General features: G+C 59.8%; 49 protein-coding genes, 1 tRNA gene and 1 riboswitch (1 of these 51 running past the window's edge). Of the genes, 26 read left to right on the forward strand and 24 right to left on the reverse strand.

What is annotated here, in order from left to right; all coding sequences use genetic code 11:
* The coding region (locus BMZ24_RS00005) for a transposase (RefSeq protein ID WP_161948988.1) at nucleotides 1-215 on the reverse strand (215 nt) is incomplete at its 3' end.
* A 220-nt stretch (nucleotides 216-435) separates the two neighbouring features.
* Between BMZ24_RS00005 and BMZ24_RS00010 the strand changes: the two genes are divergently transcribed.
* The 14 genes from BMZ24_RS00010 to BMZ24_RS00070 all read left to right on the forward strand — a co-directional run bounded on the left by BMZ24_RS00010 (nucleotide 436) and on the right by BMZ24_RS00070 (nucleotide 16,190).
* Nucleotides 436-2,562, forward strand: a complete 2,127-nt coding sequence (locus tag BMZ24_RS00010; RefSeq protein ID WP_092188011.1) for a PAS domain S-box protein — start codon at nucleotides 436-438, stop codon at nucleotides 2,560-2,562.
* Nucleotides 2,559-3,926 (forward strand): sigma-54-dependent transcriptional regulator, encoded by a 1,368-nt coding sequence (locus BMZ24_RS00015; RefSeq protein ID WP_092188013.1) that lies wholly within the window; start codon nucleotides 2,559-2,561, stop codon nucleotides 3,924-3,926. Before BMZ24_RS00010 ends, BMZ24_RS00015 begins: the two co-directional genes overlap by 4 nt.
* 284 nt (nucleotides 3,927-4,210) lie before the next feature.
* Nucleotides 4,211-5,080, forward strand: coding sequence for an FAD binding domain-containing protein (locus BMZ24_RS00020; RefSeq protein ID WP_092188015.1), 870 nt, complete (start codon nucleotides 4,211-4,213; stop codon nucleotides 5,078-5,080).
* 12 nt (nucleotides 5,081-5,092) lie between these two features.
* On the forward strand, nucleotides 5,093-5,590 hold the full coding sequence (locus BMZ24_RS00025; protein ID WP_092188017.1) for a (2Fe-2S)-binding protein: 498 nt from the start codon (nucleotides 5,093-5,095) through the stop codon (nucleotides 5,588-5,590).
* Nucleotides 5,587-7,926 carry a xanthine dehydrogenase family protein molybdopterin-binding subunit gene (locus tag BMZ24_RS00030; protein WP_092188019.1) on the forward strand — a complete coding sequence of 780 codons (2,340 nt, stop codon included), beginning with the start codon at nucleotides 5,587-5,589 and terminating at the stop codon, nucleotides 7,924-7,926. Before BMZ24_RS00025 ends, BMZ24_RS00030 begins: the two co-directional genes overlap by 4 nt.
* A gap of 55 nt (nucleotides 7,927-7,981) precedes the next feature.
* Nucleotides 7,982-8,878, forward strand: a complete 897-nt coding sequence (locus tag BMZ24_RS00035) for a SphA family protein (RefSeq protein WP_092188021.1) — start codon at nucleotides 7,982-7,984, stop codon at nucleotides 8,876-8,878.
* A gap of 10 nt (nucleotides 8,879-8,888) precedes the next feature.
* Nucleotides 8,889-9,722 carry a sulfide/dihydroorotate dehydrogenase-like FAD/NAD-binding protein gene (locus BMZ24_RS00040; RefSeq protein WP_092188023.1) on the forward strand — a complete coding sequence of 278 codons (834 nt, stop codon included), beginning with the start codon at nucleotides 8,889-8,891 and terminating at the stop codon, nucleotides 9,720-9,722.
* Nucleotides 9,723-11,120 (forward strand): NADPH-dependent glutamate synthase, encoded by a 1,398-nt coding sequence (gene gltA / locus BMZ24_RS00045; RefSeq protein ID WP_092188025.1) that lies wholly within the window; start codon nucleotides 9,723-9,725, stop codon nucleotides 11,118-11,120.
* 55 nt (nucleotides 11,121-11,175) lie between these two features.
* Complete coding sequence (yqeB, locus tag BMZ24_RS00050) at nucleotides 11,176-11,976, forward strand: selenium-dependent molybdenum cofactor biosynthesis protein YqeB (protein WP_092188027.1); 801 nt, start codon at nucleotides 11,176-11,178, stop codon at nucleotides 11,974-11,976.
* A gap of 2 nt (nucleotides 11,977-11,978) precedes the next feature.
* On the forward strand, nucleotides 11,979-12,743 hold the full coding sequence (yqeC, locus tag BMZ24_RS00055) for a selenium cofactor biosynthesis protein YqeC (RefSeq protein ID WP_244150276.1): 765 nt from the start codon (nucleotides 11,979-11,981) through the stop codon (nucleotides 12,741-12,743).
* Complete coding sequence (locus BMZ24_RS00060) at nucleotides 12,740-13,354, forward strand: nucleotidyltransferase family protein (protein WP_092188029.1); 615 nt, start codon at nucleotides 12,740-12,742, stop codon at nucleotides 13,352-13,354. Before yqeC ends, BMZ24_RS00060 begins: the two co-directional genes overlap by 4 nt.
* A gap of 14 nt (nucleotides 13,355-13,368) precedes the next feature.
* Nucleotides 13,369-14,388 carry a molybdopterin-binding protein gene (locus BMZ24_RS00065; RefSeq protein ID WP_092188031.1) on the forward strand — a complete coding sequence of 340 codons (1,020 nt, stop codon included), beginning with the start codon at nucleotides 13,369-13,371 and terminating at the stop codon, nucleotides 14,386-14,388.
* A gap of 552 nt (nucleotides 14,389-14,940) precedes the next feature.
* The gene (locus BMZ24_RS19350; RefSeq protein WP_161948990.1) at nucleotides 14,941-15,480 is read left to right on the forward strand and encodes a PilZ domain-containing protein; all 540 of its coding nucleotides are present in this window, start codon (nucleotides 14,941-14,943) and stop codon (nucleotides 15,478-15,480) included.
* A 47-nt stretch (nucleotides 15,481-15,527) separates the two neighbouring features.
* Entirely contained in the window at nucleotides 15,528-16,190 is a 663-nt protein-coding gene (locus BMZ24_RS00070; RefSeq protein WP_092188033.1) for a GntR family transcriptional regulator, read from the forward strand.
* A 98-nt stretch (nucleotides 16,191-16,288) separates the two neighbouring features.
* Here BMZ24_RS00070 and BMZ24_RS00075 read toward each other — a convergent pair whose 3' ends face one another.
* The 12 genes from BMZ24_RS00075 to BMZ24_RS00130 form a co-directional block, all read right to left on the reverse strand.
* Nucleotides 16,289-18,370, reverse strand: a complete 2,082-nt coding sequence (locus BMZ24_RS00075) for a type IV pilus secretin PilQ (protein ID WP_092188035.1) — start codon at nucleotides 18,368-18,370, stop codon at nucleotides 16,289-16,291.
* Between the two features lie 6 nt (nucleotides 18,371-18,376).
* Entirely contained in the window at nucleotides 18,377-18,868 is a 492-nt protein-coding gene (locus BMZ24_RS00080; RefSeq protein ID WP_092188037.1) for a pilus assembly protein PilP, read from the reverse strand.
* Nucleotides 18,869-18,878: 10 nt separating this feature from the next.
* Entirely contained in the window at nucleotides 18,879-19,511 is a 633-nt protein-coding gene (locus tag BMZ24_RS00085; protein WP_161948991.1) for a type IV pilus inner membrane component PilO, read from the reverse strand.
* On the reverse strand, nucleotides 19,504-20,088 hold the full coding sequence (locus BMZ24_RS00090; RefSeq protein WP_092188041.1) for a PilN domain-containing protein: 585 nt from the start codon (nucleotides 20,086-20,088) through the stop codon (nucleotides 19,504-19,506). The genes BMZ24_RS00085 and BMZ24_RS00090 overlap by 8 nt, the downstream gene beginning before the upstream one ends.
* Nucleotides 20,089-20,103: 15 nt before the next feature.
* The gene (gene pilM, locus BMZ24_RS00095; RefSeq protein ID WP_092188043.1) at nucleotides 20,104-21,156 is read right to left on the reverse strand and encodes a type IV pilus assembly protein PilM; all 1,053 of its coding nucleotides are present in this window, start codon (nucleotides 21,154-21,156) and stop codon (nucleotides 20,104-20,106) included.
* A gap of 816 nt (nucleotides 21,157-21,972) precedes the next feature.
* A complete protein-coding gene (gene icd, locus BMZ24_RS00100) occupies nucleotides 21,973-23,130 on the reverse strand; it encodes an NADP-dependent isocitrate dehydrogenase (protein ID WP_092188045.1) in 1,158 nt (385 codons plus the stop codon).
* Between the two features lie 97 nt (nucleotides 23,131-23,227).
* On the reverse strand, nucleotides 23,228-23,704 hold the full coding sequence (locus tag BMZ24_RS00105; protein ID WP_092188047.1) for a chemotaxis protein CheX: 477 nt from the start codon (nucleotides 23,702-23,704) through the stop codon (nucleotides 23,228-23,230).
* Nucleotides 23,705-23,780: 76 nt separating this feature from the next.
* The gene (locus tag BMZ24_RS00110; protein WP_092188049.1) at nucleotides 23,781-24,821 is read right to left on the reverse strand and encodes a protein-tyrosine phosphatase family protein; all 1,041 of its coding nucleotides are present in this window, start codon (nucleotides 24,819-24,821) and stop codon (nucleotides 23,781-23,783) included.
* Nucleotides 24,818-27,271 carry a PEP/pyruvate-binding domain-containing protein gene (locus BMZ24_RS00115; RefSeq protein WP_092188051.1) on the reverse strand — a complete coding sequence of 818 codons (2,454 nt, stop codon included), beginning with the start codon at nucleotides 27,269-27,271 and terminating at the stop codon, nucleotides 24,818-24,820. The genes BMZ24_RS00110 and BMZ24_RS00115 overlap by 4 nt, the downstream gene beginning before the upstream one ends.
* A complete protein-coding gene (locus BMZ24_RS00120; protein WP_092188053.1) occupies nucleotides 27,268-27,657 on the reverse strand; it encodes a response regulator in 390 nt (129 codons plus the stop codon). The genes BMZ24_RS00115 and BMZ24_RS00120 overlap by 4 nt, the downstream gene beginning before the upstream one ends.
* Nucleotides 27,658-27,822: 165 nt before the next feature.
* Nucleotides 27,823-29,856 (reverse strand): ATP-binding protein, encoded by a 2,034-nt coding sequence (locus BMZ24_RS00125; RefSeq protein WP_092188055.1) that lies wholly within the window; start codon nucleotides 29,854-29,856, stop codon nucleotides 27,823-27,825.
* Nucleotides 29,853-30,776, reverse strand: coding sequence for a phosphate/phosphite/phosphonate ABC transporter substrate-binding protein (locus BMZ24_RS00130; protein ID WP_092188057.1), 924 nt, complete (start codon nucleotides 30,774-30,776; stop codon nucleotides 29,853-29,855). Before BMZ24_RS00130 ends, BMZ24_RS00125 begins: the two co-directional genes overlap by 4 nt.
* A 295-nt stretch (nucleotides 30,777-31,071) precedes the next feature.
* On the opposite strand from BMZ24_RS00130, the gene BMZ24_RS00135 reads away from it, so the two are divergent.
* The gene (locus tag BMZ24_RS00135) at nucleotides 31,072-31,938 is read left to right on the forward strand and encodes an HDOD domain-containing protein (RefSeq protein WP_092188059.1); all 867 of its coding nucleotides are present in this window, start codon (nucleotides 31,072-31,074) and stop codon (nucleotides 31,936-31,938) included.
* Between the two features lie 89 nt (nucleotides 31,939-32,027).
* Here the strand turns inward: BMZ24_RS00135 and BMZ24_RS00140 are convergent, their stop codons facing one another.
* On the reverse strand, nucleotides 32,028-33,254 hold the full coding sequence (locus tag BMZ24_RS00140) for an OmpP1/FadL family transporter (RefSeq protein ID WP_092188061.1): 1,227 nt from the start codon (nucleotides 33,252-33,254) through the stop codon (nucleotides 32,028-32,030).
* A 148-nt stretch (nucleotides 33,255-33,402) separates the two neighbouring features.
* Between BMZ24_RS00140 and BMZ24_RS00145 the strand changes: the two genes are divergently transcribed.
* From BMZ24_RS00145 to BMZ24_RS00160, 4 genes are all read left to right on the forward strand, one after another.
* Complete coding sequence (locus BMZ24_RS00145) at nucleotides 33,403-35,034, forward strand: PAS domain-containing protein (protein ID WP_092188063.1); 1,632 nt, start codon at nucleotides 33,403-33,405, stop codon at nucleotides 35,032-35,034.
* 100 nt (nucleotides 35,035-35,134) lie between these two features.
* Nucleotides 35,135-36,460, forward strand: a complete 1,326-nt coding sequence (locus BMZ24_RS00150) for a tetratricopeptide repeat protein (RefSeq protein ID WP_092188065.1) — start codon at nucleotides 35,135-35,137, stop codon at nucleotides 36,458-36,460.
* A 187-nt stretch (nucleotides 36,461-36,647) separates the two neighbouring features.
* Nucleotides 36,648-37,499, forward strand: coding sequence for a flagellar motor stator protein MotA (gene motA, locus BMZ24_RS00155; protein WP_092188067.1), 852 nt, complete (start codon nucleotides 36,648-36,650; stop codon nucleotides 37,497-37,499).
* A gap of 2 nt (nucleotides 37,500-37,501) precedes the next feature.
* On the forward strand, nucleotides 37,502-38,404 hold the full coding sequence (locus BMZ24_RS00160) for a flagellar motor protein MotB (protein WP_092188069.1): 903 nt from the start codon (nucleotides 37,502-37,504) through the stop codon (nucleotides 38,402-38,404).
* 114 nt (nucleotides 38,405-38,518) lie between these two features.
* Here the strand turns inward: BMZ24_RS00160 and BMZ24_RS00165 are convergent, their stop codons facing one another.
* On the reverse strand, nucleotides 38,519-39,853 hold the full coding sequence (locus BMZ24_RS00165; RefSeq protein WP_092188071.1) for a DEAD/DEAH box helicase: 1,335 nt from the start codon (nucleotides 39,851-39,853) through the stop codon (nucleotides 38,519-38,521).
* A 260-nt stretch (nucleotides 39,854-40,113) separates the two neighbouring features.
* Nucleotides 40,114-40,189, reverse strand: a tRNA-Lys gene (locus tag BMZ24_RS00170).
* A gap of 304 nt (nucleotides 40,190-40,493) precedes the next feature.
* Between BMZ24_RS00170 and BMZ24_RS00175 the strand changes: the two genes are divergently transcribed.
* Entirely contained in the window at nucleotides 40,494-41,153 is a 660-nt protein-coding gene (locus BMZ24_RS00175) for a TIGR04211 family SH3 domain-containing protein (protein ID WP_161948992.1), read from the forward strand.
* A 152-nt stretch (nucleotides 41,154-41,305) separates the two neighbouring features.
* On the opposite strand, the gene BMZ24_RS00180 is transcribed toward BMZ24_RS00175, so the two are convergent.
* Both BMZ24_RS00180 and BMZ24_RS00185 read right to left on the reverse strand, forming a co-directional pair.
* Nucleotides 41,306-41,950, reverse strand: a complete 645-nt coding sequence (locus BMZ24_RS00180) for a redox-sensing transcriptional repressor Rex (protein WP_092188075.1) — start codon at nucleotides 41,948-41,950, stop codon at nucleotides 41,306-41,308.
* A 154-nt stretch (nucleotides 41,951-42,104) separates the two neighbouring features.
* Entirely contained in the window at nucleotides 42,105-43,088 is a 984-nt protein-coding gene (locus BMZ24_RS00185) for a radical SAM protein (RefSeq protein ID WP_208599788.1), read from the reverse strand.
* Nucleotides 43,089-43,363: 275 nt separating this feature from the next.
* Here BMZ24_RS00185 and BMZ24_RS00190 point away from each other — a divergent pair, with 275 nt between their 5' ends.
* Nucleotides 43,364-44,053, forward strand: coding sequence for a hypothetical protein (locus BMZ24_RS00190; RefSeq protein WP_092188077.1), 690 nt, complete (start codon nucleotides 43,364-43,366; stop codon nucleotides 44,051-44,053).
* A gap of 111 nt (nucleotides 44,054-44,164) precedes the next feature.
* Here BMZ24_RS00190 and BMZ24_RS00195 read toward each other — a convergent pair whose 3' ends face one another.
* The 5 genes from BMZ24_RS00195 to BMZ24_RS00215 all read right to left on the reverse strand — a co-directional run bounded on the left by BMZ24_RS00195 (nucleotide 44,165) and on the right by BMZ24_RS00215 (nucleotide 50,149).
* On the reverse strand, nucleotides 44,165-46,936 hold the full coding sequence (locus BMZ24_RS00195; protein WP_092188079.1) for a cation-translocating P-type ATPase: 2,772 nt from the start codon (nucleotides 46,934-46,936) through the stop codon (nucleotides 44,165-44,167).
* Nucleotides 46,937-47,162: 226 nt separating this feature from the next.
* Complete coding sequence (gene thiC / locus BMZ24_RS00200; protein WP_092189488.1) at nucleotides 47,163-48,452, reverse strand: phosphomethylpyrimidine synthase ThiC; 1,290 nt, start codon at nucleotides 48,450-48,452, stop codon at nucleotides 47,163-47,165.
* A 63-nt stretch (nucleotides 48,453-48,515) separates the two neighbouring features.
* Nucleotides 48,516-48,609, reverse strand: a riboswitch (TPP riboswitch).
* Between the two features lie 45 nt (nucleotides 48,610-48,654).
* Nucleotides 48,655-49,215: a tetratricopeptide repeat protein gene (locus BMZ24_RS00205; RefSeq protein ID WP_092188081.1), complete on the reverse strand. Its 561-nt coding sequence runs from the start codon at nucleotides 49,213-49,215 to the stop codon at nucleotides 48,655-48,657.
* Nucleotides 49,216-49,218: 3 nt separating this feature from the next.
* Nucleotides 49,219-49,701 (reverse strand): cysteine peptidase family C39 domain-containing protein, encoded by a 483-nt coding sequence (locus BMZ24_RS00210; RefSeq protein ID WP_092188083.1) that lies wholly within the window; start codon nucleotides 49,699-49,701, stop codon nucleotides 49,219-49,221.
* A 49-nt stretch (nucleotides 49,702-49,750) separates the two neighbouring features.
* Nucleotides 49,751-50,149 carry a PA2779 family protein gene (locus BMZ24_RS00215; protein ID WP_092188085.1) on the reverse strand — a complete coding sequence of 133 codons (399 nt, stop codon included), beginning with the start codon at nucleotides 50,147-50,149 and terminating at the stop codon, nucleotides 49,751-49,753.
* 519 nt (nucleotides 50,150-50,668) lie between these two features.
* On the opposite strand from BMZ24_RS00215, the gene BMZ24_RS00220 reads away from it, so the two are divergent.
* Nucleotides 50,669-51,127: a chemotaxis protein CheX gene (locus BMZ24_RS00220; protein ID WP_092188087.1), complete on the forward strand. Its 459-nt coding sequence runs from the start codon at nucleotides 50,669-50,671 to the stop codon at nucleotides 51,125-51,127.
* Between the two features lie 264 nt (nucleotides 51,128-51,391).
* A complete protein-coding gene (locus BMZ24_RS00225; RefSeq protein WP_092188089.1) occupies nucleotides 51,392-52,867 on the forward strand; it encodes a protein adenylyltransferase SelO in 1,476 nt (491 codons plus the stop codon).
* Between the two features lie 52 nt (nucleotides 52,868-52,919).
* Here BMZ24_RS00225 and BMZ24_RS00230 read toward each other — a convergent pair whose 3' ends face one another.
* Nucleotides 52,920-55,529 carry a PAS domain-containing sensor histidine kinase gene (locus BMZ24_RS00230; RefSeq protein WP_143077798.1) on the reverse strand — a complete coding sequence of 870 codons (2,610 nt, stop codon included), beginning with the start codon at nucleotides 55,527-55,529 and terminating at the stop codon, nucleotides 52,920-52,922.
* Between the two features lie 278 nt (nucleotides 55,530-55,807).
* Here BMZ24_RS00230 and infA point away from each other — a divergent pair, with 278 nt between their 5' ends.
* From infA to BMZ24_RS00245, 3 genes are all read left to right on the forward strand, one after another.
* Nucleotides 55,808-56,026: a translation initiation factor IF-1 gene (gene infA / locus BMZ24_RS00235; RefSeq protein WP_015772936.1), complete on the forward strand. Its 219-nt coding sequence runs from the start codon at nucleotides 55,808-55,810 to the stop codon at nucleotides 56,024-56,026.
* A 117-nt stretch (nucleotides 56,027-56,143) separates the two neighbouring features.
* Nucleotides 56,144-57,016, forward strand: coding sequence for a PHP domain-containing protein (locus BMZ24_RS00240; RefSeq protein WP_092188093.1), 873 nt, complete (start codon nucleotides 56,144-56,146; stop codon nucleotides 57,014-57,016).
* Nucleotides 57,017-57,019: 3 nt separating this feature from the next.
* Nucleotides 57,020-57,671, forward strand: the 5' portion of a protein-coding gene (locus tag BMZ24_RS00245; protein ID WP_092188095.1) for a peptidase U32 family protein. Its footprint extends 602 nt past the window's final position; the window shows 652 of its 1,254 coding nt (coding positions 1-652); it begins with the start codon at nucleotides 57,020-57,022; the stop codon falls past the right edge of the window.

Genomic DNA, 57,671 nt, shown 5'->3' on the forward strand with positions numbered 1-57,671 from the left:
CGAAGACGCTTCAGCTCGGCCTCTGGCGATTCCGGCGCATGATTGCCCACGAAGGCCGCGTCCTGATGGTCTCGATGTTTCTGCACCCAGCCCTTTAAGACGCCATACGTGATGCCTAGACTACGCTCGACCTCACGAACGCCCATGCCATCTTCGATGACAAGGCGGACGGCCTCTCGCTTGAAGTCAGGATCATACTTGCGTTGTTTGCTCATAAACACACCTCTCGTTCCCATTAGGGTAGTTGGTGTGTCCGCTAAAGTGAAGATAGCTCACACATTGCTTTGACCACCCTCCCATCCAAACGACACCCGAATCGCCTTTATTCTTCTCCACTCCTCCGGTATGACCACCCTGTAAAACACACAACGAACCGCCGCCCGCAATTGGCTCGGCAACGGCATTCAGAACCTGACGTTCCCTGGCGAGGGTATCATGGACAATCTGTTGATTGGCGATCCGCAACCTGCGGATCAGCCTGAAGATCTGATACGACTGCTGGCCGCGAAGGACCTGGAAATCGCGGCCATGCAGAAGAAGCTGGAGAAGTACGAGGCCATCTTCCAGGGCCTGTCGGACGGCGTTTTGCTCATCGACGAGACGCTGTCCGAGTGCAACCAGGAGGCCTGCCAGATCTGGAAATGCGATAAGGAGGACATCATCGGGTTCTTCCCGAGCGATTTCGCCCCCCTCTTCCAGCCCGACGGCGAAAACTCCTACGAAATAGCGCAGAAGAAGGTCAGCGAAGCCCTGCGCGGCAATGTCCAGAAGTTCGAATGGAAGGACATCCGCCGCGACGGCATCATGATCGACACGCAGGTCATCCTGAACCGCATCGAAGTGGACGGAAAGGATTACGTGCTGGCCACCTTCAAGGACATCACGGATCTCAAGATCAAGGAGAACGAAAAGCAGGCCCTGCTGCACATGATGGAGAAGATCATCGAGGACAGGACCCGAACGCTGCAGGAGTACAACGAATCCCTGAACGAGGAGATAGCCCGCCGCAAGCGCACCGAGCGCAACCTCGAACACGCCTATATGGAGCTCGAACACATCTTCGACACCTCGGGCGACGGCATCCTCGTGCTCGACTCGGACCGCAACATCGTCCGCGCCAACCTCGCCTTCGCGGAACTGGTGGAACAGCCCGTCGAGGGGATTCTGGGCAAGAAGTGCTTCGACATCTTCCCCTGCCGCCACAAGTGCACGGACCACTGCATCATCCAGGAGATCGTCGTCGGCTCCTCCAAGACCGACTTCGAGAAGGAGTTCGTGTCCATCTCGGGCGAGCGAAAGTCCTGTCTGGTCAAGGCCGCGGCCCTGCGGAGCGAGGGCGGGGAGGTGCTCGGCATCGTCAAGAACTACAAGGACCTGACCAGCTACAAGCGATGGGTCGACAGGCTGCAGGAGTCCGAGGAGTTCCACCGCATCACCCTGGAGAGCATCTGGGACGCGATCTTTCTTACTACCGACGATGGCAGGATCGTCTTCGTCAGCTGCAACGTCACGGGTATCTTCGGATACGACTCTGACGAGATCCTCGGGTTCGACACCATCTTCGACCTCGTCGGCAACCGGTTCTACTCCAACCACGAACTGGCGGAGGTCAGGGAAATCAGGAACCTGGAGGTCGAGGTCACCGACAAAGGCGGACAGCAACGCACCCTCATCGCCAACGTCAAGCGCGCCGCCCTGCGCTCCGGCACCACCCTCATCGCCTTCCGCGACATCACCGAGCGCAAGAACGCCGAAAAACGCGCCAAGATCGAATACGAACAGCTCGTACAGGCAGGCAAGATGGTGTCGCTGGGCATCCTGGTCTCAGGCGTGGCCCACGAGATCAACAACCCCAACAACTCCATCATCCTCAATGTGCCGCTGCTCTCCCGCATGTGGTACGACGCGCGGGTCATCCTCGACCAGTACATGGACGAGCACGGCGACTTCATGCTCGGCAGCCTCCGCTACTCCTACGCCCGCGAGCGCGTGCCGCAGCTCTTCTCCGGGATCATGACCTCGTCCAGGCGCATCAAGCACATCGTGCAGGACCTCAAGAACTACGCCCGCCAGGGCTCCACCGTCATGAACGAGGTCATCGACATCAACGGCGTGCTGCGGGCCGCCGTGCTGCTCCTCGACAACCAATTGCAGAAGGCCACGAACCGCCTGGAGATCGGTTACGGCTTCGGCATGCCGCACTTCAGGGGCAACTTCCAGAAGATCGAACAGGTCATCATCAACATCCTCCAGAACGCCTGCGAAGCCGTGGACGACAAGGCCAAGGCCATCCGCGTGCGGACCGGCTTCGACCCCGCGCCGGGCCTGACCTGGCTCGAGGTGGAGGACCAGGGCCTGGGCATCAGCGACGAGGACCTGCCACACGTAACCGACCCCTTCTACACCACCAAACGCGCCTGCGGGGGTACCGGTCTGGGCCTTTCCATTTCCTCCCGAATCATGCAGGAGCACGGCGGAGAATTGACCATCCATTCCCGCCGGGGCGAAGGAACGCGCGTCAGACTGACGTTCCCCGCCCGCCAAGAAGGAGACGCCGCATGATCCAGCCCTACCCCGTCCTCATCGTCGACGACGAGGCCGACATCCTGACCAGCTTCGACCTGTGCCTGCGCTCCTGCGGCATCGACAACATCATCTGCTGCCGGGAGCCCGTCGAGGCCATGCGCATCATCGACGGCCAGCCCCTGGGGGCCATGATCCTCGACCTGAGCATGCCCGGCGTCACCGGCCAGGAAATCCTGGCCCATGTGCGCGAGACGCGACCCGAACTGCCCGTCATCGTGGCCACGGGCGTGGAGTCCATCGAGTCGGCCGTGGAATGCATGAAACTCGGCGCCCTGGACTACCTGGCCAAGCCCGTCGAGGAAGAGCGGCTGATGGCCTCCGTGCGCACGGCCCTGGAGATGAGCCGCCTGCGCCGCGAGAACACGTCCCTGCGCGAGAGCCTCGTCCAGGACCGCCTGGCCAACCCCCAGGCCTTCGCCCATTTCACCACGGCCAGCATCAAGATGCGCCAGATCTTCAAGTACCTGGAGGCCGTCGCCGCCTCGCCCGAGCCCATCCTCATCAACGGCGAGACGGGCGTCGGCAAGGAGCTGGCCGCGCGCGCCGTGCACAAGCTGTCCTGCCCGGGCAAGCCCTTCGTGGCCGTCAACGTGGCGGGCCTCGACGACATGGTCTTCAGCGACACCCTCTTCGGCCACCGCAAGGGGGCCTTCACCGGCGCGGTCCTGGCCCGCAAGGGCCTCGTGGAGCAGGCCGCCGACGGCGTGCTCTTCCTGGACGAGATCGGCGACCTGAACGAAACGTCCCAGGTGAAGCTGCTGCGCCTCCTTCAGGAGCGCGAGTACATGCCGCTCGGCGCGGACCTTCCCCGCCCGTCCGAGGCGCGCATCGTGGTGGCCACCAACCGCGACCTGGAGGCCATGACCCGCGAGGGCCGCTTCCGCAAGGACCTCTACTACCGCCTGTGCACGCACATGGTCCGCATCCCGCCCCTGCGCGAACGCACCGACGACATCCCGGTCCTGCTGGACCTTTTCATCGGCCAGGCCGCCGCCAGCTTCGGCAAGGACGCGCCAAGACCCAGCCGCTGCCTGATCAGCCGCCTCAGCGCCTACCCCTTCCCCGGCAACGTCCGCGAGCTGCGCGCCTTCGTCTTCGACGCCATGGGCCGCTGGAACGGCGGGGACTTCTCCTGCGGCCCCGACAACGACAACCCCGGGCACCTCGGCATGCACGAGGAGCTGTGCTTCCCCGCCACCCTGCCGACCATCGACGAGACCGTGCATGCCCTGGTGCGCGAGGCCATGAGCCGGGCGGGCGGAGTGCAGACCGTGGCCGCGCGCTGGCTCGGCATCTCCCAGCCGGCACTGAGCAAGCGGCTGAAAAAAGACGGGCTCTGAAGCGTCTTTGAAATCATGGACACCCGTATAACCCATGGCATGAACCGCCGCAGGGGAATAACCGGGGTTATCTATCCGTAACCATTCCATGAATCGGCTTTTCCTCTGAAGCTTCGCCTCCAAGGCCATAACTAAAGTTATGGCCTTTTTTCATCCCATCCAACTAAATCCTTAAATTTCAGATAACTGCACTGTCATACAATCTGGCATGATCCTTCCAATACCAATCTCGAATTTCGGCACCGGCATCCCGGCCGCGTTCGAAAATACAACGGAGGACAGTTATGGTTCAAAACTACGTTTTCCCGGCGACCGTGTCCGAAGCGGTCACGGTCCTCAGCACCAACAGGGGGAAGGCCCGGATCATCGCCGGCGGCACCGACCTCATGCTGGAACTGCAGGACGGCAAGAACACCTGCGACGTGCTGGTGGACCTCACCCAGATCGCGGAACTCAAGAACATCACCGAAGAGAACGGGTTCATCCGCATCGGTGCGAGCGTCACCCACGCCCAGGCGGCCAAGTCCGAGCTGGTCCTGAAACACGCGCCGGCCCTGGCCCAGGCCTGCCGCAAGGTCGGGTCCCTGCAGATCCGCAACATGGGCACCATCATCGGCAACATCGTCACCGGCAACCCCGCCGCCGACGCCGCCGTGGCCCTGGCCTGCCTCGAAACCACGGCCGAGATCACCACCCAGGAAGGCATGCAGACCATGCCGCTCGAAGACATGTACGCCGGCGTCTGCCTGTCCTGCATCGACAGCTGCTGCCAGGTCGTGACCCACGTCAGATTTCCCGTGAAGCAGAAAGGCCAGGGTTCGGCCTACCTGCGCATGGAACAGCGCAAGGCCCTGGCCCTGCCCATGCTCGCCGTCTCGGCCATGGTCGAACTCGACGGCGACGCATTCAAGTGGGCCCGGGTCCTCATCGCCCCCGTGGGCGCGGGACCCCAGCACGCCCTCGACGCCGAGGAATTCCTCAAAGGCGCCCCCGTCACGAGCGCGACCATGACCGAAGCCGGGCAGCTGGCCCGCAACCAGGCCATGTTCCGCAGCAGCGCCATCCGCGGTTCCAAGGAATACCGGATGGGAGTCCTGCCCGTTTTCATCGAACGGGTCCTTCAAGCGGCAGTCGAAGACGCCCGCAAAGCATAACGGAGGAAGAACATGCCGAACCAGATCATTTCATTTCGACTCAACGGCGAGGTCATCGAGATCGCCGTCTCCCCCGCGGAGATGCTCCTCGATGTGCTCCGCGAAAAAATGCACCTCACAGGGACCAAGCGCGGCTGCGGCAAGGGCGAATGCGGCGCGTGCACCATCATCTTCAACGGCAAGGCCATGAACGCCTGCCTCATCCCGGCCATGCGCGCCCAGGGCGCGGACATCCAGACCATCGAGGGCGTCGAGGGCGATGGCGGCCTGCACCCGCTGCAGCAGAGCTTCATCGACAAGGGCGCGGTCCAGTGCGGCTTCTGCACCCCGGGCATGATCATGTCGGCCAAGGCCCTGCTGGACAAGAACAAGTCCCCCTCCAAGGAACAGATCAGGGAAGCGGTCGGCGGAAACATCTGCCGCTGCACGGGCTACGTCAAAATCGAGGAAGCGGTGGAAGACGCCGCGCGCAACCTGCGGGCCTCTGCCGTCAAGGGAGGAGACTTATGAGCCAGTTCGAATACGTAGGTAAAAGCGTCAACAGGCGCGACGGCGTGGACAAGACCACGGGTCGCGGCCTCTTCACCACGGACATCTTCCTGCCGGGAATGCTCTTCGCCAAAGTGCTGCGCAGCCCGCATCCCCACGCCCGCATCGTCAGCATCGACACCTCCGAGGCCGAGAAGCTGCCCGGGGTCAAGGCCGTCATGACCCACAAGAACGGCCCCAAAAACCTCTTCAACGCCGCCGTGCCCATGTTCCTGACCATCCCGCAGCTGGAGCGGGTACTGGACCAGTTGCTCTTCGACGAGGTCGTGCGCCACGTCGGTGACGAAGTGGCCGCCGTGGCCGCCACCAGCGAGGCCATCGCGGAAAAGGCCCTGACCCTCATCAAGGTCGAATACGAAATCCTGCCCGCGGTCTTCGATCCGCTGGAGGCCATGAAACCCGAGGCTCCCGAACTGCATCCCGGCAAGGGCTGCACTCCCGAGGGCAGGAACATCCCTGCCGAGATCGTGAAGATCCCCTACAACGACGTGGAGAAGGGCCTCGCCGAATCCGACGTGATCATCGAAGAGACCTTCGAGTTGCCCGTGGTCAAGCAGGTCCAGATGGAGACCCAGGCCGCCGTGGCCCAGGTCGATGGCGACGGCAACGTGACCGTATGGTCCACCACCCAGACCCCGCACCCGTCCAGGGCCATCCTCGGCAAGATCTTCGACATCCCGGCCGGCAAGATCCGCGTCCTGGCCCCGCCTTACGTGGGCGGCGGCTTCGGAGTGCGCATCGGCCTGAGCGGCAAGGCCGAACCCATCGCCATGGGCCTGGCCCTGCTGGCCAAGCGGCCCGTCAAGATGATCTACACCCGCAAGGAAGACTTCATCGCCTCCGACACGCGCCACTCCGGCTACGTCACGGTCAAACTCGGTGCCAAGAGGGACGGCACCTTCCAGGCCCTGGACATGAAGGCCGTCCTCAACACGGGGGCCTTCTGCACCTTCGGCGCGGAACTGCCCGGCGTGTGCGGGGCCATGACCCTGGCCATCTATCGCATCCCGCACCAGCGCTACTTCGGACACAGCGTGTACACCAACTGCACCAGCGCCGGCGCCATGCGCGGCTTCGGCAACCCCCAGGGCAACCTGGCCATGGAGCAGGCCGTGGACATGATGGCCGAAAAGCTCGGCATGGATCCCATGGAACTGCGCAAGAAGAACATCATGCGCCCCGGCGACCCGTGGTGCCTGCCGTATCCCTGCGGAACGTCGGAGCTGCCCGAATGCATCCGTCAGGGCGCCGAAAGCATAGGCTGGTCGCGACGGGGCAAGCTCAATGAGCCAGACTCTGTCAAGCTGCGCGGCCTGGGAATGGCCGTCGGCACCCACGTCAGCAACGCCTGGCCGTTCTGCGTGGACTACGACAACGCCTACGTGACCATCCAGTCCGACGGCTCGGCCCAGGTGGCTTCGGGCGTGCCGGACATCGGCACGGGCACGAGCACCAGCCTGGTACAGATCGCGGCCGAGACCCTTGGCATGAACATGGACAACATCGGCCTGACCTACGGCGACACCCTGGGCACGCCTTTCGACATTGGCAGTCACGCCAGCCGCACCTGCTATGCCGCCGGAACAGCCATCAAGGCCGCCGCGGCCGACGCCCGCAAGCAGGTCCTGGATTACGCCGCCGGCTACTTCAACATCCCGGCCGAACGCCTGGAGATCAGAAAAGGCGTCATCGCCCCCACGGCCGAAAACCTCGGCGAGTGTTCGGGCTCGGGCCTGTGTCAGCTCGAAGAAGTCAAGGAGGGTAAGGGCAACTCCGTGACCATGGAGGAACTGGCCTACCACGCCCACGTCCGCAACAAGCAGTTCATCGGCGTGGGCCGCATCGTGCCCGAGAACGCCCCACCGTGGCACGCCTGCTTCGCCGAGGTCGAGGTGGACACCCGCACGGGACAGGTCCGCGTGGTCAAGCTGGCCGCCGCCCATGACGTCGGCCGGGCCATCAACCCCATGATCGTCGAAGGGCAGATAGAGGGCGGCGCGGTGCAGGGTATCGGCTACGCTCTGAGCGAGGAGATCACCTATAACGACAAGGGCCAACAGCAGCAGTACAGCATGCACAACTACATGCTGCCCACGGCCGAGGACACGCCCGAGATCCACTCCATCATCGTCGAAGGCAACGACCCCACCGGCCCGTTCGGAGCAAAGGGAGCGGGCGAATGCAGTCTGGTCTGCCCGGCTTCGGCCATCGCCAACGCCGTGGCCAACGCCACGGGCTACCGCTTCAAGAAAATCCCGATGACGCCGGAACGCGTGTTCAAGGCCTTGAATTCATAAGCATGGCGGCGCAGGGGCCAGAGGCCTCTGCGCCGTTTCAGCCTGGAGGGGCGAAATGAAAAAACTGCTGTTAACCGCCGCGATGGCGACCTTCGTGATGATGGGATCGGCCGCCCTGGCCGGATCGGGCCACTATGTCAGTGGCGTGGAGGGCATCAAGGCCGCGACCCTGCCGCCCGAAGGAATCTACTGGCGCATGTACAACGTGCTCTATACGGCCGACGACCTGCGGGACAAGAACGGCAAAGAGATCGACGTGGACTTCGACGTCAATGTCTACGCCCTGGTCAACCGCCTCGTGTACTCCTCGGGCATCGAACTGCTGGGCGCCAACCTCGTGGCCGACATCTGCGTGCCCCTGGTCTACACCGACATTTCAATGAAGGCCGGCGGCATGACGCTCTTCGACGACAACGAGTTCGGTCTGGGCGACATCCTCATCGAACCGGCCATCCTGGCCTGGCACGGCCCCCGCTACGACGCGGCTTTGGGCGTAGGCGTATACCTGCCCACGGGCGACTTCGACGCCGACGAACCGGCCAGCCCCGGCAAGGGCTTCTGGACCGGCATGCTCACGGCCGGCGCAACCTTCTATTTCGACGAGGCGAAGACCTGGTCGATCTCCGCCCTGTCCCGCTACGAAATCCACTCGGAGCAGGAGGACACGGACGTCACCTACGGCAACGACTTCCACTTCGAATGGGGCCTGGGCAAGACCCTGGCCAAAACCTGGGACGTGGGCCTGGCCGGCTACTGCCGCTGGCAACTCACCGATGACAGCGGTCCCGGCACCACGAACGACCGCGAGGAAGCCTACGCCATCGGCCCGGAAGTCAGCGTCTTCGTACCCGAGTGGGGCCTGGGCGTATCCATGCGGTCCCTGTGGGAATTCGAGAACAAGGTCAATTCCCAGGGCAACGTGACCACCCTCATGATCATGAAAGCATTCTAAGGAAAAAGCCATGTTCACCATAGTCAACAGAGAGGAGATGGCCGGAGGCACGGTCATTTTAAACGAGATCGAGGCCCCGCGCATCGCGGCCAAGGCCAGGCCGGGGCAGTTCCTGATCCTGAAAGCGAACGAAAACGGCGAGCGCATCCCTTTGACCATGGCCGAGACCGATCCGGAAAAAGGCACGGTCACCGTCATCTACATGGTCGTAGGCAAGAGCACGGAGCTCTTCCGGCGCCTTGGGGTCGGCGACGCTTACCAGGACGTCATCGGGCCCCTGGGCCAGCCCACGCACATCGAACCGGGCAAGAACGTGGTCTGCGTGGGCGGCGGCACCGGCGTGGCCGTGCTGCACCCCATCGCCCGCGGCATGAAGCAGGCCGGCTGCGACGTCACGTCCATCATCGGCTCCCGCAACAGGGACCTGCTCATCCTGGAGGACAAGATGCGCCTGGCCTCCACCGACCTGCACATCTGCACCGACGACGGTTCCTACGGCCGCAAGGGCTTCGTGACCGAAGTGCTGAAGGAGAAGCTTGAGGCCGGCGGCGTGGACCAGGTCGTGGCCATCGGCCCGGTGCCCATGATGAAGTTCGTGTCCCTCATGACGAAGGAATACGGCGTGCCGACCATGGTCAGCCTCAACCCCATCATGATCGACGGCACGGGAATGTGCGGCGGCTGCCGCGTGACCGTGGGCGGCGAGACCAAGTTCGGCTGCGTGGACGGGCCCGAGTTCGACGGCCACCAGGTGGACTTCGACGAGCTCATCCTGCGACTGCGCGCCTACACCGAGCAGGAGCGTCACAGCCACGAACTCTGCAAATGCGAAGGGAGGCACTAGATGACCGCCGAAAAAACACCCAGACAGCCCATGCCCGAGCAGCCGCCTCTGGTCCGGGCCCGCAACTTCGAGGAAGTCCCCTTGGGCTACACCACCGAACAGGCCGTGGCCGAGGCTTCACGCTGCCTGCAGTGCAAGAACCCGGCGTGCGTGCAGGGCTGTCCCGTGAACGTCGACATTCCGGGCTTCATCAAGCACATCGCCGCCGGCGACTTCGACAAGGCCATCGGCAAAATCTGGGAACGCAACAGCCTGCCGGCCGTGTGCGGCCGGGTCTGCCCCCAGGAGATCCAGTGCGAGGGCAACTGCCTGCTGGGCCGCAAGGGCGAGGCCGTGGCCATCGGCAACCTGGAGCGCTTCGCCGCGGACTGGGAACGGCAGCACCACGTCTGCGAGCTGCCCTCCCGCGACGCGGCCACGGGCAAGCGCGTGGCCGTGGTCGGATCGGGGCCGTCCAGCCTGACCGTGGCCAGCGACCTGGTGCTCAAGGGCCATGAGGTCGGTCTGTTCGAGGCCTTCCACAAGCCCGGCGGCGTGCTCGTCTACGGCATCCCGGAGTTCCGGCTGCCCAAGGACATCGTCGGCGCCGAGGTGGCCTGCCTGCAGGCCCAGGGCGTGAGCCTTGAGTGCGATGTGGTCGTGGGACGCACCGTGACTGTGGACGAGCTCTTCGAACAGGGCTTTGACGCCGTGTATCTGGGCGTGGGCGCGGGCCTGCCCAAGTTCATGAGGATCCCGGGGGAAAACCTCGTGGGCGTGCTCTCGGCCAACGAATACCTGACGCGGGCCAACCTGATGAAGGCCTACCTCTTCCCCGAAGTGGACACGCCCATCCCGCGCGGCAAGCGCGTGGCAGTCCTTGGCGGCGGCAACGTGGCCATGGACAGCGCCCGCACGGCCATGCGCCTGGGCGCGGACAAGGTCAGCCTGGTCTACCGCCGCTCCCGCGAGGAGATGCCGGCGCGCAAGGCCGAGATCCATCACGCCGAGGAGGAGGGGCTCGATTTCCAGCTCCTGTGCAACCCGGTGCGCTACCTAGGCGACGACAAGGGCCGCCTGACGGGCATCGAATGCATCCGCATGGAATTGGGCGAACCCGACGCGTCGGGCCGCAGACGGCCGGTGGAGGTGCCGACATCGGAGTTCGTCCTCGAGTGCGACCTGGCCATCGTGGCCATCGGCTCCGGGGCCAACCCGCTGCTGACCCGCTCCACGCCGGACCTGCCCCTCAACAAATGGGGCTACGTCACGGCCAACGCGGACACGGGCAAGACGGGCAAGAAGGGCGTCTGGGCCGGCGGCGACATCGTCACCGGCGCGGCAACGGTCATCCTGGCAATGGGCGCGGGCCGCAAGGCCGCCGACTCCATCCACGAGTACCTGACCTGGGGCTGGTAACAACACGGGGGAGGGATTCCCTCCCTCCCCCTTCCCGAAGCCACGAGGAGGCAGCATGAATCTGAGCGAACGGGTCATCGCCATCAAGAGCGGCGGGGAAATGGCATCGGCCGTGGTCTGGCGGCTGCACCACGCGCGGATGCGGCGCATCGTCATCCTGGAGACGCCCCACCCCCTGGCCGTGCGACGCACGGTCAGCTTCTGCGAAGCCGTTCACGACGGAATCTGCATGGTCGAGGACGTGCGCGGGGTGCGCGTGGACGGCCCGGAACAGATCGAAGCGGTCTGGGCCGCCGGCGACGTGCCCGTGCTGGTCGACCCCGCCTGGACAAGCCTTGAGGCCATCAGGCCCGACGTGCTCATCGACGCCATCATCGCCAAGCGCAACCTGGGCACGCGCATGACCGACGCACCCCTGGTCATCGGCATGGGGCCGGGCTTCACGGCCGGCAGGGACGCCCATCTCGTCGTCGAGACCAACCGCGGCCACAACCTGGGCCGCATCATCACCGAAGGGGAGGCCGCGCCGAACACGGGCATCCCCGGCACCATCGGCGGCTTCTCGAAAGAACGCGTGCTGCGCGCGCCCGTGCCAGGCAAGCTCATCTGGGACTGCCGCCTCGGGGATCTGGTGGAGAAGGGGCAGGTCCTCGGACACGTCGCAGGATCGCCGGTCACGGCGGAAATACCCGGGCTCCTGCGAGGCCAGATCCGCCCCAACGGCCATGTACCCCAGGGGCTCAAGCTCGGGGACATCGACCCCAGAGGGGACCTTTCCTTCCTGCACACCATCTCGGACAAAGGCCGTGCCCTGGGCGGCGCCGTGCTGGAATGCGTCATGAGGGTGTACAATTGAGCATGCCAGGAACCATGGCCGAGGCCCTGAACCTCCCGGGGCAGGGCCTGCTGGCCATCGTCGGCGCGGGCGGCAAGACCACGGCCATGTACCGTCTGGCCGCGGAACTGATCGGACGCGGGCTGCGGGTGGCCTGCACGACCACGACGCGCATCTTCCCTCCAAAACCGCACCAGGCCCGCCTCATCCTGGCCGAGAACAACGAACGGCTCCTCCACGAATGCCGGGACGTCGCGTCCTCGGACCTTCCCGTCTGTCTGGCCTGGACCGTGGACGGCGGCAAGCTCATGGGGCTCGCGCCGGACTTCATCCACAACCTGGCGGACGCGGGAATCTTCGACTGGATCCTGGTCGAGGCCGACGGCGCGCGCTGCCTGCCCCTCAAGGCCCCGGCCGCGCATGAGCCGGTCATCCCGGCGCGCAGCACCCATGTGCTGGCCGTGGCGGGCCTGACGGCCATAGGCGGCCCGCTGGACGAAAATCATGTCTGCAGAAGCGCGCGTTTCGCGGAGCTGGGGGGTCTCGCTCCCGGAGCCCGCGTCACGCCGGCCTCCGTGGCGCGGGTCTGCGCGCACCCCGAAGGCATGTTCAAGGGCGCGCCGGACGACGCCGTGCGCCTGCTGTGGCTGAACCAGGCCGACATGCCGCGCGCCCTGGACCACGGCCGCGAGGTCCTCGGGCTGCTGCGCGACGCCGCCGCCCTGCCCCAGAGGGCCTGCATCGGCGCGGCCGGCGCCCTCACCTTCGCGACGGAGATCTGGCCGTGAGCGTGCGCGGCGTGATCCTCGCGGCCGGGCTGGGACGGCGCATGGGTGCGGTCAAGCAGCTCCTGCCCCTGCACGGCCGACCGTTGCTGCAGCACGTCATCGACGCGGCCCGGGCCTCGAGCCTCGAACATGTGCTGCTGGTCCTGGGCAACGCCCACGGGGAAATCCTGCCGAAGATCGACGCGAGCGGCATCGCCGTGGCCGTGAACCCGGACTTCGCCGCAGGCCAGAGCACGTCGGTGCGCACCGGCCTGCGCAACGGCCTCGACGCCGACGGCGTCATGTTCCTGCTCGGCGACCAGCCCCTTGTCGGCACGGCACTCATCGACACGCTCGTCGAATGCTTCCTGGCCGAGCGCCCCATGGCCGTCGTGCCGGTCCACCAGGGCCAGCCCGGCAACCCCGCCGTCATCGGCCGCGAACTGATGCGCCAGGCGTCCGCGCTGACCGGCGACATCGGCGCGCGGCGCCTGCTGAAGGAGCACGCCAGGCATGTGCGGGAGGTCGAGGTGGACGATCCCGCGCTCCTGCGCGACGTGGACACCATGGACGATTACCTGGCCCTGCTCGCCACGCGGCAGCCGGGCTCGGACGAAATTTTCAGACCCTGAACAAGGAGAAGGACATGAAGACCATCGCAGTCGAACACGCCGTGGGAACGGTGCTGTGTCATGACATCACGAGAATCGTGCCGGGCGGCGGAAAAGGTCCGGCCTTCCGGCGCGGCCACGTGGTGCGCGAGGAGGACATCCCGGCCCTGCTCGATATCGGCAAGGCCAACCTGTACGTCTTCGACCCGGCCGACGGCTACGTGCACGAGGATACGGCCGCCATCCGCCTGTCCCGCGCCGCGGCCGGCCAGGGCATCGCCTTCAGCGAGCCCCAGGAGGGCAAGGTCACCCTGACCGCGTCCCACAACGGACTGCTGTGCATCGACGTCGACGGCCTCACGCGCCTGAACGACATCCAGGACGTGAGCTTCGGGACCATCCACCGTCACCAGCGCGTGAAGCCGGGCCGCGTCCTGGCCGGCACGCGGGTCATCCCCCTGGTCGTGCCCGAGGCGCTCATGCAGGAGGCCGAGGCCGTCTGCGCCCAACACAGCCCGCTCATCGAGGTCAGGCCCCTCAGGCACGCGCAGGTCGGCGTGGTCACCACGGGCAGCGAGATCTTCAACGGGCGCATCAAGGACGGCTTTGGCCCGCTGCTGCGCGCCAAGTTCGACGACCTTGGCAGCGAGGTCGTGGACCAGGTCTTTGTCTCGGACATGGTGGACATGACCGCCGACGCCATCACATCCCTCGTCCGCCAGGGCGCGGACTTCATCGCCGTGACCGGCGGCATGTCCGTGGACCCCGACGACCAGACCCCGGCGGCCATCCGCGCCACCGGCGCCGAGGTCATCTCCTACGGCGCCCCCACCTACCCCGGCGCCATGTTCATGCTGGCCTACCTGGACGACGTCCCCGTCCTCGGGCTGCCCGGCTGCGTCATGTACTACAAGGCCAGCATCTTCGACCTGGTGGTCCCCCGCCTCCTGGCCGGTGAACGCCTCACGCGGCGGGACATCGTGGCCCTGGGCCACGGCGGCCTGTGCGAAAACTGCGGAACATGCAGGTACCCTGCCTGCGGATTCGGTAAGTGAGTGATCGGGACCTTATTATCAAGGCAAGATGAAAATCGTCGGATGAAGCTCTATAAATGTTCATTTCGAAGATGAATCCATATCTGCAATGGTGCATAAGAGAGACTTAAAGAGCGACATCCGACGACATCTCAACTTCTTTCAGCACCATTGCCACCCACTGCCTGACCACCGACGATCACTTGTCCGGGATTAGGATTTCTGCGCCAGGAAGCTTCTTGGACCACGGACGGATATCGCTTCGTCCTACATGGCGCAGTTGTTCGTGATCCTCGTCAACAAGAAGTCGGACAGTACCAAACTGATCAGTGCTCTCACTGATGGAACGGCCTGTTTCAAAAAAAATCCGGATTTCATTTGCAGACAGATCACTGCGAAATCAACATGCCTGTCATCCACTAAAATTCATAAAATCGGACATTTACAATTTTACCTAGAAACTATAACAGAAAATTGATTATTGAAAAATTGCTTGAAATATGAAACTGATACCATGTTAAAGAAATATGGTTTTGAGCGGTTTTGAAAAACGCATGAAAATGGTGAAGCATGATGAGCATTTTCAAAAATTCAGGCACACGTAAAAATACAAAAATTTCCTTTCGGACCGATGATGAAACGCTCGATCAACTCAAAGCGATTTGTAGAATTGAAAACAGAACAATTTCATCTTTGATAGAGAGCATACTTACAGAATATGTACTTATTCACGAGAACAATTCACTCGCAGAACAAGAAAAAAGACTTTCTCCACGAAAAAAATGCTCCATACCCGCTGTAATATTAGCCGATAAAAATAATAAAAAATCTTATTTTAACTGCCTAATCAAGAGTCTTTCAGCAAATTCAGCCCAACTTGTTCTAAAAAAAATCCCAGATGAAGAAAATTTTTACAGTAATTTTTTTATTTTATTCAAACTGCCAAAAAATGACCACCCACTACTTGTATCAAGCCAATTAATTCGATCTAAATGTTTAGAAAATGAATGCATGATTGTCGCAAAAATTAACTGTGATAGTGATGCAGATAGTGAAATGCTGCAAAAATATTTACTCAAAATAGAGTTTAAAGATAATAACGATAAAAAATGACACCTGTTACCCAATAATCAATAATTGTTTTTTAAAAGGATATACTGATGGAAACTAAGAATTTGCTTAAAAGAAGGGTTTTGCGAGACGATGTCGCAGAATATTTGATGGAATCCATTCTCAAGGGGGATCTCAACCCGGGAGACAAGATAGTCGAGTCAAAATTGGCAAGGGAACTCTCCATCAGCCAAGGAGCGGTAAGAGAAGCCATTCGCGATTTGATCGCGCAGGGAGTACTGGAAACGGAACCTTACAAAGGCACACGCATAAGGACTCTCACCAAAGACCAGCTCAATGACTACTATGACGTGCGCACGGAAATTGAAGCCCTGGCTGTAAGATGGAGCATCGTCAAACATGAATCCAAGTATCTTGATCTCGCTTTTTTGAAGAGTTGCGTCGATAACATGCAAATATGCGTCGACAAAAACGATTCAAAAAACATGCGAAAACACGACATGGCGTTTCATTTGGCCATCGTTCAGGCCGCACACAGCGAATCACTTGAAAAGGCCTGGAATTCACTGGGAAATTACTACTGGACCTATATCGCGGTTTACTACGATCACGCCGCTTCCTTGTTGCAAAACCAGATCGTCAAGCATCAGACCATGTACGAAGCCATAGCTGCAGCAGACATCAATGCCTATGCAAGCTGCGTTCGTGGCCACTACTTCGATACCGACGAACTCTTCCCTGAAAAAAAATAACGCGACAGTGTTCTGCTGAATTTCGGCATTCCGCACACAAAAACAAAGGCCGCTTGTCAGCAAGCGGCCTTTGTTTTTGTGTGCGGACAGGGAAAATACTACATAATGCGGGGCTGGATGAAGATAAGGAGTTCAGCCTTGGACTTGGCATCATAGGTATTTTTGAAAAGCCAGCCCAAACCGGGCACGTCGCCCAATCCGGGGATCTGATTCGTGCCACTGGTTTCAGTGGTTTTCTGCACGCCACCGATGACGATGGTTTCACGATCGCTGACCATCATCTTGGTCTTGGTCTGCTTGGTATCGATGTCACGACCATCGCTCTTGGGACTGTCGTCGCTGATCTCAAGATCCAGAATCAGCTTGTTGTCAGGAGTGATCTGAGGAAGAACGGAAATTTTGAGAACCGCTTCCTCATATTCGGTCGTGGTGCCACCGCTCTCAGATTCCGTTGCCGTGGCAAGCTTGGTGCCCTGCTGTATCTCGGCCCTGTTGTTGTTCAACGTAAGGATTCGAGGAGAAGAGATCGTCTTGACCAGATTCTTTGCTTCACCAAGCTGGAGCGCTGCGTCGAGGGCAAACAAGTCTTCGCCCAGGAATTTACCAATTGTCCCACCAAGAGTGATGCCATTTACCGTATTGATCGCGTTCAAACCCGTCGAAGCGAAATTGCCGCGCCACTGCTCACTGGGGAGATTCTCAGCAGTTTCGGTGCTGTAAGTCGTGCCCCATTTGACGCCAAGGCTTCTCTGGAATTCGTCCGTGGCGTAAACAAGCCGAGCTTCGATCATGACCTGGCGTTCGGCCCGGTCGAGCTTCTTGATGAAACTGTCCACTCGCTTCAAAGTATCTTCAGTATCGGTGACAATCAAAATGTTGGTGCGCGGGTCCGAAGAGGCAGAACCCCGGCCCGTCAACATCGTCTTGACCTTGCCTTCAAACTCGGCAGCGGTATTGTAGTTTATCTGCATGTATTCAGTCTTGAGCGGGGCAAGATTCTGCATGCTTACCTGCGCCTGGATTGCGGCTTCACGGGCTTTTTGCAGCTGGACACGTTCAGCTTCAAGTTTCGTGGTGGAAGCAATGCGCATGATGTTGCCCTTTATGACCATGCCCAGACCCCGTTGCAGAAGCACAAGGTCAAGCGCCTGATCCCAAGGAATGTCCACGAGCTTAAGAGAAATCTTTCCGGAAATATCATCGTCGAGGATCAGATTGTACCCGCTGATTTCAGAAATGAGACGCAACACATGCTCAACATCCGCATCCTGCAAATCGATGGATATCCGCTCACCCGTGTAACGCTCTTTCATGCCTGGAAAGAGAGTGTTGAGTTCCTGAATCTCGCTGGTGGTTTCCGCAAGAGCGTCTCCAGGTGCAGCAGCTTCAGTGCCGGCGACATCGCCCATTCCAGCTTGCGCGCTTTTGCCCTTGATCAGGATATGGGTTTCATCGCCTTTGCGCAGCACAGACAAAGCGGGGTTTTTCGCACCGGCAAATACGAGATATGCGTTGCCGTCGTTACCGTTGAGGGCGGTAACATAATCGATCGCGGACCCAAGTTTTGTAACGTCATATTTTTTCAGCAACGCATCCTGAAATTGCACTTTGCGGAACGTGAGCTTGAAATCGCCGTCTTGGCCAGGTGTGACTTCAAAAGGAAGGCTCGAATATGTGACGACTTGCAGAGAGTCATTCTTGGGTTTGAAATTCAGTGAAGAGATGTAGTTCGAAGGGAGTTGAGGAGTCGACGTCTCGTCAGATACGAGCATCAGACGACCGAGAGTTTCTGATTGCTTTGAAAGAAGAAACTTGCTGTTCGCTTTTAAAAAAACATTCAATGCCGTGACTTTGTCACCATCCATTTCTTTTTGAATATCACTGACAAGCTCCGTCACATTAAGAGGAAGCTCAAAGTCAGTTACCGGAGGAGTAAACAGTACCTTGATATTTTTATCAGCATCATGATCTGCGTAAACCTGCGTATTGGCATCCAATGGCATATCGATGATTGTTTTTCCAAGCGCCTCGGAAACAACCACCGCAGGTAGATTTTGAACAGGCACATCCGTTCCTGCACCTGTATCCATGTTGGCGGGCTTAGAGTGCGTTGCGCATGAAGTCAGCACAACGATACAACCAAAAAATAAAAATCCAGATATCGCTCTGAAGATCTTCATAGCACCCTACTCCTTCTCTTGCCGCAATCTTAAATTAATTATTCGCTTTTTTGCTTCACCAAAAACATCAATGACATCTTCTTCGACGACAAGTACTTCATTTCCAATAGAAGTGACCACGCCATCATACAGCCCGATTGTCATGCCGGGGCGGATCAAGTATCCCTTGCCGTCCGGCAGCTCAACCATCGCCATGGAGTTTCCGCCCACCTTGTTGATAATGCCGATGAGCTTCAAGCTTCGCACATCGACCGTTTCCAGCGGCGTGGCAGCTTTCTTTTCAATTTTCGATTTTTTGGCGGCCTGCATGAGTTCGTATTCGCGAATCTTCACAAATGACACAAACGGATCAATTTTACCTTTTGCGTCATATGGGGGATACTGTGAAGTTATCCAGTCCGGAAATTCCTGACCGGACGCATTCGTCTGCCCCTCGGCGGCAAAGACAGGCGCACATAGAAAAAACAAGGCCGTCAGGATCAAAATGTGTACTTTCATGGCGTCTCATTCACTTTTTTTTCTTATTTTGATTCTTTTGAGCTTCACGAGCCTCGATTTCAGCCGCTGTAAGAGCCCTGTAGACTTGAAGAACAAGACTGGTATTGAGATACTTTTCCGTCGGAGAAAAATCAGAGACTGGCGAAAAAGTGATATTTTGGATGGTTACAAGACGATCGAGTCGCGATAGGCGGTCGAAATACGTAACAAGACGGTGGAACGTCCCGCTAATTTGCAGCTGAACCGAACGAGTCGCATAAAATTCCTGAATTTGTTCAGCGCCGGGTTGAAAAAGGATAAACTCCACATTTTCATCGCGGCCCAACTTCTCAAAGGAGGCAAGCAGCATCTCTAGCGCCCGGGCATCCTCGGGTAGAAGGGTCTTGGCGTAATAAAGCTCCTTTTTGCGCAAGGACAGGCTGCGCTCCAATTCCGGCAGTTTGGCGACCTGCGAGCGATACAGAGCGATGTCCTTGTCGAGCTTCTCGATGGTTTGCTCGGCCTTGGTCATCTGAATTAGCTTGTCATCGAGGATGAAGTACCAATACGCTCCATACACCAACCCTGCCAAACCGAGCAGTATCAAAAACAACTGCAGGGATGACAATTCCGCAAATTTTTTGGAAACTGTAGATTTATCCATTTGTTGTTCCATTCGTACTTGTGTTCTCGAAATACTCTTGAGCCTTGACGGAACATTCGAAGGATACCAGCCCCAGCCCGTCAATTTCACGACGCGACGTCCTTCGGGTGTCTACACTGGCAATATATTTCGACAGACGAAGCCTTTCAACGAAGCTGACGAAAGCCTGGTTGTCCAATGCCACTCCACTGAGGGCAATATTTCCATTGGCATCAACATTGAACTTTTCAACCCACAATTTGTTTTGCGGCATATTGGTTACAACCTCATCAATATACTTGACCGGCAACCCCTGACGAAGCCGAACTTGCTTGATGATCTTGATCCTTCCTTCGATATCCTGAAGTTCCTGTATGGTCTGGTTGACCTTGGCGACTTCTTTTTCCAGAAGCGTCTTTGTCTGCGTTTTTTTGGACACGGACGCATTCAAATCCGCGAGCTGAGCGGAAAAATAGTAGTCTACGGCAAAAACGGATCCAAGCACCAGAATGACGCCCAACACGAAAAAAACAAAGCTTTTCTCAATGTTGGTCGATTTTGTTCGCTTTTGCTGAGGAAGTAAATTAATTTTGATCATAGCTGGCTTCCAATATTATATTGCTCTCAAGGCAAGGCCAAAAGGAACAACCATTTGCGGGCCTATTTCTTCAAGATATTCTTTCTGAAAAGAATTTCTGTCGACAAAAATCTTTCGGAACGGATTGTGATATTGAACATCAAGGTCGAGCTCTTTCTGAAAAACATCCTTCAGTCCGCCAAGCAAGGCTCCGCCTCCGGAGAGATAGAGAGACTCGGCCGGCACGACATTGCTCGAGGATGAATGATAGAATCCTATCAGACGCTTCAATTCATCACACCAGTTCTTGAAAGTCTTGTTCACCGCGTCGGCAATGGCCTTGGCGTTCTTTTCGTCAAGGTCATCCTTGCCGCCCAACTTGATCCGCTCCGCTTCCATCCTCTTCAGATTGAGTATGGAGGCCAACGACTCCGTCACCACCCGCCCTCCAAAGGAAACCTCGCGCAAAAAAACAGGCTGGGCATTGTGATAAATGCAAAAAACGCTCTGTGCGCCGCCAATGTCGAGGAGGTAGACAGGCTTTTCCTGCAATTCAGGATAATTGTATTCAAAGCTATTGCATATCGCAAAAGAGTCGACATCGATAACCGAGAGGGACAGGCCGGACTGGGTGATCACATCGCTCAGATTCTGGACGACCTTTTTCTTGCTGGCCACAAGCAAGACGTCATAGCTCTTTTCTTTTGCGCCAGGACCCAGGATCTGAAAATCGAGGTAAACATCATTGATATCGAAAGGAATGTACTGACGTGCGTCTTTGTGAACCGTGTCGCCCAGAGTCTTGGGTGAATCAGACTCGAAAGTGACACGTTTTACTATAACCGCGTGCCCGGCCATCGAGGAGGCGACCACCTGCTCCTTGAGCATAAGCTGTGACCAGAGCCCTGCAATCTTTTTTGCTGTTGCCGAATTGTTGTCGAGATCACCAGGTTGCCATGGACTCCTGGCAAGGCTCTCCAGAATAAAATCACCTTTTCCCGGCCGAATCTTTACCATTTTCAGCCATTCGCTTCCAAGATCCAAACCGACACCGGCATTTTTCTTAGAAAAAAAACCTAATTTTTTCACAGCGTTATATCCTCAACGATTTTTTTCTTCACCCAGAACCATGCATTTACTCGTCGATAGTTCATTTATTAGCATAAAACATTCAGCCCATGCAAGAAATAATGCGTTGAAAAACAGTGAATAAAATAATCATCTCTCAGGCTTTTGAAACTTAATCCATCGACACAAACAAAACCCATTCTGTCTACCTGCGGAGGAGTCATCGCCACAACACCATCTGGTATTTTTCTCGATACGTAACGAGGGGAGCAATTCACTCGCAATTAAGCCTTCTGCTTTGCGTTGAAAGATAACGACAACCACTTTCTCTTCTCAAAATCATCCATTTGACCCGATTTCTCATCGTTTGAGCATGTCAAACAATAACGCCGACTTCTTGCCCGCTGGAGCAGTGAGCCATCATTTCGAAAGAAAAAAGCCCGATTCTTTTTTAAAGAATCGGGCCCGAGTCGACCAAGCAATGCCATATTGAAAATGAAACATCCGCTCAATTCGAAGTTACTGTGAAGCCCTGCAATCACTTCCGCTGTTATGATCACTGGCGCAAATTCAAATCCCAAATACCCGTTTGAACAAAAAGGGTATTGAAACGGCGGTTCATGGAACCTGAGACTTTGATTCTCACAGAATCAGGCGCTCATGACGAGCGTGGGTTCTTATCGAGAATCTCAACACCTTGCCGGTTTGAACAAATTATTTTCGTAGCAGGGCAGTAAAAATGTTCGGATATAGGTGAATGCTGCATGAAAAAAACATGCACATCGCAAAACGATTCCTGTTTGCACTGCACAACAGAGCAACAAGGCCGTCTTGTCATTAAACCTTTTCGAGATTGGCAAGCAGAATCTGGCCGAACTCCGCACATCCCACCTGCTCCGCCTTGGCCATCTGCCCGGCCAGATCAACGGTCACCCGCCCTTCCGAGATGGCTAATTCAACTGCCTTGCGAATTTTGCCGGCGGCTTCGTGCCAACCCACGTGTTCAAGCATCAGCGCACCGGAAAGAATCAGGCTGCCTGGATTGGCAAGATCTTTCCCTTCAATTGTCGGTGCGGTCCCATGCGTGGGCTCGAAAAAGGCCAGGTCGCTGCTCATGTTCACCCCGGGGGCCAGGCCAAGGCCTCCGACCTGGGCGGCCAGGGCGTCGGAGAGATAATCGCCGTTAAGGTTCGGCGTAGCGATGACATCATATTTCTCGGGCCGGATGAGCACCTCCTGAAACATGGCGTCGGCAATTCTGTCCTGGAGCACAACCCGGCCCGGAGGGCAGCATTCTTCACCCTCGCGAACCACCACACCTGCAAACTCCTCCGCGGCAAGCTCATAGCCCCAGTTGCGAAAAGCGCCTTCCGTGAACTTCATGATGTTGCCCTTGTGGGCCATGGTCACGCTTTCACGTTTCTGATCCAGGGCAAACTGAATCGCCTTGCGGATAAGTCTCTTGGACCCCGCTGCCGTCATCGGCTTGATGCCGATACCGCTCTGCTCGTCCACGTTCGCACCCATTTCGTCCCGCAGGAACGCAATGAGCTTTTTGGCCTCGGGGCTCCCGGCCTGCCATTCGATGCCTGCGTACACATCTTCGGTGTTCTCGCGAAAAATCACCATGTTGACGCGTTCAGGATGCTTGACCGGGCTTTCGATGCCCTTGAAATACTGGATGGGCCGGATGCACGCGAACAAATCAAGCGTCTGGCGCATGGTCACGTTCAGGCTGCGAAAACCCTTGCCCACCGGGGTCTCAAGGGGGCCCTTCATGGCCAGATCCGCTTTCTTCAAAGTGTCCAGCGTCTCCTGGGGAAGATAGGAGCCTGTCTCTTCAAAGGCTTTCTTGCCCGCCAGCAACTCGACCCATTCAAATCCGCGGCCGTCCTTGAACGCCAGTTCAACAGCTCTGTCGAGAACAGGACGACCGGCCGCCCATACTTCGCGTCCAATCCCGTCGCCTTCAATAAAATATACTCTGCGTTTCATACTTGTCTCCTGGATCAAAAAATAAAACCCCTCGCGGGGTTTGGGGATAGTAAAAGATTATTGATCACGCAACCGCCAAAAAGCGGCATCGCGGCGTTCAGCTAAAGCAGACTTCAACCATGAGCGCACCATGCTGCGTTTCAAAGGGGATGGCCAGAATGGCGCTTGTCGAAACATGCCTGATCGTATGTCCGGCTCCCGTGATCACGGAGGGAATCGCGCCCTCGAAAATCATGCCCATGCCGACAAGGCCTTTGCGGGCCTGCCCGGAGATCATGTTGGTCAGTTCGCCGACGGCATCAGTGACGACATCGTTTATTTCGGACTGTTCCTCGTAGAGCATCGCGCCGACAATACCCAGGGCCGAAGCGGTGGTGAATGTCAGGGACATGGTCCCCCTGCTTTTGCCTTTCGGATTTGAAAATCCGATCACACCCGTCACATCGCCTTGAGCCCCTGCGTGTTGTTTGACAAAGGGAGTGCCCACCTTGGCATCGGTCATCGCCATCGTCTTCAGAACGGAGGTCGTCGCCTCCACAAACTGCGCTATTATTCCCTTTATGGCATCATTCATAGTATCCCACCATGTTAAGCTCGATTTTTTTGAAAACAATCACACGGCTCACGCCCATCGAAAAATGAGCCATACGTTACTGTGAACGCACCATCAAGTGAAACAGGGCCTGCACATACTTGCCCGAAACAACATCGGCCAGGGCAAAAAGCGGCAGGGAGCCGCGAGCGATGCCCCCCGCGAAGGCAAGCCACAATTCAAGAGACAGATTGCCCAGCGCCGGATCGAGGGCTGTTTCCCACAAAACACCTGCCCTTTCTTCATTCAACCCGAAAAAACGGCACCTGAGCGGACGCCCGGCAAAAAGAATGCATTTCCCATCCTCCAGCAGAGGGCAGCGCGCGCTGGCGTCGGACAAGCAATAGTCGTCTGCCGAAACCTGGCTGTCAGCAAGACGCTCCCGGCGAGCCGTCTCCACCGCCCTGGCGATGACCTCCAGGCGTTTCTCGCTGGTCAGCCCGACATTCATCTTCTGGGTGAGATACACGGCCTCGATCATCGACAATTTGATCGGAGTGCTGCAACATTTGTCGTGATCGCGCCCGCATTTGGAGGTGATATCGCGCGTCTCATCGTCGACCCGGGCCTGAAGGGCTTCGTAATCGCGAAAAAACGGGCTCAAATCAACGGCCTTGTGCATTTCCAGGGACGGTTCGCGCACGGTGAGCTTCGGGCTTTGCTTTCCGTATTTCCTGATTGTCCACCACTGCGAAAAATTGGCGGGTTTGGATCTGAGCGTTCGCAGCCTGACCCAGGCAAGGCGGTGCCCCAGGCCTCGGCGCAGCAGATATGCGTTGAGCACCGTTCCGGTCCGCCCGATTCCGTGACGGCAATGTATGAGCACCTTCTTGCCCAGGTAGATGGCTTCATCAAGCCAGGCCAGCGCCTTTTCAAGCTCGGCCAGCTCCGGGGCCTCCTCGTCGGCAAGAGGCATGTGATACACCTCGAATCCGGCGGCGCACTCAATGTCGTGCAGATCGCAAAATTCGCCGCACAGGTTCAGGATCGCCCCGATGCCTTCGGCGCGCAGGCAATCGAGCTGCTCATAGCTCATGGGAGCCGCCCCCACGGCCAACTGATCCGTGACCCAGGTCGCGGAATAGGCGCCGCGGCTCATGCGTTCTCCTCCGGGAAAAAGCGTTGGAGAAAAAGGGACGCCTCGCTGCGCGCCTCGGCCGAATCCGCGAGCTTCACATCCATCAGACGCGTCACGGCCAGGACCAGTCCGAGGACGTTCAGTGCATGAGCGGTCTCGGCGGCGGGCATGCGCATGTACGACGCATCGAGCATGTCGCCTTTGATGACCGTTTCGTAACCGAAATGTTCCAGGACCTGACGCACAAAGACCAGCCTGTTCATGCGCTGCGACAGCGCCGCGCCGCCGCCCTTGAAGCGGAACTTGACATAATTGGCGCCCGGCAAATCACCGCAAAGGGAGTCCACGATGGAAAAATGATACCCGAAGCGGATGTTCAGGTGCATGTATTCCGACGCAATGATCGAGTAACTGGCGAGAATTCTCGAATCCTTGCTGAAAATGCCGGCGCTGACCCGGTCAAAGGCCTCCCAGTCGACATGCAGCTGACTCTCGTCCCAGGCCACGCGTTCATCGGCCAACCCGGCCCAGAGCGAGCGCAAGGGAATGCAGGCCAGGGCGGACACGCCCACAGGACCTTTTTCTCCGGCCTCGGGCGCCAGCCCGCCTCCCAGATCGAGCACATACATGACCAGCGGCAGGGTCGTCTCCAGGAGCCTTGACCTGCCAAGCCCCCTGCCCCCCCTGTCGACCAGGGAAAACATCTCCGCCACGCTCTTTTCGTGGCAAAAACGCACCAGATCATGCAACGAGCGGCACCCCTGCGGAGTGAAATTCTCGCCCTCCGGGTCCAGGAGGCTGAGGCGCACGGAACACGCGGCCAGTGCCTGGTTTTCGGCCCGAACCTGAGCATGGGTTTTCTCGGCCGCAAGATTGCGCGCCATGATGGTCGGCAAACAGTGGTCAAAGATTTTCCCCGCCGCCGCATCCACCGTCACGACCGCGCCATCCTTCAGAACGCCGGATTCGCACCCAACGACCACGGGCACGCCTCGCTCACGGGCCACCGAAGCCAGATGGCTGGCCCTGCTGCCGCTGCCGGCCACTATGGCGGCGATGCGATCCAGGAACTGTGAAAGCGCGGGACGCAGAGTGCTCGTGACCACGACCGAGCCCTTGGGGATGCCCCGAAAATCCGCTCCGGACGAAACATGATGAACGGGCCCGCAAGCCGCCCCCGGAGACGCGCAGTCCAGTTCCGAGACAAGCTCGACCGCGACGCTGATTTCCTCGGGAGAAAAAACCTCCCTGTCCTGCTCCTGCTGCAAAGGCCGTGATTGCAGAATCGTGAGCCCGTCCGGTCCGTAGGCCCACTCCACATCCTGAGGCTGGCCGAAAACATTTTCAAGATGCATGGCCCGTTTGCCGAGTTCGCACAGGACTTCATCGGAGACTGCCGCCGAGCTTTCGCAGACGCAGCCCATCAAAATGGACGGCTCGGGCTCGCGGGTCAGGTAATGCTTGCCCGGGGTCGCCGATCCGTCCACCAGCTCCGCCGCCAGCCCTCGGACCACATAGACGCCCACCGCCTTGCCTCCCACCGCAGAACACGCGGGATCGAAGGTGTAGACGACCCCCGCGGCCGAGGCCTCCACCATGGGCAGGACAAGGGCGGCCATGGCGGTGTCGTTGTCGGTGAGGCCGTGCCGAACCCTGTAGGCCAGAGCCCGGGGACAGTATTTTCCGGCCAGGACGCGCTTGTAGGCCGTCAGCACTTCCGACGGCGGAACATCGAGCTCGCTGGCGTATTGACCGGCAAAGGTGATGTCTCCGTCCTCGGCCAGGGCGCTCGATCGCACCGCCAAATGCCTGTCCCCAAGATTCAGGTCCTCCACGGCGCGCAGAATTTCGTCCGCGATGTCGGCGGGAACCTTGGCCGCAAGGATCAGTTCCTGCAATTCTCCGGTCACGCGGACAATGGCGTCATTGTTGGACAGGGAAACGTCCTCGAAACGCTTCTCGATTTCCTTTTCAAGATCGTTGTCCCGCAGATAGCGGGCAAAAGCCGAGGCCGTGATGACAAATCCCGGCGGTGTCGCAACGCCATTGCGGCGCACTATGGACAGATTGGCCGCTTTTCCTCCGACCTGGCCGGGATGGTCCGCGGCTTCGTCCAGGGAAAGCACGTAGGGAGGCCCGAAATCGAGCGGCGGCTGCGTGACCAGAACCGAAATTTCCGTGGCGATGCGCTCCAGCGCCCCCGGAAGATCGGCGTATGCATGGGGGTTCATGTCGTAGAGACTGGTCGTCATGGCGCGGACAGCCTCCACAAGCTGCCCGGTCAGAACCCTGACCCGGGCCACGTCCGCCGGATCGTAGCCGTATATGGGAGCTTCGAGATCCGCGATCAGATCCAGGGCCCTGGCGTCGCTGTCCAGCAACTCCTTGAAGTGCTCATATTTTTCACGGATGAGCCTGTTTGGAGCCACCAGCCGGGTGAACCAGTGTCGCAGCAGGCGGGAAGCGGTCATGGAACCTCATCCTGCAGATCGGCGACATCCTGTCTCAATACATCCGCGACCTTGGATTCGAGTTCTTCCTTGTCGATGGGCTTGACGCAGTACTCGCTGGCTCCCAGCTTGAGCGATTCCCGTGCCGTTTCCAGAGTGGGATATCCCGTCAGCATGATGACCTTGATCCGGGGGGCGAACTTCTTCATCTCCGCCAGCACCTCGACTCCGGTCATCCTCTTCAGCTTGATGTCCAGAATCGCAAGATCCGTGGCGCCCTTGGCCGCGTGGCGGATGGCCTCCTCCTCTTCGGTGAATGCCGTGACCTGATGGCCCTGACGCTCCAGGATCCTTTTCACCAGGACTCCCGCATCTGAAACATCATCCAGAACAATAATCGATGCCATGCACCTCTCCTTAAGATAGATTCTTGACCTGCGGGGCATGAACGCCCCGGACCGTGCACCTGCACCCAAAGCCGGTGCGCACGGGGTGTGTCCGAAATGTGCCCGCCTGATTCCCGGCCTGCCGGAGACTTGCCCGGCACGCGACACAGGCCGTCAATATTGGTCCTAATACTCGGATCCGTGATCCAGGGGAATATCAACAGTAAATATCGTCCCCGGACCCTTCACGGCCCCCTCAGGCAGGGGCGGAAGGTCGAAATCCGATGGCAACGGGCTGTCCACGCGAATCTCACCCATGTGATCCTTGACGATGCCAAAGGACACGGACAGCCCGAGTCCCGTCCCCTTGCCCACCGACTTGGTGGTGTAGAACGGATCGAAAATCTTTTTCAGGGACACTTCGTCAATCCCGGTGCCGCTGTCGGCGACATCGAGCGTGACGATCCCGAGCGGGGTTTTGAGCTTGGTGACCACCACGATGACGCCTCCGCTCTCGGGCATGGCATCCTTGGCGTTGTTGAGCAGGTTTATCCAGACCTGCTTGAGCTTCTCCGGGTCGCCGTAAATGATGGGAAAGCTGTCATCAAGCCTGGTCACGATCTGTACCCGGTCCAGTTCGAATGAATGCCGGACCAGACTCACGGACTCCATGACCGAGTTGTTGAAGCACATCTCCCGCTTGTCGGTCTGCCCCTGCCGGGAGAAACCCAGCAGGTCGGCCACAATCTTGCGGCAGACCTTGGTCTGCTTCTCGATAACGGCCAGATCCTGGCTCAACTGGCTGTCTGGCGGCGCATCCTCCTTCAAAAGCTGGGAATACCCGAGGATGATCCCGAGCGGGGTGTTGATCTCATGCGCCACCCCTCCGGCCAGCTTGCCGATGGATTCCATCTTCTGCGCCTGGATGAGTTGCTGCTCGTATTCCTTGATGTCCGTGACATCCCTGTCCATGCGCAGCAGGCTCACGATGCGGCCCGATTCATCATGCACCGGGATCTGGACCACATGGAACCACTTGCGGCCGTCAGGACCGTCGACGCGTTCCTGCCTGTCCACGCGCTCACCGGTGATGAGCACCTCCCGGCCTTCGAGATTTCTGCGCTCCGCCTCTTCTTCCGAGAACAGGTGAAAATCGTTGAGCCCCCTGATCTCAGCCACGGTCTTGCCCACGCTCTGCGCAAAAGCCCGGTTGGATGTCTGGTAGATCATGCGAGTGTCCACCAGGGAGATGAGATCGGGATTCATGTCCAGCACCGTGGACAGAAGGCGCTGCTGGTTGGTCAGGGTCTGCTCGGCATCACGCAGGCCTCGAATGTGGTCGCGCAGGGTAAAGGCCATGAAATCAAGGGATTCGGCCAGATCCTGAATTTCATCACCCACATTCTGCAGAAAAACCGGACAATCCCTGCAACTTGAGGGCTTGGGCCCGATTATGCATGCATGACAGGCGCACTTCGTGTCCGGCACCAGCCAGCAACGGCGCACGCGATCATGGTGGGCAGGACAGCTTGTCTCCTTGCAGTTCATGATCTCCCAGCAGAAATGCTCACCCGGCAACACGGCCAGGTTGTCGAGGCTCCCCGTCACCAGATCCTCGGCATGAGCGCGAAGCTTGGCCAGACGGCGGGTCACCGTCCGGGCAAAAATGCTGCCCAGGGCCATGGCCGCGAGCAGCACCCCGCCGAACATGGTCGCCAGGGCCGAGACGAACTGCTTGGTGGTTGCGTTCAGGCGGGACTTGGACAACCCGATGCGCACCGTCCCGATGCGCTCTCCCGCGACCATTATGGGCGCCGCAAAATCGTAGACGAAGATCTGGCCCGTATCGATGAGCTGGACATTGACCCGCTCATTGCTGCCGACCCGGTTGGCGTCCACCAGCTCGACGGGATAGCCCTTGGCGAAGGAATGGGTGACGACCCGGTTGTCCGCGTTCTGGACAAAGGCGTAAACCACGTCGCCGATTTCACCGACCAGGTTTCTCAGCACGAGATAATCCTGCGCCAAAAGCGGATTCACGGCGCGAGCTGCCAGGCTCTCGACCAAGGCGGCCCCGCGCAGCTTGTTCTCCGTCACCAGGGCCGAAGACGTCATCTTGGCCACGACGGGCAACAGGACCGACGCCATGCCGAGCACGATGGCGATGATGCCCAGATTGAGCTTGGTCTCGAATTTGAGTCTGGAAAAAAGGGACTTCATTGAAAATCCCCATTCAGGCCAAGGCGTCGTATCAAGGTTCTGATTGGCTCATAGTCCTCGTCGTGGGCGGAAATGATGTCGATCATTCCGGCGGCGGCAAGAACCGGAGCATCATCGTGCCGGCTTGCGCTCAGGTCCAGCAGGGCCCGGGCGATCTTGTCCTTGATGGCCGGATCAAAACCCTTGCGCACGGAGTACACCCAGCCCGGGTACGGACGGCTTTCCGCGAGCACGCGGATCTGGTCCAGGTCGATCTTATCGCGCACGATATCAAGCGTGCCCTTGCGGATGGTGCCGACATCATAGGCGCCCGTGTACACGGCCAGGACCACCGCTTCCTGCCTTCCCCCCGCGCCGGTGGCAAAGGCGACCTCCTGAAAATCCTTTTGCGTGATGCCGTGATCGAAAAACAGTCCGAAAGGATACAGAAAACCCCCAGCGGAATTGGGGTCAACGGCAATGATTCTTTTTCCCCGGCAGTCCGCAAGGCTGTTTATGGCGGGGTTGTCGGCGCGCACGATGATCTGGCCCTGAAAATTGGCCCCCCCGTCAGGTTCCACGACGCGCGCGAAGGCTTCGGAGCCCAGTCTGGCCAAGGATATGTAAACGAAAGGATTGGTAAAGGAGATGTCTATCTCGCCGCGTTCCACCATCTTGACATGCTCGGCGAATGTATTGGGAAAGACCTGTCGCAGGGACAGCCCGGTCTTGTGCCGCAGGTATTCGAGCAGGCGGCGATGACGTTCAAAGGAGACGGAGTGGGAATACTGGGGCAGATAGGCATAGGTGATGGCCGAGGTCGAACCGAGCGGAGCCACGCTTTCGACCTTTGACATGTCCACCTTCACGACCGGCTCGTTTTCCGTACAGGCGGCCATGAAGAAGAGCAGTATGAAAATCGGAAGTCGCGCTAGCGTCATGGTCCCTCTTCGGCAATGGAATTGATACCAATACACGTACTCCAAAAGGACAAAACCAACAACCAGAAGGTTTCTTCATCCTTGGGCCTGCGCACTTCCGCCCCCCCGTGCCGCGTGAAAGCGGCATGAAAACGGAACGCAGTGGACCCGCACGGCGCAATGAACGGTCAGCCTTGAGGCTGATTCGGGGCTCTTTTCAGGGGATCAAACCCCTTCGACTTTATCAAGGCTTGATGCGCGGCCCCCGACATTGTATTGGAACGCCAGTCAACAACCTTCAACACCGGATACAACCATGCACTCGGTCAAACGACTTGCCCATATCGACTTCAACATTCCGGGCGTGAAAGCCGTCGGAATGGAACTCATGAAACTGATCAACGCTCCGAGCCCCGATATGGAAGCCTTCGCCCGGACCGTCGAGCTGGATCCGGCCATCTTCGGCTCCATCCTGGCCTGCGCCAACTCCCCGTTGTTCGCCGGCATTACGGAAATCTCGGATTTGAGAGTCGCGCTCAACCGGCTTGGCATGAAGGAAATCCGTCGGATCATCTTCCATGTGGTCCTCGAATCGGCTTTCAGATCCGACAACGCCGAAATCAACAAGCTCCTGCGCGCCATCTGGAAACAGAATCTGGCCGTCTCGCTGACCATGCAGCGCCTCATTCAGGATTGTCCGCAGGTAAAGGCCCTGCCCATGGATATGGTCGGCATGATCTATCCCCTGGGCCTCATGCACGTCATCGGCATTCCGGTGCTCGCCATCAACTACTATGATGCGTTCGCAAAATTCATCGCCGAAGACCTCTCGCAGCCGCTGCCGGACATTTTCGCGCGTGAAAAAGAACTCTTCGACGGCTTCGACCACTTTGAACTGGGCGCGGAAATGGTCAAACGCTGGGGCTTTCCGGATTTCGTGCCCGACATCATCTCATCCTACCATGTGCCCGAACCGAGCCTGGATACAGACAGCCGCACCCTGCATTCCCTGCTGCGTCTTGCCCGCCACCTGGCCCAGGAATACGGATACGCCGCGCTGCCCGATTCCCCTCCCGGATATTGGCTGCAAGGCAATGTCCTGGACCAGTCCGGAGTCAACGAAGAGGATATCAAGGCGGACGTCATGGACCAGTTGGACAAGATCCTGAAGATGTTTCACTGATTCACCAAGGCGCCAGAAAAGACAGGGCCGCCGCGCCATTTTCGGACGCGGCGGCCTTTTTTGTCACCAGGAAACAAGGCTAACGGACTTTAAAACCTGTAGGTCACGCTCAGGCCCGCCATGTGAGCATGAGCGTCTTCACGGGTCAGCTCAATGATGTTCGCCTCTTTTCTTGCCTCGTATTTGCGGTCTTTCATCCACAGATAACCGTAGGACGCGTCCACGACCCAAGTGTCGTTTATTTTCCAGCCGGCGCCCAAGGTCACGATCTGCCGATCGGTGCAGGGCACGGCATAATCCTCGTAATCGTCATTGACCGGAGACTGGTCGTAGACATAGCCGGCACGCAGATCGACGCTGTCGGTCAGGGCGTATTCGGCTCCAAATTGAAATCTCCACGCGTTGTTCCAGTTCTTGTCGCTTTTCAGTTTGTCGCCGAAACGGTATTGCTCATCATCATAGTTCACGATCAGGGACTTGTAGGAACTCCACCTTGTCCAGACCGCATCGAACTCCAGACTCAAACGCTCCACGGGCTTTACCATGACGCCCATGGTCACGGATTCGGGGACAGGCTCGGTGCCGGTCACATCCGTGCTCTTGAAGGGAAGCGCCGTCGAACCTTTCTGCGTGAAATCTCCGTCACCGTGAACCGTCATTTGGATTTCGCTGCGCCAGGCAAGACCGAACGCAAGCCAGTCGAAAGGCCGGTAACGCGCACCGAGATTCATGCCGTAGCCCCACCCATCGGCGGCGATTTCATGCAGATACTCGGCACCCGGCGCGAAGCTTATGTCGTACTCGAAATTCAGATACGTGGCCTCAACGCCCACAGCCAGCGAAAAGGCGTCGGAAAACCTCAAGGCCAGATTGGGATTGATGGACACGGACTGGATGGCGGCGCGGGAGCAGTTGTAGCGGCCGGCCCAAGTATCGGCGTCCTCGTATTCGGTGCCCAGGCCCACCCGGGAAAAAATGCCCAGTCCGAACCAATAATTGTCCGAGAGCTGCTGCGTGTAATACATCGTGGGCAGTCCCCAGACCGAATCCGCAAAATCCATGTCGTCCGCCGTGCCGGACTTGACGTCCATGGTCGCCGAAGGGGCGATGGCCGTGGCTCCGATCTGAATCTGGCCGCCCGGCACGTCGGTGATGCAGGCCGGGTTGTAGGCCACGGATGAAGGATCCCCATCCCGGGCCACCATGGCCCCGCCCAAGGCGTTGCCCCTGGCGCTCCATTCATAGACGCCATAGCCTGCGGCCCAACCCTGCAATGGCCAAAGAACAACGCACAGCACAAAAATCCATCTTCGCATTTCTCTTCTCCCGCTTGTGATTTGCCCCGCCAACGTTGACAGAGCCCGGAGACTGTAGCAGGCAGAAATAAAACGTCAATGAACTATTATATCTTTTATATTCATTTTTTATGAATAATCCCTTTTGCCATACAGCGTCGGTGAATCCATGACCGTAAGCGACCTTCTGAACTTCTACTCCCCGCGACTCGCGAGCACGAACGATCTGGCCCTGATCCTCGATCAGACGGGCGAGGTGCTTTTTGCCAACGAGGCGGTGCGCAATATCCAAAGCGCTCCGTTCAGAAGCTATGCGCCCCAGGACATCATCGAACAATTGCAGGCAGAAGTCCGGAGCAAGGAATTCTCAAGCCTGCCCAAGGACACTCCGCCCGTACGCGAGGCCAGGTTGCGGGTCATCCTCCCCGACGGCGCGGGCACTCGCCATGTAAGCTGGAAATTCATCGGCATCCCGGCCACGGACGGCGCGATCACGCTGGCCTGGGGCACCTTCAGGGCCACCGGCCCCGGCCAGGAAATGGGATTCACGGTTCTGCCGAGCGGCATCATCCAGGCCGCCAGTCCGGCTCTGTGCACCATCTGCGGCTATACCCTGAACGAACTTGTCGGCAGGCCCGCAAGACAGTTCTATTACACCGCCGCCTCGCGCAAGCGCATCGTCAACCAGCTCAACGAACGCAACGAAGTCGAAAACGGAGCCGTCACCCTGCGCCGCAAGGACGGCTCTCCGCTGACACTGTGGTACAGCGCCGAATCCATCCGGGGAACGGACGGACGGATTCTTGCCTACAGCGGATTCTTTCAGCAGCGGCCCTTCACCTTTTCCTCCAAGCTGGCAGGTGAATTCACGCGCATCGTCGACGCCCTGCCCGACCTGGCCTGGGTCAGCGGACGGGACCTGCGCATCGTCGCCGCCAATCAGGCCTATCTGAGGGCCTACAAGCGCGATCGTACCGAAGTCATCGGGCAAAGCGAATACGATTTTCTGGAACCCGAGCAGGCCCGCTTTCCCATCGAGGCGGCGCTCAAGGTCTTCGAGGAAAAGCAGGAACTCCTCCATCCAGCCGTGCCCCATCTGACCGACCCGCAGGTCTGGTACAGGGTCATCCGCCGTCCCATCTTCGACGACGACCGCCAGGAGGTCATCGGTCTTTTGGGAATTGCCCAGGATATCTCAGCCAAGGTCCTGCAGGAAAACGCCTTCATGGAGCAGCTGCGCGTCCGGGAGGAGGACGTGGTTGTGGTCAGCGACGACCAGGGCCGCATCCTGCGCCGCTCCGCCCAAACCCTGAACCCTTCCATATATGGACGACCACAAACCTTTGACGCCTACACCCTCGACATGCGGCCGGTGCTCGATCTCCTGCACGCGGACGACCTGCCCGCCGTGCGCCAGGCCATGCACCTCGTCCTGCGCGAACGGCGCGAACAGCACCTGGAGTGCCGCATCCGCAATCAGGCCGGAAACTATTCCACCATCCTGGCCCGCCTGCTCTTTCACGACGCCATCTACGGCGAACCGCGCATGTATGTGGTGGTGCGCGACATCACCGAACAGGTGGGCCTGCGCAAGGCGACCATGGTCATCGAACGGCTCAAGCTGGCCTCGGGCACACGCACCGACCGCGAGCTGGCCTCTTTCCTCAATGTCTCCGCCGCAGCCATCTCCAACGCCCGCAAAAACGAGCGCGTCCCGCCGGACTGGATCATCGACACCGGGCTGCGCACCGGCCGCTCCATCGACTGGATCGTCAGCGCCGTGATGCCGGGCCAGGCCTGAATCCGGCTCCCCCGCACCGGTTTATGGGGACAAGGGATTATTGTGCTTGCGGCGCGACTTGGGTAGAAATCGGACTTTAAACACCATCTGGAGATTTTCCATGAAACCGTTGCTTCTGCTGCTGTTTTTTTTGATCCCGGCCTGCGCCGGGCACCAGGCTACCTCCTCGGCGGGGCAGGAGAAATGGCTGATCCTGAACAGGGAATTCATCGCGCTGCACACCAAGGGTTCCCATGACCAGGCCTTGACCACGGCATTGCAAGGGGTCGCACTGGCACAGGGGTTCATGCCCAGGGAAAACGCCGACCTGGCGACTTCGCTGAACAATCTGGGCGTGACCTACGCGGCTTTGGGCAGATTCGAGGAAGCCAGGACTGCGCTTGAAAGAGCCCTGGCCATGCGCGAAAAAGTCCTGGGACCCAATCACGCCGAAGTGGCCACGACCTTAAGCAATCTCGGAGAGCTTTACGCGGACATGAACCGGCCCTCGGAAGCGGAAGACACGTTCATCAGGGCGCTTGAAATCCGGGAGGCCGGGTTTGGAACCGATAACGCCGACCTTGCCGAGACCCTGAACAACCTCGGCGAACTCTACCTGCGCAGAGGCCTCCTGGATCAGGCCGACAAACTGCTGCGGAGGGCGCTGGCCATACGGGAAGAAAAACTGGGTGCAAACCACCCGCAGGTCGCCCGCACCCTCGACAATCTGGCCGGGATAGAACAGGCCCGCAACAACTTTCCCCAGGCGCGGGAACTGCTTGAACGTTCGCTGATCATCAAGGAAGCGGCTCTGGGGCCTCTGCACCCATGGCTGATCAGCACTCTGACCAGCCTGGCGGAAGTCCTCATGGCCCAGGACATGATCGCCGACGCCGAGCCTTTGGCGCGCAGGGCCGTGAACATCGGGGAGACCGCATACGGCCGGGACAGCGTGCGCTTGGCCCTCCCGCTCACGACCCTTGGCAACCTGATGCGAAGGCAGGGGCGGCTCGACGAAGCCGAAGAACTGCTCACCCGGGCGCTGCGGCTGCAGGAGCAGACATTGCCGACAGACCATCTCGACATTGCAATTTCCCTTGGCAATCTGGCCTCTGTTCACTATGCCCAAGGTCGATTTGCCGAAGCCAGAGCGCTTTACGAACGGGCGCTGGCCATCAACGAAGCAGGTCTCGGACAAGAGCATGGCGATGTGGCCCAGCTTCTGCACAATCTGGGCGTGGTCAACCGCAAGCTCGGGGATCCTCAGCAGGCCAGGACCTTGCTCATGCGGGCCCTGTCCATCCGCGAGACACTGCTTGGCACATCGGCGCTCCCGGTGGCCGACACTCTGGAGGCGCTGGCCTTCACCCTGAAGGACGCAGGCGACGACGCTTCAGCCGCCGCCTACCTGGAACGGGTCAAGGCCATTCGCGGACAGACGCGTTGAGCATGAATACAGAAAAAACGCTCACCCCGAAGGCTTTTTTCGGATGCGTTCGGACAAAAGGCTGAAATTCGGGGTTAGACGTTTCATCTGTTTTTCGGTAAATGAATACGCTTGTTGCCACGGCGATAGTCCGCCAACACGATTCAAGACGAATTTCAATTAAAAGAGAGAGGCGGGTTACTGCGCGATGTTTGCGATCATTGGCTTAATTGTTGTTATGGGCTGCGTAGCGGGCGGCTACATGATGGCCCACGGAAACTTCAGCGTCCTGTGGCAGCCTGCGGAATTCGTGATCATTCTCGGCGCTGCCATCGGCACCTTCCTCATCGCCTCGCCGATGAAGGTCATCAAGCTGACGATGGGCGGCTTCGCCAGCGCCTTCAAGGCCAAGGCTCCCGGCAAGGACGAATATCTCCAATTGCTGCGCGCGCTCTACGACCTGCTGACCCTGGCCAAGCATGAAGGCATCATCGCGCTCGAAAGCCACGCCAACAAGCCCAAGGAAAGCAGCATCTTCACGCCCTACCCCTTTGTGATCAAAAACCACCATGTGCTCGATTTCATCTGCGACAACGTAAAGACTTACGCCATGGCCGGCATGGAACCCCATGAATTCGAATCCATCATGGACATCGACATGGAAGCGCATCACGAAGAGGAGATGATCGCCGCCGGTTCCATCAACAAACTCGCCGACTCCATGCCCGCCCTCGGCATCGTGGCCTGCGTGCTCGGCGTCGTCATCACCATGGGCGCGCTCAACGAGCCGCCGGAGGTCCTGGGCGCGCACATCGGCGCGGCCCTGGTCGGAACATTCTTCGGCATCCTGATGGCTTACGGCTTCGTCGCTCCGTTCGCCACCAACGTCGAACACCAGGTCCGGGACCAGCACACGCTCCTGAATGTGGCCAAGACCGCCATCATGTCCTTCGCCCTTGGTTGGGCTCCTGCCCTGGCCCTTGAGGCTGCCCGTCGCGCCGTGCCCAGCTCGGCCCGCCCCACCTTTGAAGAACTCGAAAGCGCAGTGCGCAAGAAATAGCCGTGGCCGAAAAAAAAGCTGTCATCATCAAGAAGGTCAAAAAAGGCGGACACGGTGGACATCACGGAGGCGCCTGGAAAATCGCCTACGCGGACCTCGTCACGGCCATGATGGCCTTCTTCCTGCTGATGTGGCTTCTGAACAACGTAAGCGAAGAAAAGAAAGAGCAATTGTCCATCTATTTCAAGGAATTTTCGGTCATAGATGGGCTGCCTCCCTCCATGAGCATGGGGGCCGGCGGTCAAAGCGCCTCCGAATCGCAGTTCACCCCGCTCATCATGGAAGGGACGACGGGCATGTACGCCGAAGGCAAATCCCAGGAGGAAATCCTCAAGGAAGCCATGGCCAAGATGATCGAGGAGCGCCTGAAGGAATACAAGGAGGAGCTCATCATCGACACCTTTGACAACGGCGTGCGCATCCAGATGCTTTACGGAGAGGGCAACCCGTTTTTTGATTCGGCCAGCTCGCAATTGACCGGAGATGCGCGAAACGTGCTCAAAGTCATCGCGGACACCGTACGCGACCTGCCCAATCAGGTTGCCGTCGAAGGCCATACCGACGCAGTGCCCCTTGGGGGGCCGCAATCCCGCTACACCAACTGGGAACTTTCCACGGACCGCGCATCATCCGCGCGCGTCATCCTCCAGGAATTCGGAGTGGACCCCAAACGCATGGTCAGGGTTGCGGGATATGCCGCCACGCAGCCACTGATCCGCGAAAATCCTGAAGATCCCCGCAATCGCAGGGTCAGCATTCTCCTCTTCAACGACCCGACGCGGAGCCCCGTGGACGTGAATTCGACATCAGGACAAAATGGTCAGCTGTCGGTCAATCCACTCATGAATGGAACCGCCGTGCCTGCGGTGCCACAAGGCGCCCCGCCCCTGCCCTCCAGGCATTGAGCCCGGTCCTTGCGCTGAGTCCTTGCCACGACGCAAATAACCCCCTGCTCGCAGATACGCGCAGGGGGTTATTTTTTTATCTGGAAAACAGCCGTTCAGGCCAAGGGTCCAGTTTCAGGAAGCGGCAGCAGCCACTCCGAACACGCTCCGGCCCGGAGCGCATGACCGACGCGAACTTCCGGAACGTCCAGCAGGTGAGCGCGAATCAGAGGCATTTCGCGGTGCGGGCCGTCCGGATCTTCCGGCAGGGGCGTTGCGACCGGGGGTTCTGCCGGGAGCACGGGCTGGACGGGGCTCTTCAAAGGAAGCCTCGTCACCGCCGTTTGAATAGGCGAACCCTTCAAGGCGTATGCGTTCCAGTCGGCCGCCCAGGATGCGCTCGATGGCATTGATCTGGGCGGAGTCTTCCGGAGTGACCAGGGTTATGGCCTGGCCGCTCTTGTCCGCGCGGCCGGTGCGTCCGATGCGGTGCGTGTAGCTCTCGGCCGTATCCGGCAGATCGAAATTGACGACATGGGAAATGCGTACGCAGTCGATGCCGCGAGCCGCGATATCGGTGGCGACCATGATCCTGTATTTGCCGCTGCGAAAGCCATCCAGGGCTTCCTGTCTGCGATTCTGGGACAGGTTGCCCTGCAAGGACGTCGCGAGCATCCCTTTCTGTTCCAGCTTGCGGGCAAGACTCTTGGCCCGATGCTTGGTGCGGGTGAAGATGAGCACGCAGTCATGCGGAGTCCTGCCCAGAAAAGCTTCGAGCAGAGCCATCTTCTGGCCGGCGGAAACCGGGTACAGGGCATGCTGGATCTTTTCCGGCGGAGCCGTGTTGGAAACCTGGACTACTACAGGCTGAACCAGAACCTGATCCGCGATCTTGCGGATTTCGGGCGGCATGGTCGCGGAAAAGAGGAGGTTCTGACGCTTGGCCGGCAATTTGGCCATGATGCGACGCAGGTCGGGCAAAAAGCCCATGTCAAACATGCGGTCCGCTTCGTCGAGGACCAGGGCGTTCACATGGGACAAGTCCACCATGCCACGGTTGACAAGGTCAAGCAGACGTCCGGGGCACGCCACCAGGACACTCGCCGAACGGGCGGCCTTGACCTGCGGAGTTTCGCCAACGCCGCCGAAAACAGCCGCGGAGCGGATGCCGGTCTGTTTGCCGAGAGAAATGAAAGTCTCGTGAATCTGGAGCGCCAGCTCACGGGTAGGGGCCAGCACAAGCACCCGAACCGGGCCGCGCACGGAAATGCCGTCAGTGATCATGCGCTGCAACAGAGGCAGGGCAAAAGCAGCGGTCTTGCCGGTGCCGGTCTGGGCCAGTCCAAGGACATCCTTGCCGGCGAGCACCGACGGAATGGCCTGAATCTGAATGGGGGTGGGAGTAACATAGCCGCAGTCACGGATGCCAACGTTCAAACGCTGGTCAAAAGAAAAAGAGGAAAAATCCACAAATGGTCCTGTGGTTGGAGGAAAATCAACGACTGGCGTGATGAACAATCGAAGGCCGGACTTGCCGGAAGAATGGAAAATCTCCAAGACGAGATGATGACGGGCCGTTGCCGGACAGGGTCCGCAAGGCTTCAAGGCTCAAGTCTGCTCACGCGAGAGAGGTGAGCCATAAGCCCCTTTGAGGGGGAATGCAAAGGAAATAATGCGGGCGAAAAAAGTCGAAAAGGCTGCATCGCGAACGATGCAGCCTGATTTTTCGGTGGTGGGCCAACAAGGAATCGAACCTTGAACCTGCTGATTAAGAGTCAGATGCTCTACCAATTGAGCTATTGGCCCGCGCAAACAGAAGGGCTTACTAGACAGCGGGGCAAACATTGTCAAACAAAAAATTGCAATTCGAAAAAAATGAAAACAGCTTCGTGCGAAGCCGGCACGTTCAACCGAAGACTGCATCTTCCCGCCACACGACATTGGCATCGTCTCCGCCACGAAAGACAAGATGCACGATGTCCAGGCCGGGATGACCGCTCGCATGACTTTTGACTCGTCATGCCTGATCTGGCAGGAATGGGGACTGGTACCACCTCTTGCAAGGAAGAATGAGGTGGTCTTGTACGGCCATGAACTTCAAGGGGATGACATGAAAAGATATGTGATGCTGGCCATGATGGCGGTACTCTTGATCGTGGGCGCGGCTCACGCGCAGACCGCCTACGTGACTGACGTTTTCGAGATAACACTGCGCTCTGGGCCGAGCAACAGCAACAAGATCCTGAAGATGCTGCCCTCCAGCACGCCGGTGGAGGTGGTCAAAAACGACAAGGACTGGTCCCTCGTGCGGGCCGAAGGCGTGGAAGGGTGGGTGCTGGCCCGGTATCTGACCAGGACGGCCCCGGCCGCCCTTCAGGTGGAACGGTTCGCCAGCGAGAACGAAGCCCTGCGCGCCAAAATGGCCGAGATGACCGAGAAGACCAGCGCCACAGCCGGGGAAAACCAGGCGCTGCTGGACCGCCTGAACCGCGCCGAGACGGAACTGGCCTCGTTGCAGCAGCGGTACGCAGAACTGGAACGTGGATCGAAGGCCTATGTGGACTTGAAGAGAGCCCATGATGAACTCACCGCGCTGCAGGCCCAAACGGCGCAGCGGGCAGAAGTCCTGGAGATGAAGAACAGGGACCTGAGCGGTGACACGCAGTTCAGGTGGTTCCTCACCGGCGCGGGCGTCGTAGGCGCGAGTCTGCTCCTGGGCCTGATTCTGGGCCGGTTGCAACGGAAGAAAACAGGCCGCATGTTTGGCTGAACGATGCCCGGCGGCGTGTCTTCGAACAACGTGCAAGCACAGCGCATTTCCTGCAATACTGCGGTCCATCGTGATCAAACCTCGCGACATGCCCGCAAGCATCGTGACCGCATCCTTCCGTCTCCGTCATCACAATGTGGCGGATCAAGAGCTCAGGACTCCAGCAGCTGGTAGGTCAGCACTCCGAGTTCCACGGTGATGTCCATATTCAGCACCACCATGTTTTCCGGGACCCGCACCGGACGGGAAGCGAAATAGAGAGCTCCTCGGACGCCCAGCTGCGAAAGGCGGTCGATGACGCCCTGGACTTCCGGAGGCGGGACGGCAATGATGGCCAGGTCGATGCGGCTTGCGTCCAGCTCCTGTTCGAGGTTGGCGATGTCATGGACAGGAATGCCTTCGATGGACGTGCCCACGCTGGCGCCGGCGTGGTCGAAAATCTGGACCACCTCCAGGTTGCGTTTCTTGAAGGACGCCGAATGCATGAGCACGCTGCCCAGGCCTCCGGCTCCAATCAGGGCGACCTTCCAGTGCCGGTCAGATCCGAGAATCCGGGCGATCTGCTCGCGCAGCTCCGGCACATGGTAGCCGACGCCCCGGACCCCGAAGGAACCGAACTCGGCGAGATCCCGGCGGACCAGGCTCTGGGTCACGCCGTCGATCTTTTCGAGGTCCGCGGACGAAATGACCTTCACGCCCTTGTTCTGAAGGTGGTCCAATGTGCGCAGATATGTGGACATACGCCGGATGATGAGGTTCTTCTTGTCGATCCTCGGGCGTTTTTTCGTGTTTGCCATGATGCGGATACCTCGCGTGCTGGTGTGAAACAGAAGAAAGTTCGCCCATCAAATGCACTGCGGTCAAGAAATAATTCAGTGCATCCAGTGCGAGTCGCGACCATCCGGTTCGAAACGCTTTGCCGGCATTGCCGCACCGCACCGATTTCCCGCCTCAAAGCAGCCGCCGGTCCTGGATATCGAGATTCACAAGGCCCAGCTTTTTCGCTTTTTCGACAACAGCCGCATATTCCGCTGAAGTAATTGTTCTGGACAGTTCCGGATACTCCAGAGCCCTGTATTCGGGATGGTACTGCGCCATGATGTTTACGTATGTATCCGCAGGAAGATTTTGAGCGATCCATTCCATGATAATTTCCGATCCGCCGACATTGTTCGGCAAGACAAGATGCCGGATGATGAGCCCGCGCTGTATGATTCCGCCCCCGGCATATTGCGCCGGGCCTGTCTGGCGATGCATCTCGAGGATGGCCTTGGCCGTCAGTTCCGGATAACTCGCCGCCCCTGCCGAATACTTCGACGCCATGTCCGCATCCCAATACTTGAAATCCGGCATGTAGATGTCCACGACTCCGTCCAGCATCCCGAGAATTTCAAGCCGCTCCCAACCGCAGGTGTTGTAGACCAGCGGCAGGCGCAGGCCGCGGGCGGCTGCGATGTCGAGGGCGCCGAGGATATGGGCGCTGTAGTGCGTGGGCGTGACCAGGTTGATGTTGTGGCAACCCGAGTCCTGCAGGCAGAGCATCAGCCCGGCCAGCTCCTCGACGCTCTGCTCCATGCCCTCCCCCGAAATGCTGATCTCCCAGTTCTGGCAGAAGGAGCAGCGCAGACTGCAATGGGAAAAGAAGATCGTACCTGACCCGTTCAGTCCCACCAGGGGCCGCTCTTCCCCAAAATGCGCGCCGTAGGAGGAGATGACGAGCCGCGTGCCCGGGGCACGGCAGAACCCGAGTTCCCCCTGCAGACGGTCGGCCCCGCACTTCCGGGGGCAGAGGCGGCATTCCCCCATCATGGCCCAAAGGGCCCCGGCGCGCCGGCGCAACTCGCCCGTGCGGTGGAGGGCACGATAGGCCGGCTCGAACGCCTGACGCTGCGGGGCCTGCACTGTGGAATCCCTGCGGTTCTCGGCCATATTCATGAGTTCCTCCGAAAAGGTTGCGACAGGGGACGGTTTCAGGGAAAGCACCGCCCGGAATGGTCGGACGCGATGCGCCCTGCAGCGCGGTGCGATCGGATTCGCAACACTGCGTAGGCGGCATGACGTGTCGCTGCGCATCTTCGTGCCCATAAAAATGCGAAAATCCGATCTCTCCGGATATGCATGGACCCGGAATTACCCTATTCCCCTTTGAGCCGAACGAAAACACCCCGGGCTCCGGCCGCCGCACACCGCCAACCAAGGGACCGAAACCGATGAAACAGGCCTGCCTCACCCTCTTTTTCCTTCTTCTCTGCTCCGCCGCCGTCGCCGAAGGCGTCTGGCGAGTCAAGGGGCATGCGTTTTCCAATGTCCACGCATGGCAGAAAGGCACTGAGGTGCGGGTCAGCGGGCGGGTCAGCGGCGGGCCGGTCAGAACGCCCTTCCAGGCGGTCGTCCATGTACAGAACGATGAAGGAAAAACCCACCGGGTGACAATTCGCAAAAAAACGTTCTCGGGCCAGGGCGAAACGTTCGAGGGCGGGTTCAGGGCGCCGAAGCGCTCCCGGTGGTGGCAGATCATCCAGATCGAGGTTGTCGGGGCGGACCCGGCCGAAATAGCGCGACAGGCGGCGCAATCGAGAACCATGGCACGCCTGGCCACGCCCTCTTCCCCAGCACCCGCCGACATGCCGGAAAGTGGCCCGCCCCAATGCTTCCCCATCGAAACGAAAACCTCGGGCGAGGTCTCAAGGGTCCTCTTCTCATCCATGCGACCCGTCTGTGTGACACTTCGGAACCGCAGGTCCGGCAGGCTGGTCCTCATGAAGAGCGTCTCGCCCCATGACCTTGAAAACACGCCCCTGCCCTGCGGCGAATATTCCGTGAAGATCGTGGGCGACGGGTTCGTGTCGCAGAAGGACGTCAGCATCTCCGGGCAAAGCCAGGTCCTCGACCTGAACTAGGCGGGCGCGCCCGGCGCCAGGCGTTTCGGCCCGGGCCCAGCCTGGCGGCCCCCGCCCGATGCGGGTCTCGCCTGGTCCCGGCGAACGGCCGGTCCCGTGCTCATGCCCCCCTCACGACTTCATACCCCTTTCCGAAAACACCCGACCCATGACCTTCAGCCCTTCGAGGGCAAGCAGGGGTATCGCGCCCAGGGCGAAGAGCAGGACCGCGTCGGCCGCGGGGATGTGCACGGTCTTGAGGAAACGCCCCAGCATTTCGTTGTGCTGGCTCAGCACCTGCACGCCGAGCGTCAGGGACACGGCCAGCAGCAGATTCATGTTGGAGGTGACGGACATCCGCCAGACGGGCCTGGTCGCGCTGCGGGCGCCGAAGGAGCGCAGGAGCTCGGCCACGACGAGGACCGTGAAGGCCCAGGACCGGGCCGTTTCCACGCTGCCCCCGTGCAGGGCGAGGAGGTAGGCCGCGAAGGCTGCCGAGGCGGTCAGCACTCCCGTCAGGAACATGCTGCCCAGGAAGCCGCCGTCCGTGATGCCCTCTGTCCGGGAGCGGGGGCGGCGCTGCATGACCTCGGGGTCGATGGGGTCCGTGGCCAGGCAGAGGGCGGGCAGGCCGTCGGTGACAAGGTTGATCCACAGCAGATGGATGGGCAGCAGCGGCACGGGCAGGCCGATGATGACGCAGACCGCCATGAGCAGCAGTTCGCCGGTGTTGCCCGCCAGGAGATACTGCAGGGTCTTGCGGATGTTGTCGAAGATGCCCCGGCCCTCCTCCACGGCGTCCACGATGGTGGCGAAATTGTCGTCGGTGATGACCATGTCCGAGGCCTGCCGCGTGACCTCGGTGCCGCTGCGGCCCATGGCGATGCCGATGTCCGCGCCCTTGACGGCCGGAGCGTCGTTGACGCCGTCCCCGGTCATGGCCACCACGGCTCCGCCCTCCTTCCAGGCGCGGATGACGCGCAGCTTGTGCTCGGCCGTGACCCGGGCATAGACGTCGATGCCCGTGACACGCCGGGCAAGTTCCCCGTCGCTCATGGCATTCAGCTCTGCCCCTGACACGGCCTGACCTTCGGCAGAAATGCCCAGTTCACGGGCGATGGCGGCCGCCGTGTGCGGATGGTCGCCGGTGATCATGACCACGCGGATGCCTGCCGCCCGGCATCTGGCCACGGCTTCCCCGGCTTCCGGGCGCGGCGGGTCGTACATGCCGCAGAGGCCGATGAAGGTCAGGCCCTGCTCGATGGGGTTGGACACATGGGGTGACGAACCCGATGGACGGGAGGCGGGGACGGCGCAGTCCCGGGCGAGAACGCCGGAGAGGTCGGCTTCATCCAGATCGCGGCGGGCGGAGCCCAGGACACGCAGAGCCTGGCCGGCCATGGCTGCGTTTTGTGCGGCGATGTTGCGGCGGTCCCCGTCGGTCATGGGGCGAACTCCCTCGGGGGCAAGGATGCGCGTGCAGCGCTCCAGGAGCACGTCGGGCGCGCCGTTGACCAGGGCGCGGGCCGTTCCGTCCGGCATGCGGCGGACAACGGTGCTCAGCTTGCGGTCGGAGTCGAAGGGGATCTCGTGCACGCGCGGCATGGCGGCGTCAAAACCGTCCGGATCGCCGCCGGCCTTGGCCCCGGCCGCCAGCATGGCGGCTTCGGTGGGGTCGCCCACCGCGCTCCACGTCCCGTCCTTCTCGGCCAGGCGGGCGTTGTTGCAGCCCAGCAGGACCGAGGACAGTTCCAGCAAAACTTCCCGCTGCCGGTCATCCGGGGCTCCCCCGCCCGCCAGCACCTCGCCATCCGGCGCGTAGCCCTCGCCCGTGACCTCGAAAGCCTGCCCGGCGGCGTACAGGGCCCGCACGGTCATCTCCCCGGCCGTCAGGGTGCCGGTCTTGTCCGTGCAGATGACCGTGGTCGAACCCAGCGTCTCGACGGCGGGCAGGCTGCGCACCAGGGCGCGGCGGCGGGCCATGCGCGAGACGCCCAGGGCCAGGGCCACCGTGACCACGGCGGGCAGGCCCTCGGGCACGGCCGCGACGGCCAGGCTGACGGCGCCCAGAAAAAGCTCGAAAGGCGCGCTGCCGCGCAGGTACCCCAGCAGGAACAGCAGCGCCACGATGCCCAGAGTCGCCCAGATCAGCACGCGGCCGAAGGCGTCGAGCTTCTTCTGCAGCGGCGTGTCCTCCTCCCCCGTCTCGATGAGCTGCGCGATGCGGCCCAGTTCCGTGCCCATGCCCGTGGCCGTGACCACGGCCCTGGCCGTGCCCGTGGCCACGCTCGTGCCCATGAAAATCATGTTCAAACGGTCCGCCAGCAGTGTCTCGCATGCGCAGGCCGCCCTGGCGTCCTTGTCCACGGCGTCGGACTCCCCGGTCAGGGCCGACTCGACGCACGAGAAGGCCGTTGATGCGAAAAGGCGGGCGTCAGCGGCCACCAGGTCGCCGGCTTCCAGGGCGAGCACATCCCCGGGAACGACTTTGGCCGCCGCGACGGCGGTCACGCGCCCGTCGCGCAGCACCTTGGCCTGGGGCGCGGCCATCCTGCGCAGGGCCGCGATGGACTTTTCGGCGTTATACTCCTGATAGAAGCCCATGGCCGCGTTGAGCACGACAATGGCCAGGATGGCGAACGCGTCCACGGCCTCCCCGAGCATCCCGGAAACAACGGCGGCAACCACGAGAATCCAGACGATGAGGCTCCTGAACTGGGCCAGAAGCAACCGCCACGGGCTGACTCCCGCGGAGGCACTGATCTCGTTGGGCCCGCAGGCGGACAGGCGATGGCGGGCCTGGGCGGTCGCAAGGCCCTCGGCCCTTGAATCCAGGGCGACCAGGACTTCCGAGACAGGAAGCGCGTGCCAGGTTCTGTGTTCATTGCCGGGGAAATCGGTCATGTTCTCTTTCCTGTCGGACCCTCCGCAGCCGGCGCACGCCTGCTGAGGAGGGATCGGTTGCAAGAGCGCTGTTTGTGAAATCCCCTTCACGGTAACGCCGGAGAACGCTCAAGGCAATGCGCCCCGATCCTTGGTTACCCTAAAGGGGGATCGGGGCGCATTGCGAACCTCCGTGCCTGCCGCCTCGTCAAAATACGGCGACGGGCCGGATATTGCGGTCCGTCATTCAGGAAGGGCATCCCCGACGCAGGGAATTGTGGGCATCCATGGCGCAGAGCTTGCCGCACATGGTGCAGGTCTTTCCTTCGCTGGCGCGGTTTTCCTCCCAGCGGCGCCGGGGCAGATCTTTATCCAGGGCCGCCGCGAACATGCCTTCCCAGTCCAGTTCCTTGCGGCAAACGGACAAAGCGCGGTCCCTGTCCATGGCGCCTTGAACGCCCTTGGCGATATCACCGGAATGCGCCGCGATGAGCGTACTGATCACGCCCTGATGCACATCGTCCATGTCAGGCAGGCAGAGATGCTCGGCGGGAGTCACATAGCACAGAAAATCCGCACCCGCGGCCGCCGCGACAGCCCCTCCGATGGCGGCGGTGATGTGGTCGTACCCAGGCGCTATGTCCGTGGTCAAAGGGCCCAGCACATAAAAGGGCGCGCCGTCGCAGATGCGCTTTTGCAGCATGACATTGCCCGCGATCTGATTCAGGGGCATGTGTCCCGGCCCCTCGATCATGACCTGGACACCTCTGGCCCTGGCCCGCCTGCCCAGTTCCCCGATGACCAGCAGCTCCTGGATCTGCGCGGAGTCCGTGGCGTCGCTGACCGCTCCGGGGCGCAGTCCGTCACCCAGGCTCAGGGTGACATCGAAGCGGAACGCGATGTCGAGGAGTCTGTCGAATTCCTCCAGCAACGGATTTTCACGGTTGTTGCGTTCCATCCAGGCCGCCAGGAGCGCCCCGCCCCGGCTGACGATCCCGGCCACCCGATCCTGCCCATGCGTCCTGGCCACGGCCTGGCGGGTCACACCGCAGTGCACGGTGATGTAATCAAGCCCCTCCGCGCACTGCGCCTCGATGGATTCGAGCAGCAAGGAGGCGGTCATGGCTTCTATTGAGTGTCCGGCATCGACCAGATCGGCGGCCACCGCATACAGAGGAACGGCCCCGACCATGACCGGCGAATGATGCAGGATCGCACGCCTGGTGGTCATCAGATCGCGGCCCGTGGACAGGTCCATGACGCTGTGCGCTCCGGCCCTGACCGCGACGTCTAGCTTGGCCAACTCAATGTCCAGCGCACCCTGCACTCCGGATGTACCGATGTTGGCGTTGACCTTGGTTTTCAGGCCCGCGCCAATCCCCTCGACGGAAAAAGTCCGCCCCACGTTTTTTGGAATGACGATCCGCCCCTGCGCAACGCCCTCACGGATGATTTCAGGATCCAGACTCTCCTTCTCCGCCACTACCCGCATTTCAGGGGTAATCGTTCCCTCTCGGGCTAAACTCGACTGTGTCATGTTGACCTCGGTTGAAAATGAAAAAAGCCGTTCTCCAGCAAAGGAAAACGGCCGCACGAGCGTCACCATGTTTTTTCGTTTTCCTACGCTGGAATTATCCAGATCAGGTTCAAAGGGTATAATCTCAGACTCATGCGAGCCACCCCTAACTTCTGTCGTGGTGCTTAGTCGGTTCCAAACCCAAGGTCAACGGCGGGATCTTTCAAGGTGCGAACCCTGCGATCCGGTGGCGCAGGGCGATTATTTCTTCGCGTAGCGGGTCCTCGCCCGGCAAATCCCGCACGGCCTCGTCCAAAAGCCTCAAGGCCTCGGCTTTCTCGCCAGTTCGGGACAGGACCAGCGCCCGGGTGCTCTTGAAAAGCACGTTGCCGGGCTCGATCTTCAGAGCCTGGGCGGACCATTTCAGAGCGTCCCGCTCCTGCCCCAGATTTGTCTGGGCAAAGGCCAGATTGTTCATGGCTTCAGGATTTTCTGGATTTCGCTTCAGGGCCTGCCGGTAACTGGCCGCGGCTTCTTTCCAATCACCCAGGGCCGCGTGCACGTTGCCCAGATTGATGAGCGGCTGATCCCAGGAGCGGTCCCTGGCGGCCGCGGTTTCGTAGGCCCCGAGGGCCAGATCAAGTTCTCCGGAGGCCTCGTAGGAGGCCCCCAGATCATTGTGCTCCCTGGCATCCAGCGGATCGGAGAGCACGACAATCCTGGGCGTGGCGCAGCCGCCCAGGGCAAAGGCGAGGCAAAGGACAAGACAGCATGCAAGGCGCACGGTTCACTCCAGAAACAGATATAGTCGGTTCATGCGTTCCCAGCGGTCGAGCAGCTCGCGGTCGAGCAGGAACATGTCCCCGCTGGTACCAATGTGCATGAGCAGCCCGGCGGAATCGTATCCATAGACAACCACGTAATGCCCCTGGCTGAACATCTTCGTGCCCATGTCGAGCATGAGGATGACCGGCCCTCCAGAGTCGATCATTGCTCGGACCATGTCCAGGTCGCCGCGCCCGGATCGGGTCGTGAAACCCAGGGACCGGGCATGGTTCTCCATGTCGGGAAGCAGCGATCGCTCAAGGCCCGGGGTGAAGACGCGGCGCGTCACTTCATCCAGCGCAACATTCCTGCCGTGAAAAGCCAGCACCGAGGCCAGGGCCGCCGGTCCGCAGTCATTGACCTTGGTCTGGGGAACGAACGGAACCTGTAGACGCACCGCACGGGGAAAAGAGTCCTGAACCGGCTGAAAGGCGGGGCGCTGCATACACCCCGCACAGGAGAACACCAGAATCAGGAGCAGCGGGCAAAGCGCTCTAGCTGATGACAATGCGCTTGTCGCTTATGTGCAGGATGAGCACGACCAGCAAAATGACCAGCAGGACCGCGATGACCGCCCCGAGAATGCCGCCGCCCACGTCGCCGGAGAGACCGGCCAGCTGATGCAGCTGCTCGTCGGAAAGCGAACCGAGCTTGGCGTCCACCTCTTCCGGAGTCAGGCCGTAGTCAGCCAGCCGCTGGGTCACGACCTTGTTCTCCAGGGCGCTCTGGATGGAAGCGATGTCGGCGCTGCGCTCGGACACGATCTCGCCCGAAGACAGGCGGCTTTGCGCCAGAAAGGCATCGGCGTTGGACGGAATGAACGCGATAAAGAGATAAGCGACCAGAATCGGCCAGCACACGCGCGTGTTGAAAAACCATTTTTGTCGATTCATGCTTCAAGCCTCCATGAAATTACGGTCACAAGCTCCACTACTTCCCGGCGCACACCGGCGACATCTGTCAGACGGAGCAATCCTTTGGGAAAAGTAACCGCTTCTTACAGCGTCCGAGGCTTGATAGTCAAACCGCTTCCATGCGCAAGCCCCGCTGCATGCCGAAATGGACGACATCGCGAACATCCGGCTTGCACGACATGGACGAACGCGAGGGACCGCATACAAAAATTCGCTTGACGTCGTTGCGTTCAAATCGGCCAATCATGAACTTCAAAGAATTTAGCAACGAACCGGAACGACGTATGACAAAGATTTATCCTGCATCGTGACTTGGCGTGTTACATTTCAAATGTCTTACACATAGACCTATTGACATTCACCAGTATTAAGACTTTAGATTTAAAAACTACAGCATTTGTTTTTGCACAAAAGTGAAAAAGGACCTTTGGTTGAAATAGAACGCGATGCATCCTGCAAAAAGCGCTTTCTATTCTCAAACCACCCAAGGAGTGTTCAATGAGCCCCAATTTGGCCAAACCTTTCATAAGCGCAACCAAGCATGTACTCTCCGCCACTGCGGCTCTTGAGGTCGTGGCTGGCCCGCCCTATGTGAAAAAAGACAAGATTGCCTGCGGCTGTGTTTCCGCGTTGATCGGCATCACCGGCGACAAAAAAGGGACTTTCTGCATCTCTTTCGACAAGAACACGGCCGTTTACATAGTCCGGCAAATGCTCGGCGACGCCATCGAGGATGTCGTGCAGGACGTGCAGGACGCCATGGGCGAAATCACGAACATGATCTCCGGCCATGCACGGGTCGGCCTGGTCGATCTGGGCTTTAAACTGCAAGGCTCCACACCGTCGGTCATCATGGGAGACAACCACTCAATATCATACCGGACCTCGGCGCGGGCCATCGCCATCCCCTTTTCCTGTCAGGCTGGAAAGTTCACCCTCGAATTCTGCTTCGACTAGAACGACCCGCATCGTAGTCACAAAGGCAGAGGCATCGTCACACCAATGGCGCTAGGCACGCTCCAGCCCGAAAGAGGCTGGACAGCCGATTTACGCCCCGACTGCCATCCTCCGACCGCTTCCTCCCGAACTCCGCCGTCCCGAAAGCGATCTCTCGAAAGCCCTGCCGATTGGTATCGCCATGCCGTCATTGCGGTTCGAATACAAAAACAGTAATCACTCTCAAAAGCATCCCTTTTTTGCATCCAACCCCACTGGAGCGCCATGTCTTCTCAAGATCAAAATCCACTCGCCGGACAAGGCTGGAATTTCGACAATACCTACACCCGTCTGCCCGAATCACTTTTCGTGCGTCAAAAGCCTGTGGCTGTAAAAAAGCCGGGCCTTGCCCTCCTGAACCGCGAACTGGCGTCGTCCCTGGGCCTTGATGCGGACAGCCTCGACGGTCCGGAAGGGGCCGCCGTTTTTGCCGGAAACAGCCTCCCCGCAGGAGCGGACCCCATTGCCCAGGCCTACGCGGGGCATCAGTTCGGACATTTCACCATGCTCGGCGACGGCCGCGCCATTCTCCTTGGCGAACATGTCACCGCCAAGGGCGAGCGCTTCGACATCCAGCTCAAGGGCTCGGGCCAGACCCCATTTTCCCGCCGGGGCGATGGACGCGCGGCCCTTGGGCCCATGCTCCGCGAATACGTCATCAGCGAGGCCATGCACGCCCTTGGAATCCCGACCACGCGCAGCCTCGCCGTGGCCACCACCGGCGAACCCGTACACCGCGAAACAACCCTGGCGGGAGCCGTCCTGACCCGCGTGGCGAGCAGCCACATCCGCGTGGGCACCTTTGAATACCTTGCGGCGCGCGGCAAGACCGAGGACCTGCGCATCCTGGCCGAATACACCATCCGCCGACATTACCCGGAACTTGCCGAGGCCAGAACCCCCTTCCTTGAACTGCTGCGCGCGGTCATGGAGGGCCAGGCCCGGCTCGTGACCAGCTGGCTGCATGTCGGCTTCATCCACGGAGTCATGAACACCGACAACATGGCCCTGTGCGGAGAAAGCATCGACTACGGCCCATGCGCGTTCATGGACGCATACGACCCGGCCACCGTATTCAGCTCCATTGATCGCGACGGACGCTATGCCTACGGCAACCAGCCCTCCATTGCCCAATGGAACCTGACACGCCTGGCCGAAACCCTGCTCCCGCTGCTGCATGAGCATGAGGAAAAGGCCACGGCCCTGGCCCAGGAGACCCTGGAGGAATTTCCGGCGATGTTCCGGCGGCACTGGATTGAAGGCATGCGGGCCAAACTTGGCCTGTTCACGGCCGAGGACGAGGACGCGTCCCTGGCCCAGGAGCTGCTGAAGCTCATGCAGGAAGGCGGCGCGGACTATACCCTGACGCTGCGCGGGCTCACGGAAGAGACTCCGGATGGTTCATTTTACCGCGACATCGGTTTCATGCGCTGGCGAGAGCGCTGGGAAGCGCGGCTGGCCCGACAGCACGAGACACCCGAGGAGTCGCGCATTCTCATGCGCGCGCACAACCCGGCCGTCATCCCGCGCAACCGCCGCGTGGAGGAGGCGCTGGAAGCGGCAACCCTGAAAAACGACCTTGAGCCCATGAAGCGACTTCTGGACGCCCTGTCCACCCCCTTCGAAGACCGGCCCGAACACGCGCGCTACCGCAATCCGGCTCCGCTTGACGCCGATTACCGGACATTCTGCGGAACATGACGCGTTGACCATCAACCATGAGAAAAGCGGATGTGTTCCTCATCGTCGATGATCATGATTCGTGGATGCACTCGCCCTTCTTTTTACGGCCGGACCCAAGGACCGGGAGTTCGATGATGAAGCGCGTGCCTTCGCCTGGGCGGGACTCCAAACGCATCCTGCCATCGTGGCCACGGGTGATGATGAAATAGGACACGGAAAGGCCGAGCCCCGTGCCCACTCCCGGCGGCTTTGTGGTGAAGAACGGCTCGAAGGCCCGGCGCTGCACTTCGGGCGGCATGCCCGGACCGTTGTCCTCCACTTCCAGCACCACATGATCCGCCTCGGTCTTCATGCGCACCACGATGCGCGGCCTCACCACCTCCGGCCGGGCCGAAGCCATGGCCTGGGCCGCATTGCGCAGCAGGTTCAAAAACACCTGCTCGATTTCGGTCTCCGTGCACCTGACGGCGGGAAAATTATCAGCGCACTCCCATACAATTTCTATCCGCTTGAAATCATAACTCTTCTTCAGGTCGTAGTCCTTGTCTGCCAACAGCATGGCCCGTTCGATGACGGCGCGCATATCGCAAAGGCTGCGCTTTGATTCGCTGCGGCGACTAAAATCAAGCATGTGCCGGATGATGTCCGCGGCTCTCACGGAAGCATCCTGGATATTGCGGATAAAATCGTAGAGCCCCCGGATTCGCATATACCGATCGAACAAATCCATATCGAGGCCGATACCTTGGGCCGCCTCGATGTTCTTGGGAAAATCCGGCCGGCTTCTCTGCACGAGGTTCTGGCTGCTGACCATGATGATGCCGAGCGGATTGTTGATCTCATGGGCCACGCCTGCCGCGATCCCGCCCACGGAAATCATCTTTTCGCTCTGGATCATGAGTTCCTGCATATGCTTGAACTCCGTGACATCATGCAGCACGGCCAGAACGCATTTCTCGTCATCAACCGTCAGAAGCTGGCTTGAAAGCACGCACGAAATCGCTTTTCCACCCTTGCATCCCAGGGAAAAATCGATGTTGTCGATCTGTCCGCTCTGCTGCATGCTTCGCCGCACAACCTCGCGCATGGCCGGATCGGCATAGAGCCCAAGCTCAAACGCGGTCTTGCCCACGGCCTCATGATGGGCGAAGCCCGTCAGCCGGGAAAAGGCTTCGTTGACGTCGATGATCCGCCCCTCGGCCAGGTTCATGAGAATGATGACATCGGGCGAAAGCCTGAACAGCTGCGAAAATTTCTCTTCCGACTGTCGCAGTCGCTCTTCGGCCTGCTTGCGCTCCGTAATGTCGATGCCGATGCCCGTCAGATAGGTTTTTCCGTCGATGACCACGGCCACTCCGGAAAAATAGAAGGGAACGGCTCGCCCGTCCCTGGTGAGCATTTCGGCCTCGACCGTGGCCATCCCATCCTTGAGGCCCCTTTCAAGTGCGGCCCGAATATTGGAGGCATGGGGCTCCCGCCCGCCAAACCAGTCGAGAATACTGCGCCCCAGCATCTCGTCGGCCGAGAATCCGGTCATCGATTCGTGCGCCCTGTTCCAGCGCACGAGCCTGCCCTTGCTGTCGTACAAAAACAAAAGTCCGGGCACGCTCTCGAAGATGGCCTGGGTCAGCATCCGCTCCAGGGCAAGCTCGCGTTCGGCCTGCTTGCGGGCACTGACATCCTCGACCACGCCGTTCAAGAACAGCGGACGGCCTTGTGCGTCCTGCTGAATCGAAGCGGTCAGGACGCCCTCGAAGTGCGAGCCGTCCTTGCGCACGAACTCCACCTCCATGCTCAAAGCACCTTCGGAAGACAGCAGCGCTCGCAAATATGCCTCGCGAGCCGAAGGCTCCGCATAGACCGACTCGACCCGAAGTCCGCTGGAGGCAAGGTAATCCTCGCGGGAAGAATAGCCGAACATGCCGCGCAGCGCGGCGTTGCCTTCCAGCAGCTCCCCGTCCAGGGTGGAACGAAAAATTCCCACGGGGGAATGATCGAAAATCACCCGGTATTTCTCCTCGCTCTCGGCCAGGGCGCTTACCTGCCGCTGGATGGTGCGTCCCATGTCCAGAAACCCACGCACCAGCGGCTCGAACTCCGTGTAATAGACCCCGGGGTCGGTCTGGGTATACTCACCCCGCGCATAGGCTCCGACCAGGGAATCAAGGGCCGCGAAAGGCGTCTGAAAATAGTGGCGCATGAGGCGCCTGCCCAGGCAATACTGCGCCACGATGACAAGCAGTGCGATGCCGCCGCCTGCCAGACCGATGCCGACCAGGGTCCTTTGCCGGGCGGAATCCTCCAGGCCCAGGCGGATGAAACCGATGACCTGCCCATCGTGCCTGATCTCGGCCTCGCGGATGATGAAAAGCGCCTGGCCGGTGCCGTGGGCAAACCACACTTCATCCCGGGCATCCCGCAACTCCAGCAGGCCGACGTGCACGTCCATGCTCGTGGCCTTTGCCACCGCCGCCGCACTTTCCCGGTCAAGGGCCCAGAGCGGGGCTTCAAGGGCCTGAGCCAGAAATGTGATGGTGCTCTCGGCCCGTTCACGCATCTGGTTGCCCACCCGCCACGAAAGAAAAAGGAAGACCTGCGTCGAAACGGCAAGGATGATGACCGTGCTCAGCAGTCCCAAAGAAAGGGAGAGACGCTTGGAGAGAGATTTCCTGGGAGCCACGGGGAACCGATCCTTGTGGACAGAGGTGTCAGGCGCAAAGCAAAGCTGGTTTCGTACCTTCCCATAGCGCAAACAGGTTCATCTTTCGAGGAAAAATATTCCCCGCACTTTGGAGTCCAGCCCCGAAAAATCCCCTCGGACAAGGCGCATCCCGCGCCCTGCGCGTAGCGGTGTTCATTGCAACGGGATATCCGCCCTTGTCATTTGTCAATCAAGCGGGTAAGGAACTCTGTCTTTAAACAAAAAACTACTGTAAACAGAGAAGGTATCCGTTTTATATGGCCAAGGAAGAGTCTATCGAAGTTGAAGGTGTCGTCGAGGAAGCCATGCCCAATGCCATGTTTCTGGTTCGTCTGGAAAATGGCCATCAGGTGCTTGGACACATCTCAGGAAAGATGCGCAAGTTCTACATCCGCATCCTGCCCGGTGACAGGGTCAAGCTGGAGCTTTCTCCCTATGACCTGACTCGCGGCAGAATCACCTACCGCTTCAAATAATCCCCCCTGTCGAGAATTCCCGGCACGCGCAATTCAACGCGTGCCGTTTTTTTGTCGCCGGATCCGGCCTGGCAAACACCCTTGTCATCCCCCGGCCCCTGCCGTACCCATGAGCTTATGCCGGAAATAGATCTTCACACCCACTCCACCGCGTCCGATGGCACTTTAAGTCCCTCGGAGCTCGTCGCCGCGGCCGTTGCCGCACGCCTCAAGGCCATCGCCCTGACCGACCACGACACGGTCATGGGGCTGCCCGAAGCCTGCGCCGCAGGACGCGAACTCGGCCTGGAAGTCATCGGGGGGTGCGAACTGAGCGTTGAATTCGAACGCGGCAGCATGCATCTGCTGGGCCTGTGGCTGCCCCAGCACCCGCCGCGCCTGCAAGCCACCTTGGACCGCCTTGGCGACCTGCGCACGGCGCGCAACGAAAACATCATCGCCAACCTGAACTCCTACGGTGTGGACATCACCCACACCGAACTGGAGGACATCACCACTGGCGGTTCCATAGGTCGTCCCCATTTCGCGCAACTGCTGGTGCAAAAAGGCTTCGCGATCAATTTCCAGGATGCGTTCCTGAACTGGCTGCGGCCCGGCACCAAGGGCTACGCACCCAAGGAAAAACTCCGCCCCCGCGAGGCCATCGAGCTTCTTAAAGACGAGCAGGCCACGGTCATCCTGGCCCATCCCTGCACGTTGAAGCTCGAAAAAGACGAGGTGGAGAACGTGCTGCGCGAGCTCAAGGATTTCGGCCTCGACGGCATGGAGGTCTTTTATTCCATGCACACCCAGGCCCAGACAAATTTTTACGCAGGCCTGTGCAACAAGCTGGACCTGCTCCCGAGCGCGGGCTCGGACTTTCATGGCGACAACAAGCGGGGCATCGCCCTAGGCCGGGGCAAGGGCGGCCTGCGCCCCTCCTACGAGCTGGTGCGGCGCATGAAGGAAGCACGGCAAAAACTCGGTTTTCAATTTCCAACCTGCTCGTAACCCATGACACCATCCCCCGAACTTCTCGTCCCTGTCGGCAGCCCGGACAAATTGGCCACTGCCCTGCGCTACGGCGCCGACGCCGTCTATCTTGGCGGCCAGTCCCTGAGCCTGCGCGCCAAAAGCGACGGCTTCTCATTTCCCGAACTTGAAAATGCGGTCAAAGAGACGCACCGGCACGGGGCCAAGGTCTACTTCACGCTGAACCTGCTGGCCTGGGAAGAGCACCTGAGCGACGTGGAGCGGTATCTGGAAGAGATCGACGCCTGCAACGTGGACGGCGTCATCATCGCCGATCCCGGCATCGTGGCCATGGCCCGAAAAAGAATTCCGCACATTCCCATCCACCTTTCCACCCAGGCCAACACGTCCAACTCCGCCTCGGCCATGTTCTGGCGGGATCAGGGCGTGCGCAGGGTCAATGTGGCCAGGGAGCTTGGCGCCGGTCGCATCCGGGCCATGGCGCAAAAAGTTCGTGATCTTGAACTGGAGGTGTTCGTGCACGGAGCCATGTGCATGGCCATCTCGGGTCGCTGCCTGCTGTCCGCGCACCTGAACCAGCGTTCGGGCAACCTGGGCCTGTGCACGCACCCCTGCCGCTTCGACTACAAGATCACCGCCGTTCGTCTGGAAGAACGCCTGCGCCCGGGCCAGG

The sequence above is a fragment of the Desulfomicrobium norvegicum genome (genome assembly GCF_900114595.1).
Lineage (GTDB): Bacteria > Desulfobacterota > Desulfovibrionia > Desulfovibrionales > Desulfomicrobiaceae > Desulfomicrobium > Desulfomicrobium macestii.

Coding starts and splice junctions, on each gene's coding strand:
- BMZ24_RS00010 (WP_092188011.1), top strand. CDS start 436: ATGGACAATCTGTTGATTGGCGATCCGCAACCTGCGGATCAGCCTGAA.
- BMZ24_RS00015 (WP_092188013.1), top strand. CDS start 2,559: ATGATCCAGCCCTACCCCGTCCTCATCGTCGACGACGAGGCCGACATC.
- BMZ24_RS00020 (WP_092188015.1), top strand. CDS start 4,211: ATGGTTCAAAACTACGTTTTCCCGGCGACCGTGTCCGAAGCGGTCACG.
- BMZ24_RS00025 (WP_092188017.1), top strand. CDS start 5,093: ATGCCGAACCAGATCATTTCATTTCGACTCAACGGCGAGGTCATCGAG.
- BMZ24_RS00030 (WP_092188019.1), top strand. CDS start 5,587: ATGAGCCAGTTCGAATACGTAGGTAAAAGCGTCAACAGGCGCGACGGC.
- BMZ24_RS00035 (WP_092188021.1), top strand. CDS start 7,982: ATGAAAAAACTGCTGTTAACCGCCGCGATGGCGACCTTCGTGATGATG.
- BMZ24_RS00040 (WP_092188023.1), top strand. CDS start 8,889: ATGTTCACCATAGTCAACAGAGAGGAGATGGCCGGAGGCACGGTCATT.
- gltA (WP_092188025.1), top strand. CDS start 9,723: ATGACCGCCGAAAAAACACCCAGACAGCCCATGCCCGAGCAGCCGCCT.
- yqeB (WP_092188027.1), top strand. CDS start 11,176: ATGAATCTGAGCGAACGGGTCATCGCCATCAAGAGCGGCGGGGAAATG.
- yqeC (WP_244150276.1), top strand. CDS start 11,979: ATGCCAGGAACCATGGCCGAGGCCCTGAACCTCCCGGGGCAGGGCCTG.
- BMZ24_RS00065 (WP_092188031.1), top strand. CDS start 13,369: ATGAAGACCATCGCAGTCGAACACGCCGTGGGAACGGTGCTGTGTCAT.
- BMZ24_RS19350 (WP_161948990.1), top strand. CDS start 14,941: ATGAGCATTTTCAAAAATTCAGGCACACGTAAAAATACAAAAATTTCC.
- BMZ24_RS00070 (WP_092188033.1), top strand. CDS start 15,528: ATGGAAACTAAGAATTTGCTTAAAAGAAGGGTTTTGCGAGACGATGTC.
- BMZ24_RS00075 (WP_092188035.1), bottom strand. CDS start 18,370: ATGAAGATCTTCAGAGCGATATCTGGATTTTTATTTTTTGGTTGTATC.
- BMZ24_RS00080 (WP_092188037.1), bottom strand. CDS start 18,868: ATGAAAGTACACATTTTGATCCTGACGGCCTTGTTTTTTCTATGTGCG.
- BMZ24_RS00085 (WP_161948991.1), bottom strand. CDS start 19,511: ATGGATAAATCTACAGTTTCCAAAAAATTTGCGGAATTGTCATCCCTG.
- BMZ24_RS00090 (WP_092188041.1), bottom strand. CDS start 20,088: ATGATCAAAATTAATTTACTTCCTCAGCAAAAGCGAACAAAATCGACC.
- icd (WP_092188045.1), bottom strand. CDS start 23,130: ATGAAACGCAGAGTATATTTTATTGAAGGCGACGGGATTGGACGCGAA.
- BMZ24_RS00105 (WP_092188047.1), bottom strand. CDS start 23,704: ATGAATGATGCCATAAAGGGAATAATAGCGCAGTTTGTGGAGGCGACG.
- BMZ24_RS00110 (WP_092188049.1), bottom strand. CDS start 24,821: ATGAGCCGCGGCGCCTATTCCGCGACCTGGGTCACGGATCAGTTGGCC.
- BMZ24_RS00115 (WP_092188051.1), bottom strand. CDS start 27,271: ATGACCGCTTCCCGCCTGCTGCGACACTGGTTCACCCGGCTGGTGGCT.
- BMZ24_RS00120 (WP_092188053.1), bottom strand. CDS start 27,657: ATGGCATCGATTATTGTTCTGGATGATGTTTCAGATGCGGGAGTCCTG.
- BMZ24_RS00125 (WP_092188055.1), bottom strand. CDS start 29,856: ATGAAGTCCCTTTTTTCCAGACTCAAATTCGAGACCAAGCTCAATCTG.
- BMZ24_RS00130 (WP_092188057.1), bottom strand. CDS start 30,776: ATGACGCTAGCGCGACTTCCGATTTTCATACTGCTCTTCTTCATGGCC.
- BMZ24_RS00135 (WP_092188059.1), top strand. CDS start 31,072: ATGCACTCGGTCAAACGACTTGCCCATATCGACTTCAACATTCCGGGC.
- BMZ24_RS00140 (WP_092188061.1), bottom strand. CDS start 33,254: ATGCGAAGATGGATTTTTGTGCTGTGCGTTGTTCTTTGGCCATTGCAG.
- BMZ24_RS00145 (WP_092188063.1), top strand. CDS start 33,403: ATGACCGTAAGCGACCTTCTGAACTTCTACTCCCCGCGACTCGCGAGC.
- BMZ24_RS00150 (WP_092188065.1), top strand. CDS start 35,135: ATGAAACCGTTGCTTCTGCTGCTGTTTTTTTTGATCCCGGCCTGCGCC.
- motA (WP_092188067.1), top strand. CDS start 36,648: ATGTTTGCGATCATTGGCTTAATTGTTGTTATGGGCTGCGTAGCGGGC.
- BMZ24_RS00175 (WP_161948992.1), top strand. CDS start 40,494: ATGAAAAGATATGTGATGCTGGCCATGATGGCGGTACTCTTGATCGTG.
- BMZ24_RS00180 (WP_092188075.1), bottom strand. CDS start 41,950: ATGGCAAACACGAAAAAACGCCCGAGGATCGACAAGAAGAACCTCATC.
- BMZ24_RS00185 (WP_208599788.1), bottom strand. CDS start 43,088: ATGAATATGGCCGAGAACCGCAGGGATTCCACAGTGCAGGCCCCGCAG.
- BMZ24_RS00190 (WP_092188077.1), top strand. CDS start 43,364: ATGAAACAGGCCTGCCTCACCCTCTTTTTCCTTCTTCTCTGCTCCGCC.
- BMZ24_RS00195 (WP_092188079.1), bottom strand. CDS start 46,936: ATGACCGATTTCCCCGGCAATGAACACAGAACCTGGCACGCGCTTCCT.
- thiC (WP_092189488.1), bottom strand. CDS start 48,452: ATGACACAGTCGAGTTTAGCCCGAGAGGGAACGATTACCCCTGAAATG.
- BMZ24_RS00210 (WP_092188083.1), bottom strand. CDS start 49,701: ATGCAGCGCCCCGCCTTTCAGCCGGTTCAGGACTCTTTTCCCCGTGCG.
- BMZ24_RS00215 (WP_092188085.1), bottom strand. CDS start 50,149: ATGAATCGACAAAAATGGTTTTTCAACACGCGCGTGTGCTGGCCGATT.
- BMZ24_RS00220 (WP_092188087.1), top strand. CDS start 50,669: ATGAGCCCCAATTTGGCCAAACCTTTCATAAGCGCAACCAAGCATGTA.
- BMZ24_RS00225 (WP_092188089.1), top strand. CDS start 51,392: ATGTCTTCTCAAGATCAAAATCCACTCGCCGGACAAGGCTGGAATTTC.
- infA (WP_015772936.1), top strand. CDS start 55,808: ATGGCCAAGGAAGAGTCTATCGAAGTTGAAGGTGTCGTCGAGGAAGCC.
- BMZ24_RS00240 (WP_092188093.1), top strand. CDS start 56,144: ATGCCGGAAATAGATCTTCACACCCACTCCACCGCGTCCGATGGCACT.